The sequence below is a fragment of the Nocardia sp. NPDC003726 genome (assembly GCF_053586955.1).
This window is the reverse complement of sequence record NZ_JBSFNF010000002.1, coordinates 175,961-233,274: the sequence shown is the minus strand read 5'-3', so window position 1 is coordinate 233,274 and position 57,314 is coordinate 175,961. Positions and strand designations below refer to the sequence as shown.

Here is a 57,314-nt window from a genome sequence, read left to right as displayed (position 1 = left end):
GTCCTCACTCCCGAAATGGTAGAGAGCACAGGCCTTCTTAACCGGCCGGTAGTTCCCATCCGTGGGAACTAATCATCAGCAGGCCGGGCTGCTTTTCATTCTCCCCGCGAGCCAATGCCGCAATTGTTCGTCATAGCCGATCGGCGCGCTGCGCTGCCGTGGCTCGAGGACCTGACGATGGGTTTCCAGCAACGGAACGTCGTCGGCCACGCGCACCAGCTGCGCGATCGCCAGCTGTCTGCTGGAGTACCCGGGATAGGGATACAGCAGCAGCGAGGTCGGCGTGTAACCGCCGCCGTAGTTGAGCACCCGCAACGTCACACCGGCGCTGTCGCCCGACCGCAGCCGGTCGCCGAGTTCCACCAGCCGCGGACGGTCCTCGGGATGGAAGACGTCGACGGGCCGGAAGAGATAGTCCCACCGGACCCACGGCGCGGGATCGGTGAGCCAGTGCGAGATGCTGGTGTGCTCGAGCTGGACAACGGCCAGATGCGTGCCCGCGCGGCGATGCGCCTCGCGCAATCCGATTCGCTCCAAGGTCGGCCACGCTGCCGGGGCGTTCTCCGACGTCACGTCCTCGATCAGCCACCAAGCGCCACGGGTGCGCTCGTCGTCCCGGGCGCGAATGGTGATCCGCCACTGGGCCGGACGCCCGAATCCGTGCACCACGGTGGTGTCGAATTGCATGCGCTCACCGGGTTTGGGGTCGTACAGCAGATCGAGAACCTCCGCGTGCCGATCGAAACTCGACACCCGGTGGAACAGTTCCGCGATCGACATCCGCGGAACGTACTGTTCGGCGGTGCTGCCGGACAGCCGCGTGATGCCGCTCGGTTGCTGAATGGTTTGACTGCTCAGGTCCCAGATGGCGCCCACCGCCGGGCGCAACGCGGGCACGCGTTCGGACGCCGGGCCCAGCCACAGCCGCACCGCGTGCACGTCGCCGGCCGGGCCGAAGATGGGGCGGATGAGCAGTTGATGCCTTCCCGCGCGCGTCTGGATGGCCAGGTCGACGTCCCGCGCTTGATCGTGCGCGGTATGGATCGCCTCCGTCAGCGCCGCGGTGGTGAGTTTGTCGTACAACGCGGGCGTCTTGGACAGCGTTCGCTGCAGTACTCGCTGCCAGCTCGCGAACTCACGCGGTGCATCCCCCACCGAGGCGACGGACATACCGTCCGGCGCCAACGTCTCGATAGTCACCCATGGAATCACTGCGCCACTTCGCTTCGCACTTGCCCGACCAGCCGTTCCTCCGGATCCGCCTCAACCCGGATGAGACCTCTTGCGACTCAGGCAATGTACCGTTATTTAGCGGCTCAATCAACCCGTGACATGGCGGCCGGTTCTCCTGCAGTCTGCGTCATGTTCACCGGACACGCGCGCGGGTGTTCATTTTGTTCACGTGGAGTTACGACAGACCCGCTCCTCGACCGGCGCGCGGCCCAACGGCACATCCATCGCAAACCGGTGCGCGAGAACAACGGACGCCGCACCCGGGAGCCGATGGCACTCTCTTGGCTAATGCCACGCGCGGCGGCGCGCGGTCCCCCTCGCCATGAGCCTTCCCCGCGGTCGATCAGGCGGCGGCCGCGCCGGCGAGGGCGAGCACGCCCGCGCCCATGATCGTCGCGGCGTCGCCGAGCCGCGAAGGAACCACCCGCAATCCGGGCAGGAAGCTGAGCCTGGCGTGCGTGGCGACCGCTTCGCCGAGCGGCTTCCACAGCGCGGGCCCCGCCTCGGCGAGCGAGCCGCCGAGCACGACGAGATCGAGGTCGAGCAGCGCAGCCACCGAGGCGATCGCCCGGCCGAGCGCCGTGCCCGCCCGGCCGAGCGCCGCGGCCGGGATGTCCTCGCCGACGCGGGCGGCCTCGAGCAGCTCCGGGATCGATGTGCCCGCCCAGCCCTGCTCCTGCGCCCAGCGCACCACCGCCAGGCCACCGGCGACGGCTTCCAAGCAGCCGCGGCCGCCGCAGGCGCACCGGTCGTCGAAGCCCGGCACCAGGACATGGCCTACGTGCCCGGCGTTGCCGGTCCGTCCCACCAGGGCGAAGCCGCCCACCGTGACCCCGCCGGCGATGCGATCGGAGACATCGATCGCCAAGCTGTCCATCACGGCGCCCGTCGCGCCGAAAGTTCGCTCCGCCATCGCCAGGCAGACGCCGTCCAGCGCGAGCCGAACGGTCGCTTTCGGGAACAGTTTCCGCGCGGCTTCCACGATGCCGAAGCCGGTTCGCCACTGCGGAACGTCCGGCGGCGCGATCACACCGGCCGCCATGTCGATCGGGCCGGCCGAAGCGATGCCGAGGTCGGTGACCTCGCCACCGCCGGCGACCTCGAGCAGCAGTTGGCTGCATTCATCCCAGGCGTCGGCCTCCGGGATCGGAATCCTCCGGATGTCCTCGGTATCGACGTCGTCGGCGATACGGCTGGCCGCGAAGCCCGACGAACCGATTGCCAATGCCAGGACTGTCATGAGTTACGCACCACCGGAGGACTCGACGCGAAAGACCGCACGCAGCATAGTCACAGACCGTCGGTTCCGGTCGGCTTGAGGGGTTGCCCGAGCACGATGTGCCTGCGGGGAGCGGGAAGAGTGGATACGGTGCGCAGCGGACGCGGTCCGTTGCGGATGATGCGCATCGGGCGCTTGTGGTCGATCGGCGCGGCGCGGTGGCGGTCCAGGTTCTCGATGACGCTGCCGGAGTTGTCATAGGCGACGCCCGCCCAGATCATCGCGCGCGGACCGTCACCGCGGGTGGTCAGCGCCTGCGCCAATTGGCGGCACTGCGCGAGCAAGGGGCAACTCTGGCAGGTGCGCACTGCCGCTCGCCAGGCATCCGGATTCCCGGTGTCCATGTCCCAGTTGTCCGGGACGTCGGCGCACGGGGGCCGCTGGTTCGACTTTGCCGGAATCGACGAGATCTTTGCCGGTGCAATGGATCCCGTGTCCATCGGAAGGGTTCGCGTAATGCTCATAGCCATCTCCGGGGATGCCGAGCACACACCTCTGGCAGGTGCGTGGCCCATGGATCGGACGTCATCAGGGCTGCTCAACAGTCCCCGGAACCCAGCCGCGATAAGCTGGTCTACGCACGGTAGCCCACTGTTGCCCAGACCACAACCCTTTGTGCCGCTATGTAACGGCTCGTTGACCTTGAAGCAACACCCAGCTACCGTCTTTAACGGCACGTTATGAAACGGACCGTTTTCCACGGGGGCTCTACTATGGTTTCCTTTTAAACATGGCTGCGGACTCTGAATTCACGATCGACGAACTGGCGCGGGCAGCCGACACCACCGTGCGCAGCGTCCGCGTGTACCACGAGCGAGGTCTCCTGCCCTCGCCGGAGGTGCGCGGGCGGATCGGGTATTACGGGTCGGACCACCTCAACCGGCTGCAGACGATCAGCCGCTTGCTGGGGCGGGGCATGAAGCTGAACGGGATCAGGGAACTGCTCGAAGCCTGGGACCGCGGTGACGGACTCGCCGATGTGCTCGGCGTGAAGAACCAGAACGCGGCTGAACCGGAATCGGAAGCCACCACCGAGCCACAGGACAGCTACGCCGAGTTGCCCGACTACGCGAAGCAGGCGCTGGCCTCCAGCGAAGACCCGCTCGAGGCGTATCGGGTCACGAATCCGCGGTGCTGCGATCTGGCGACCAGGCTGCACGACACCGGGCTGCCGATGCAGGACACGTTCCAGCTGGTCGAACGCCTGCGCGCCGATTGCGATCGCATCGCCGACCGGTTCGCCACCGAGCTGTTCTTCCGCTTGGCCGGGCAGACCTACGAAGAGTCCGCACGCACCCCGCGCGACCGCACCAAACTGGAGACCGACCTGGCGATCGCCCGGTTGATCGTCACCCGCGCCACGTCGGAACTGATCGATCAGGCATTCGCCCGGCACTCGGAGCTGCCGCCGGTGGCGACCACCCCGCAAGCGCAAGCCGAACAGTGACAGCGCGCGCCGCGAACCGACCGTTCTCCAATTTCCTTCCGGCACCGTCCAATACTTAAGTAGACGAAATCCTTCGGGCCTTTCGAGTGCTGCGCCGGGGACGGCGGACGGAATGGCTCGTAGCCCGTCCAACGCGGGGCTCGGCGAATCGCCGAACTCGGCTACGCAGGACCGGTGCCGAAGGGTTGCCACAGGGTGCCCGGCGGCCGACCCGAAGACGGAAGCGGTGATCCGGGCGTTCGTAGCGGCTGCGCGTTGTCCACCCGTTCCCGCCCGCGTGAATTCCTCTGCGATACGTAGGTATACCGATCCGCGGAAGGCCGGCGCCGCGATGGCCATGCTCATCTCAAAGCGGACCGCGCCCGCGACCCCACCGCCGACTACCGATCAGCCCTGTGCGAACCTCGCCCCCGAACGATGGTCGGGGTGACAGGATTTGAACCTGCGACCCTCCGCTCCCAAAGCGGATGCGCTACCAAGCTGCGCTACACCCCGTGGCCCTCGCCTGCGACCGGAACCGCAGGCGAGGATGAATACTCCGTGGAGCGGGTGACGGGAATCGAACCCGCACCATCAGCTTGGAAGGCTGAGGTTCTACCATTGAACTACACCCGCAGGCATACGACACCGATGGGATCGCCACGATGTCGTGTGCGATCCGACTGTACCGAACCCGGCTTGCGAAACGCCAATCAGCCCCCCGCGCAGCGCGATGTCGCAGGTTGCCCGGCGGAGCGCTCGAGGGTTGCCGCACCAGTGTCGCACGCCAGGCCCGTCGGCACTCGATACCGCGCCGATCGGAAATTTTAAAGGTGATTTTTCATTGAAACTCTGGCGTGTCGGATTCCGGTGGGCGAAACTCGGATGACACACATGTCACGCCAGGAACTTCGCTCGAGGGAATTCCGATGAGGACCGCAGGACTCGCCGCCACAGCCGACGCGCTCGGCGTATGGGGCGGCCACGGCCGCCCCACCGGGCATAGCGGGCGGTGCGCGCCGAGAAGTGCGTCCGGCGAACACTCGGCCGATCGCACGGCAACCCGGCTCCCGGCAGGGCGGCGACGGGAAGGCGCCCTCATCCCGTTCCCGGAGGTCTCCGGCCTCGTGCCTCGCGACGGCGGACACACCCCGAGCCGCCCCGGCCGGACGACCACGTGCGGGCGACCCGCAACACGCCAGGAACAACCATCCGCAACTCGACAGGGAAGACGAGGACGTCGCGTGCGAGAACCGATTCTCGTGAGGCAGGCGGCGCGGGGCCGGTCCGGACCGTCACCGCGGCTCACGCCCCACTCTCCGCACACCTCGCACCGCGTGTCGCCAGCGCGTCGCGGCGCGATTTTGCGGCGAACCGGAATCGGGTGTAACACCAACGCGACGGGAACGATCACATACCCGATCGCCATTCGCCTGGCGTCGAGAACACGTTGCAAATCGCCGCTTTTCGATGCCGAGTGGCTTGCTAGGATCCTTTTTGCCGGACGGGGGTATCTGGAAAGGGGGCGGTGACCGTGCGCCGAACCAGGTGGACACAACCGCGTAGCAGTGGGAACGATCAGGGTGACGCCGGCGCCTGTGTGACTACAGGGCACCCGGGTACCGACGTCGCCCACACCGGGTGAGTCCGATGTCGACCGACATCGAGCCCCCGGTAGCCGCCATGGCCCGAGCATGGGCCCGTGCGGTCTGCGCCGAGCCCGGTTCGGGCGCGGCGCCCCAGCAGTTGGAACCGGTGCTGATCGAAATCGTCGAGCGCCTGCTCACGCTCGCCAGGTCCGAGCCGTTCCCGGTCCCGGAAGCACGGATGCTCGGCGCGCGACTGGCCGAGGCGCCGTTCGACCGCATCCGGATGCTGGCGCAGGCCACGCGCTGGCTGCTCGGTTTCCCCTCCGGCGCTCCCGGTTCCCTGGTGGCCACACGCTGGCCCTTCATCGCCAGCCAGGCCATCGATAGTTACGCACAGGCGCTCCAGGAGCGCGCTCTCGCGCAACAGGAGCAGAACCTGTCGGCCAAGGTGTCGTTGCGTGTGCAGGAGATCGCCGCGCTGCAGCACCGGTTGCGCCACGAGGCCACCCACGACGCGCTCACCGATCTGGCCAACCGGACGCTGCTGCAGGACAAGGTGCGCCTGATGGCCACCGACCCGACGCGCGGCGTCGGGCTGCTGCTGATCGACCTGGACCGGTTCAAGCAGATCAACGACGGCTACGGGCACGCGATCGGTGACGAGGTGCTGGTCGAACTGGCCGGCAGACTGCGCGAAGCCTGCCCGCCGGACACGGTGATCTGCCGGTACGGCGGCGACGAATTCGTGCTCGCGACCAACCCGCACCACAACAACCTCGGTGACCTCGCGCACCGGATCGTGGCCGCGCTGCGCGACCCGGTCTGGTCCTCGGCAGGCCCCGTTCCGGTGTCGGCGAGCGTCGGCACCGCCTACAACCCGCCGGGCAGCCCGCTCGATTTCACCGATCTGCTCCGCCGCGCCGATCGCGCGATGTACTCCGCGAAGACGGCGGGTGGCCGCCGCTTCGCGCTGGCGGACCAGCCGGACATCGATACCGCCGTCGCAGGCTGACCCGGGCTGCCACGCGGCCGGCCGGGGTCAGCCGGGTTGACAGGTGGGGCACCAGAAGAGATTCCGCGCCTGCATCACCTGATGGGCGATCGGCGTGCCGCACAGACGGCACGGGGCGCCCTGGCGGCGATAGACGTAGGTGCGCGGACGATCCGGGGCGTAGGAGGGCTCGCCGTGATCGTGTTCTGGCCGCACCACGACCATCTTTCCGACGCGCACCCCCACCCGCATGAGCGCGACCAGATCCGACCACATGTCGGCCCATTCGCCCGCGGACAGTTCCGTGCCGGGACGGTGGGGCGAGATCCGGTGGCGGAACAACAATTCCGCTCGATAGACGTTGCCGACCCCGGCGACCACCTGCTGATCCATCAGCAGCGCGCCGATCGGCCTACGGGAACGATGGATGCGCCGCCACGCCCGGTCCGGATCGGCGCCGCGCCGCAGCGGATCGGGCCCGAGCCGGTCGGTGAGCGCCGTCACCTCGGGCGGAAGCAGGATCTCGCAGGCGGTAGGTCCGCGCAGATCGGTGCCGAAGCCGGGCTGCCCGTCCCGCTGCCCGAACAGGCGCATCCTGACCTGCCCGACCGGCTGCCCCATCGGCAGCGCGGATTCGGTGAACGTGCCGTACAGGCCGAGATGCACGTGCACCACCAAGCCGGAGTCGTAGTGGTGCAGCAGGTGCTTGCCCCACGCCTCGGCTCTGGTCAGCACCTGCCCGTCCACCCGGGCAGCGCCCGCGGCGAATTTGCCCTGCGGGCTCGATACGCGCACCACACCGCCCGCGAGGCGACGCTGATGCAGCCGCGCGAGGCGGTGCAGCGTATGTCCTTCCGGCACAGCCGGTTACGATCCCGGTGCGCTCAGTACGCGGGTACCGCCGGGGCGACGCCGGTCTTCTCGTACTCGGCCAGGATATCGATGCGCCGCTGGTGGCGCTCCTCGCCCGACCACGGGGTGGCGACGAACGCGTCCACGATGGCCAGCGCCTCCTCGGTCGAGTGCATGCGGCCGCCGATGCCGATCAGCTGCGCGTTGTTGTGCTCGCGGGCCAGCTTCGCGGTCTCCACGCTCCAGGCCAGCGCGCAGCGGGCGCCGGGCACCTTGTTCGCGGCGATCTGCTCGCCGTTGCCGCTGCCGCCGAACACCAGGCCGAGGCTGCCCGGGTCGGCGACGGTCCGGCGGGCCGCCTCGATGCAGAAGGCGGGGTAGTCGTCCAGCGCGTCGTACTCGAGCGCGCCGCAGTCGACGACCTCGTGGCCCGCCTGCTCCAGATGGGCCTTGACGTGATTCTTCAGTTCGAAACCGGCATGGTCGGCACCCAGGTAAACGCGCATGCCAGGCATTGTGTCAGGTGACCGCGTCGCGGCGGCGAGAGGGTTTGCCCCGCCATTAACACCGCGGCGGGCCTGCGCGAATCGACTGATGCGCCAGTTGTGTTCACGGCCACAGCGCCCGCGTACACCGCCGACGCGCCGACCCACTTCCCGGCAACTGAATAGAGTTCATCCCATGCAGCCGTTCGAACCCCAGCCGTCCGACCAGGCGGGCCGACAGGCCGACCCGTACGCCCCGCAGGGTGGGTGGGTCCCGGCTCAGAGCACGCCTGCCGCGTCCTACGGCCAGCAGTACACCTCGGGCTCGTATCCGTCCGCGCCCCCGGCTGCGTACCCGGCGCCCTACGGGTCCTACCCCGGCGCCCCGGTGCCGCCCGTGGCGCCGCCGCAGCGGCAGCCGCGCGGCCTGTCACCGTTCGGCATGCCCGCCCGGCACAGTTGGGAGATCCCCATGCTCGTCGTCGTGGTGGTGCTCACCGTGCTCGCGTATCTGATCGCGCTGCTGCTGCTCGCCACCGGTAACTTCGACCAATACGTCCTCGCGTTCGCGGCCGCCCCGCTGCTGCTGTGGTTCGGTCGCGGTATCAACTACGCGGGCCAGCGGGTGAACGGCGTGAAGATGTCGCCCACGCAGTTCCCCGAGGGCTATCAGATGGTGGTGGACGCCGCCGCCCGCTTCGGCATGGCGAAGGTGCCGGACGCGTACGTGGTGCTCGGCAACGGCCAGATCAACGCGTTCGCCAGCGGACACGGGTTCCGGCGCTACGTGGTGGTCTACAGCGACCTGTTCGAGATCGGCGGCGCCGCACGGGAACCCGACGCGCTGGCGTTCATCATCGGCCACGAGGTGGGTCACATCGCGGCCGGGCACACGTCGTACTGGCGGCAGCTGGGCATGTTCCTCGTGCCGTTCCTGCCGATCATCGGCAACAGCTTGATCCGCGCGCAGGAGTACACCGCCGACAACCACGGCTTCTGCAATCGCCACACCGGCGCGTCCGCCGCCATGGGCACGCTCGCCGCGGGCAAGTACATGAACCGGCTGGTCGGCTTCGACGAGATGGCCGATCGGGCGGCCGTCGAGAAGGGGTTCTTCGTCTGGATGGTGAACGCTCTGTCCAGCCACCCGGTGCTCACCTGGCGGATGTGGGCGCTGCGCGATCGCAGCAGGCACGGGAAACTGTTCCTGCGCCCCGCGCCGCCCGCGGGCGCCGCTGTGCCCACGGGCGGCTACGCGAGTTCCTACGGCCAGGCGCCGGCAGGCCCGCCGAAGTCCGTGCTGTGACCGGGCCGGGTGCCGCGCGACGGCACCCGGGCACGGTGCTCAGTCGAACGACGGATCTTCGGTCCGCGTGCGCTTCAGCTCGAAGAAGTGCGGGTAGGACGCCAGCGCCACCGCAGCGTCCCAAAGCTTGCCCGCCTCCTCGCCGCGGGGGATCCGCGACAGAACCGGACCGAAGAACGCCGTGCCGTTGATGTGGATGGTCGGGGTGCCCACATCCGGCCCCACCTTGTCCATCCCCTCGTGATGGCTCTTGCGCAGCGCCTCGTCGTAGTCGGTGCTCTCGGCGGCCGCGGCCAGCTCGGCGGGCAGGCCGACCTCCGCCAGCGCGTCGGCGATCACCGCGGCGAGGGTCTCCTTGCGGCTCTCGCGTTCGTATTCCGCCCGCCGATTGTGGATGCGCGTGCCCATCGCCGTGTACAGCGGCGACAGCACCTTGTCGCCGTGCTCCTGCGCCGCGGCGATCGCGACGCGGACCGGGCCCCACCCCGTGTCCAGTAGTTCCTGGTACTGCGGCGGCACATCCTTGCCCTCGTTCAGCACCGACAGGCTCATCACGTGGAATCGGGCTTCGATGTCGCGCACCTGCTGGACCTCGAGGATCCAGCGCGACGTGATCCAACACCACGGGCACAGCGGGTCGAACCAGAAATCGGCGACGTCCTTGGTGGCTTCGTCGGTCACGGGCGGCTTCCTCTCGATCGCATGCGGACAGGCGGCCGCACACTGCGCCGCCCTACCGAGCAACCACGGCGGCTCGCGATTCGTTCCCACCCGCGGCGCCCGTTTTCCCGAGCCGCGCGCACGGCTGCCAGTAGGGTTGACCGGCAGGAGCTTGGTTCCCTTCGGAGAAGGAGTCCGCGATGAGTTCTGACCAGCGTTTCGTCATCGTCGGCGGCGGACTGGGCGCGGCCAAGGTCGCGGAAGCGTTGCGCGCCAACGACTTCGAGGGAACCGTGACGCTGATCGGCGCCGAGGAGCACCTGCCCTACGATCGACCGCCGCTGTCGAAGGAGCATCTGGCCGGGAAGAAGTCGCTGCCGGAGTTCACGATCGATCCGGCTCAGTGGTACCGCGATCACCACATCGAGGTCCGGCTGGGCACCACCGTCACCGGGCTGGACCCCGCGGCCAAGACGGTCACCCTGCCCGACGGTTCCACGCTCTCCTACGACAAGCTCGCGCTCGCCACCGGCTCCACGCCCCGGACCCTGCCCGTTCCCGGCGCCGACGCGCCCAACGTGTACACCTTGCGCACCATCGAGGACTCCGACACGTTGATCGAGCTGTTCAGCGGCGCGACGCGGCGGCTGGTCATCATCGGCGCGGGCTGGATCGGCCTGGAGGTCGCCGCCGCGGCCAGGGCGGCGGGCGTGGCGGTGACCATCGTCGAACGCGCCGACCTGCCGCTGCTGGCGGTGCTGGGGCCGGAGATGGGCGAGGTGTTCGCCGACCTGCACCGCGCCAACGGCGTCGACTTCCGGTTCGGCGCGCAGGTCGAGGCGATCACCACCGAGGACGCCATCGCCACCGCGGTCGCCAACGGCGTGCGCCTCGGCGACGGCAGCACGATCGAGGCCGACGCGGTGCTGGTCGCCGTCGGCGCGCGCCCGAACGTGGAACTGGCCGCCGACGCCGGACTCGCCGTGGACGACGGCGTGCTCGTCGACGAGCGCTTGGCCACCAGTGATCCGGACATCGTCGCGGTCGGCGACATCGCCGCCCAGCAGCACCCGGTGCTCGGCAGGCGGGTCCGGGTCGAGCACTGGGCGAACGCGCTCAATCAGCCCGCGGTCGCCGCCGCGACCATGCTCGGCAAGCAGGCTTCCTACGACCGGCTGCCCTACTTCTTCACCGATCAGTACGACCTGGGCATGGAGTACACCGGGTTCGCCGCGCCGGGCGAGCACGCCAGGGTCGTCGTGCGCGGCGACAAGGCGGCACGTGAATTCGTGGCGTTCTGGCTGGACGCCGACAACCGGGTGCTGGCCGGGATGAACGTGAACGTCTGGGACGTCACCGACCGGATCAAGGAATTGATTCTGGCGGGCGAACCGGTGGATCCGGATCGGCTGGCCGACACCTCGGCGCCGCTGTGACGTGGATCACCTCCGCGATGTGTCGAATGCGCGCGCCGCGCTCCGACCCCATCGCGAGCGCCACCCGCGCGCTGCATCCGACCGAACGCCGGAGAGGAAACCGATCATGAAGTACATGCTGCTGAAGACCTACGGGCCGACCGCGTACTGCGACACACCGATCAACGAATGGTCCCCGGAAGAGATCCGGGCCCACATAGACTTCCAGCGCGCGCTGGGTGCGCAACTGGCCGAGGCGGGCGAGTTGGTGGACGCGCAGGGATTGGCCGGTCCGGAGGAGGCGCGGATCGTCAGTTCGGACGGCCGGTCGGCGCCGGTGGTCACGGACGGGCCCTTCCCGGAGACCAAAGAGTTCTTGGCGGGGTACTGGATCGTCGACGTGGACAGCCCCGAGCGGGCCTACGAGATCGCCGCGCAGGCCTCCGCCGCACCCGGCCCAGGCGGTAAACCGATCGGCGAGTACATCGAAGTTCGCGCGGTGATGGGCGCCCCCGCCACCGAGCAATGAGCGACCGGAGTGCGGTGCCCGACGACACACCGCTCCCGGCGAGCACCGAGGACCTGCTGCGCACACTGGCGCCGCAGGTCCTCGGAACGCTCGTCCGCCGGTTCGGTGACTTCGACACCGCGGAAGACGCGCTGCAGGAAGCGCTGCTCGCGGCCGCGACCCAGTGGCCGAGGGAGGGCCTGCCGGACCATCCGCGGGCCTGGCTGATCCAGGTCGCGCAGCGCCGGATGGCCGACGCCGTGCGCGCGGAGGTGGCTCGGCGGCGCAGGGAGACCACGGCTTTCGACCGCGAGGTCACCGACGCCGTGCCCGTCGATCACGACGACACCCTCACCATGCTGTTCCTGTGCTGCCATCCGGCGCTGACGCCCGCCGCCGCCATCGCGCTGACGCTGCGCGCGGTGGGCGGTCTCGGCACCGACCAGATCGCCCGCGCCTTCCTGCTGCCGGAAGCGACGATGGCGCAGCGCATCACGCGGGCGAAGAAGAAACTGGCCACGGTCGAGCGTCCCTTCGCGCAGCCGGGCGATCAGCGGTGGCGCGAGCGGCTCGGCGCGGTGCTGCACGTGCTGTACCTGATCTTCAACGAGGGCCATACCAGCAGCTCGGGGCACACGTTGCAGCGGACGGACCTGTCCGACGAGGCGATCCGGCTCACCCGAGCGGTGCACCGGCTGTTGCCCGAAGACAGCGAGGTCACCGGTTTGCTCGCGCTGATGCTGCTCACCGACGCCCGCCGGGCCGCACGCACCGGCGCGCACGGCGAACTCATCCCGCTGGCCGAGCAGGATCGCGCGCGGTGGGATCGTGCGCTGATCACCGAAGGGACGACCCTGGTCACCGGCACGCTCGCAGGCGGCTTGCGCGGGCCGTACCAGATCCAGGCGGCCATAGCGGTCCTGCACGCGCAGGCTCCGCGCTCGGAGGACACCGAGTGGACCAAGATCCTCGCGCTGTACGACCGGCTCGAACGGCTCTCGGACAATCCGATGGTGACGCTCAACCGGGCGGTGGCGACGGCGATGGTGGCGGGACCACAAGCGGGTCTCGCGCTGGTCGAGACCCTCGACGACCACCTGTCCGGCACGCACCGGCTCGACGCCGTGCGCGGCCATCTGTACGAGATGGCCGGTGCGGTCGACGCGGCCATCGACTGCTACACCAAGGCGGCCGCGCGCACGACGAGCGTGCCCGAGCGCGACTATCTGACCATCCGTGCGGCACGGCTGCGACACGAAGCGCGGGTGAACCTCACCGACTGAGCGGATTCCTTGCTTCAGGTGGGCGGCGGCGCCATTCCCGGTTCGGCGTCACCGGAAGCCGGCGATACGTTCGTCGGAAGCGTCTGCTCCGGCGACGCGCCGGGCACCGCCACGCGAGGGCACTCGGCCGATCGCGACCGGGCAGACTATCCCGGGTGGCAGGCAAACACAGTGCGGGAGTCCTTCTTTTCCGCCGGAACTCCGATGGCGCCGCCGAGGTGTTGCTCGGACACATGGGCGGTCCGTTCTGGGCGCGAAAAGACCTCGGCGCGTGGTCGATTCCGAAAGGCGAGTACGAGCCGGAGACGGAGGACGCCGAGGCCGCGGCGCGCCGCGAGTTCGCCGAGGAGCTCGGGCTGCCGGTCCCGGCTGGCACGTGGCTGCCGTTGGGCGAGGTGCGCTACAGCGGCGGCAAGAAGATCCTCACCGTGTGGGCGGTCGAAGGCGATCTCGATCCCGCCGCCGTGGTACCGGGGACCTTCCAGTTGGAATGGCCGCCGCGTTCGGGTCGCCTCGCGGAGTTCCCCGAGGTCGACCGCGCGGAGTGGTTCGATACGGCCACCGCGCGAGACAAGCTCGTCGCGGGGCAGCGACCCTGTCTGGATCGGCTGGCCGAGTTGCTCGCGGACTGACCGTCAGCGCGGCAGGCCCGCCCAGCTGCGGCCGGTGACGAGTTCGTAGGCCTCCACATACTTCTGCCGGGTCGCCGCGACGATCTCGGCCGGGATCTCCGGGCCTGGCGCCTCCTTGTTCCAGCCCGTCGAGGTGGCCCAGTCGCGGACGAACTGCTTGTCGAACGAGCGTTGCGCGCGGCCGGGCTCCCACTCGTCGGCGGGCCAGAACCGCGACGAATCCGACGTCAGCACTTCGTCGCCGAGGGTGAGCACATCACCGTCCCAGCCGAATTCGACCTTCGTATCGGCGACGATCACACCGCGTTCGGCGGCGTGCTCGGCGCCTCGGGCGTAGATGTGCAAGGTCAGCTCGCGCAGCCGCTCGGCGACCTCACGCCCCTCCTGGTTCACCACGTCCGCGAAGGTGATCGACTCGTCGTGCCCCTCGGACGCCTTGGTGGTCGGCGTGAAGATCGGCTCGGGCAGCTTGTCGCCCTCACGCAGGCCGGGCGGCAGCGCGATCCCGCACACCGAGCCCGTCTGCCGGTACTCCACCAGCCCCGACCCGGTCAGGTAGCCGCGCGCGATGCATTCCACCTGCACCATCTTCAGCGGCTTGACCCGGATGCCGCGACCGGCGAACTCGGCGGGCACGTCGGTGGCCGAGACGACGTGGTTGGGCACGTCGGTGAAGTACTCGAACCACCAGTTCGACAGCTGCGTGAGCAGAGCGCCTTTGTCCGGGATCGGCGTCGGCAGCACCACGTCGTACACCGACACCCGGTCGGAGGCGACCAGCAGCAGCGTGTCGCCGTCCTCGTACAGGTCACGCACCTTCCCGGCGTGCACATGCTTCAACGTCGAGCCTCCGAATCCGTGGGGTGAACCTGCGCTGTACCAGGCACAATACCGCCGTCCCCGAGCGCGCCCGCCGCGCCGTCGCGGTCGCCCCGCCGAACCGGCGCGCGAGTGCCCGTGAACACTAGGGTTGATCGGGAAACTCCCGCGCGAACTGCCATGACGAATGGCATCGTGGGTGTCGCCCGTGCCAGTTCTTCGACCACGAAGGAGCCTTATGTCCGCACCCAATCTCACTCGCGACCAGGCGATCGAACGCGCCGCGACGGTGTCGGTCGAGAACTACCGCGTCGAGCTGGATCTCACCGACGGCGCGGGCAAGCCGGGCGAGCAGACCTTCTTCTCCCGCAGCACCGTGACCTTCACCGCGAAACCGGGTGCGAGCACGTTCATCGACATCGTGGCGCGCGGCGTGCGCTCGGCGGTGCTCAACGGGACCGCGCTGGACGTCTCCGATTACGACGAGTCGACCGGCATCACGCTGAACGACCTGGCCGAGCGCAACGAGCTGGTGGTGGAAGCCGATTGCGAGTACTCGCACACCGGCGAGGGCCTGCACCGGTTCGTCGACCCCGCCGACGACGCCGTCTACCTGTACTCGCAGTTCGAAACCGCCGACGCCAAGCGGATGTTCGCCTGCTTCGACCAGCCCGACCTCAAAGCCACCTTCGACATCGCCGTCACCGCGCCGGAGGACTGGCAGGTCATCTCCAACGCGGCCGTCGTGCAGACGCTCGTCGCTGAGCCGGGCAAGCACGTCTTCCGCACCACCCCGAAGATGAGCACCTACCTCGTCGCGCTCATCGCGGGCCCGTACGCGCAATGGACCGACGTCTACACCGACGAGCACGGCGACATCCCCCTCGGCATCTACTGCCGCGCGTCGCTGGCCGAGCACATGGATGCCGAGCGGCTGTTCACCGAGACCAAGCAGGGTTTCGGCTTCTACCACCGCAACTTCGGCGTCCCGTACGCGTTCGGCAAGTACGACCAGCTGTTCGTCCCCGAGTTCAACGCCGGCGCGATGGAGAACGCGGGCGCGGTGACCTTCCTGGAGGACTACGTCTTCCGGTCCAAGGTCACCAGGGCGTCCTACGAGCGCCGCGCCGAGACCGTGCTGCACGAGATGGCGCACATGTGGTTCGGCGACCTGGTCACCATGAAGTGGTGGGACGACCTGTGGCTGAACGAGTCCTTCGCCACCTTCGCTTCGGTGCTGTGCCAGTCCGAGGCCACCGAGTACACCAACGCATGGACCACCTTCGCGAACGTGGAGAAGTCCTGGGCCTACCGGCAGGACCAGCTGCCGTCCACGCACCCGATCGCCGCGGACATCCCCGACCTCGCCGCGGTCGAGGTCAACTTCGACGGCATCACCTACGCCAAGGGCGCCAGCGTCCTCAAGCAACTCGTCGCCTACGTCGGCCTGGAGCCGTTCCTGGCCGGCCTGCGCGCGTACTTCGCCGACCACGCCTATGACAACGCCACCTTCGACGACCTGCTGTCGGCGCTGGAGAAGTCGTCCGGCCGCGACCTGTCCACCTGGGGCGCGCAGTGGCTCAAGACCACCGGCCTCAACATCCTGCGCCCCGAGTTCGAGGTGGACGCCGAAGGCAGGTTCAGCTCGTTCGCGGTCGTGCAGGAGGGCGCGCAGCCGGGCGCGGGCGAGCGGCGCGTGCACCGTCTGGCGATCGGCGTCTACGACGATCAGGACGGAAAACTGGTGCGCACCGAGCGCGTCGAACTCGACCTCGACGCCGCCGAGCGCACCGAGGTACCCGAGCTGGTCGGCGTGCCGCGCGGCCAATTCGTGCTGGTCAACGACGACGACCTCACCTACTGCTCGATCCGGCTCGACGCCGATTCGCTCGACGTGCTGGTCAACCGCATCGCCGACATCGCGGAGCCGCTGCCGCGCACGCTGGCCTGGTCGGCGGCCTGGGAGATGACACGCCAGGCGGAGTTCCGTGCCCGCGATTTCGTCGCGCTGGTCCAGCGCGGTGTCGGCGCCGAGAGCGAGATCGGTGTGGTGCAACGGTTGCTGATGCAGGCCAACACCGCGCTCGGCAGCTACGCCGAGCCGGAATGGGCCGCGACCACCGGCTGGCCGGAATACGCGAACCGGCTGCTGGAGCTGGCGCGCGAAGCCGAACCGGGCTCCGACCACCAGCTCGCCTTCGTCAACGCGCTGACCGGCGCGAAGCTATCGGCCTGGCACACCGAGGTGCTCAGCGAGCTGCGCGACGGCGACCCGGCGAAGGTCGGCCTGCCCGGCCTGGTGGTCGACACCGACCTGCGCTGGCGGATCGTGACGGCGCTCGCGGCGGCGGGTGAGATCGACGCCGAGGGGCTGCACACGCCGGTCATCGACGAGGAGCTGGCCAACGATCCCACGGCGGCGGGCAAGCGGCAGGCGGCCGCCGCGGCGACGGCGCGCCCGATCGCCGAGGTGAAGGAGCAGGCGTGGACGACGGTGATGGGCGACGACTCGGTGCCCAATGTCACCGCGCGCTCGATCGTCAGCGGTTTCGCGCCCGCCGGGCAGGGTGAGCTGCTCGCCGACTACGTGGAGCGGTATTTCGCCGAGGTGCCCGGCGTCTGGGAGCGGCGCTCCAGCGAGGTCGCCCAGACCGTGGTGGTCGGCCTCTACCCGCACTGGGCGATCAGCGAGGACGCGGTAGCCGTCGCCGACAAGTTCCTCGCCGGCGATCACCCGCCCGCGCTGCGCCGGCTGGTCAGCGAGGGCAAGGCGGGCATCGAACGCTCGCTGCGCGCCCGCGCCTTCGACGCGCAGCCGTAGAACGAAACCGGCGCGTCCACCTGGACGGGTGGACGCGCCGGTACGGGGTTTCGCTGTCCCTACCTGCCGATGGCGGCGGCCATCACGCGGACGGCGGAGACCACGCCATCGATCAGCTGGCCCTGCCGGAACGAGCTCAGCGCGGCGGTGACGCCGAGCTGGCAGACCCGATCGTTCGCACGGTCGGCGACGGCCCGGCCCGAGCGCACCTCGATCGCCTTCTCGTTCGGCGAGACGGCGATGAGCACCGAGTGCGCCGCCTCGGGCGTGCCGGGGAAGATCGCGTCCGCCGCGGCGGCCGGGTCCTCGCCCAGATCGCCGATGTAGACGTTGAAACGCACCTTCGTCGCGCGGGTCGCCTCGGTGAGCACGTTGTCCATGGTGAGCCGCTCGACGTCGTCGAACGGCGCTTCCTTGAACACGTCGCCCGCCTCGTGCACGCCGGAGACGCGGCCGCTACTGGTGATCGCGTATCCGTGCGGCAGATCGGCTTCGACCACCGCGGGCCACTTAGAACCTGCCACTTGCCCGTCCTCCGATCAGCTCCACCGCGGTGGACTCGATGGCCGCATGGGGTTCATGCGGTGTATCCGCGAAGTGGTGACCCGAACCGATCACCTCTTCGGTGGCACTCCACAGCACCGGCGACGCGGTCCACTTCTGACCGAGGGTGAAGTGGACCGGCTTCTCGCCAGGCAGCGGCTTACCGAGGAACGACAATCCGGCGATGATGCCGTAGATCACCAGCGGTATGCCGGCGAAGATCAGCACTGTCTCGAGAATGCTCACGGATCAAAGGTAGACGATCCTCTGTAGTAGTTCTCCGTCCGGTCGAGCCGGAGTGCCGCCCGTGTCCGGTGCACCCACCGTGAGCTGGGTCTTTCCGGTTTTCCTCAAACCAACCATGCGGCCGCGTTCGGCGGCAGCTGGCCGCCGTCGGTCGGCGCGCTGGACAGCAGAACGTCTCCCGGCGGGAGCTGGATCGGCAGGTCCGAGGCGTTGAGCACGCACACCAGTCCACCCGGCCTGCGGAACGCGAGACAACCCGGCGGGCTGCCGTACCACTCGATCCGGTCCCCGGCGAACTCCGGCCGCTGGGCACGCAACTCGATCGCAAGGCGATACAGCGACAAGGTCGATCCCAGCTCCTCGAGCTGGGCTTCCACGGTCAACGGCGCCCAGCCGAGCGGCATCGGCAGCCACGGCGTCCCGGTGGTGAACCCGTACGGCGGCGCTGCGCCTTCCCACGGCAGCGGCACCCGGCAGCCGTCGCGGCCGCGCTGGGTGTGGCCGGAGCGCTCCCACACCGGATCCTGCAAGACCTCGTCCGGCAGGTCGTCGACGTTGGGCAGGCCCAGTTCGGCGCCGTTGTAGATGAACACCGCGCCGGGCAGCGCGAGTTCCAGCAGGATCATCGCCCGTGCCCGCGCGACGCCGAGCGCGCCGCCGCCGTACCGGGTGACCTCCCGCTCGATGTCGTGGTTGGACAGCGTCCAGGTGGGCACGGCGAAGACCGGCGCGACGGCGGCCAGCGAGTTGTCCACGGCGTCGCGCACCGCGTCGGCGTCGAACGCCGATTCCGCGAGGCGGAAGTTGAACGCGAGGTGCAGTTCGTCGGCGCGTACGTACTCGCCGAAACGGGCGTTGTCCTCGACCCACACTTCGCCGATGAGCACCGCGTCCGGGTACTCGTCGACCACCTTGCGGATCCGGCGGTGGATGTCGTGCACGGCGGGATTGTTGAAGCGCGGGTCGCTGTCGTCGTGCGCGAGCAGGGCCGAGACGGACAGCTCCGGCATGTCGGGCAGACCGTCGGGTTTGGCCATGCCGTGCGCGACGTCGATCCGGAATCCGTCCACCCCGCGGTCGAGCCAGAACCGCAGCGTCTGCTCGAAATCGGCGGCGACCTCGGGATTCGACCAGTTCAGGTCGGGCTGTTCACGAGCGAACAGGTGCAGGTACCACTGGCCGGGCGTGCCGTCGGGTTCGGTGATCCTGGTCCAGGCCGGGCCGCCGAAGATGCTGGGCCAATTGTTCGGCGGCTCGGCGCCACCGGGGCCACGGCCGTCGCGGAAGATGTAGCGGTCGCGCTCCGGGCTGCCGGGAGCCGCCGCCAGCGCCGCGCGGAACCACGGATGCTGGTCGCTGGTGTGATTGGGCACCAAGTCCATGGTGACCTTGATCCGGCGGGCGTGCGCCTCGGCGATCAGCGCGTCCATCGCGGCGAGCCCGCCGAAGAGCTGATCGATGTCGCGGGGGTCGGCAACGTCGTAGCCACCGTCGGCCATCGGCGAACGCATCACGGGGCAGATCCACAGGGCATCGACGCCGAGCAGTTCGAGATAGCCCAGTTTGTCCCGGACTCCCCCGAGATCGCCGATCCCGTCTCCGCTCGAGTCCGCGAAGGATCTCGGATAAACCTGGTAGAACACGGCCGACCGCCACCACGACTGCGTGGCACGATCCACCGGCGCCGTTAAGGCTGGTGCATCACTCACATCCGCAATAGTGCCAAAGTTCCGACGCGAAAGCCTTCAGGCGTCACCCCGCTTCGAATCGTGGGCAAATATTCAGCACCGTCACCGGGATGAGCGAAAAACGGTGCTCAGCTCCGTCTCTCGCGGGCAAGCACCGCGTCACCCGTTGTTCATCAGCGAATTTTTCACCACCACAACGCGGTAGAAAACACACCATCGCCGCCGTGCTGGGCGCGTGGTCAGAACGGCGCGTTCACCAATGAGTTGGCCGCCATCTCCAGGTAGTCGAGCAGCGCCTTGCGGTGCTCGTCGTCCAAGGTTTCCGGCTCGATCTCCGCGACCGCGATATGCATGCACCGCAGCCACGCGTCGCGCTCGATCGGCCCGATGGTGAACGGCATGTGCCGCATGCGCAGCCGGGGGTGGCCGCGCTCGTCGGAGTAGGTGCGCGGACCGCCCCAGTACTGCTCCAGGAACATCCGCAAACGACGCTCCGCCGGACCGAGATCCTCTTCCGGATACAGCGGACGCAGCACTTCGTCGGCGGCCACCTCGCGATAGAACGTCGCGACGAGCCGCCGGAACGTCTCCGCCCCACCGACCGCCTCGTAGAACGACGTCGCCGTTTGCTCGCCCGAAGTCATAGACCCTCTCGCTTCACCGGATGCGCCGCTGTCCATTGTGCCCGCGCCCCGGCACCGCCGCCGCACCGCCCTCGCACCGCCGATCGGCAACCGGAACATCGCGCCGGAATGGCACTTCAGCCACAGTTAACCGGACATTGTCGAAAATCACCGTGCAATGCCCGACATTCCATGGTCAACTGGGTGACAGTCTCTGCTTTGCAGATACCACATGATCCTGCCAATCATGAAATCGAGGTCGAGATGAAGCAGCGGCACGGCGCCCGATCAGAGGCGCGAGCGCACCGACAACTCCAGCCCGCCGACGTCCACAATCGTGGGTCGGGGGCTACTCCGCTGCACATCTTGTCCGAACGATATCCGGGTGGACATCGTGGTCATCACGACCACGGACCCCGCCCCACCGCCCCGCCGTCCGAGGGCACGAACTGGCTCAAGACCAGGGTGCTGCTGTTGAACGCCACCTACGAGCCGCTCACCGCATTGTCCGCGCGCCGCGCGATCGTGCTGCTCATCTGCGACAAGGCCGACGCCGTCCACCACAACGACGAGGGACCGGTAGTGCACTCCGCCGACACGTCGGTGACCATTCCCTCGGTGATCCGCCTGCGCACCTACGTGCACGTTCCGTACCGCGCCAGGGTGCCGATGACCCGCGCCGCCCTCATGCACCGCGATCGCTACCGCTGCGGTTACTGCGGCGGCAAGGCCGAGACGATCGACCACGTCATCCCGCGCAGCCGCGGCGGGGAACATTCTTGGGAGAACTGCGTCGCCAGCTGCGCGCCGTGCAACCATCGCAAAGCCGACAAACTGCTCAGTGAGCTGGGCTGGACGCTGCGCGCCCCGCTGGTCTCCCCCAAGGGCCCGCACTGGCGCCTGCTGTCCACCACTGCCGATCTCGACCCGGTGTGGTTGCAGTATCTCGGCGAAGGCGCCGCCTGATCGATCAGGTGTACTCCACCACCAGCGTCGCCCAGGTCGGCGACGCCAGTGCCTCGAAGACATGCGGCTGATCACCCGGGTACGCGATGTAATCGCCCGGGTGTAATTCGACAGGCGCGTCGACGGGGCCGACCAGTGCACGTCCTTCCGCCAGCAGCACATGCTCGACCACACCGGCGATATGCGGATCCGATCGGCGGGCATGCCCCGGTTCGGCGGTGATGCGGAACAGGTCGCGGCGAGAATTGGCCGGTCCGGCCGCCAGCAGCGTCGCACGGTACTCCGATCGCTCCGCCGCCACGACCGGGCCCTCACCGGCGCGAATGACGTGCACGTTCGGGCGCGGCGGGTCGAGCAAGCGGGAGAACGGCATGTCCAGCGTGACGCACAACGCCCACAAGGTCTCCAGGCTCGGGTTCCCGGTTCCCGACTCCAGTTGCGACAGGGTGGATTTCGCGATGCCCGCCCGGCTGGCGACCTCGCTCAACGACAGTCCGGCCCGAGTGCGCTCGCGGCGGAGGGCGGCGGCGATCACCGCCTTCGGGGTCGTCGTCGCGTCTTGCTGCGTCATCTCCCGCTCCGTTGGTTCTTCCAGCGCCTGCGGCGCTGGTGTTCGCTGTGCTTGTTCGGCCGCGACTTCGTCGCGGCGTGTTCGACAATGCCAGGTCTCGCTCCGCTCGGAACCTGCGGTCGGGCTGTGGGGTCTCGTCCTGCGGTTCCACCCGGCGCTGACGCTTCGGCGGGAACGCCTGCCGTGCGATACCACCCGCTGTCGCGCCACCGGCCTGCTGTTGCGAACGACCTGCTGCAGCGCGAGGCACTTGCTGCGCGAGGGACTGTTGGCGCTGTGGGCGTCTCTTGCTGCGCCGGCGGCCTGGTGTTGCGCTGGGCGGCCTGGCTCGGTTGCGGCGCGAGCCTTGGTTGCCTGCGGCCCAGAACCGCGTGACCGAGGCAGCGGGACGGGCGAGGCCGCCACGGTGCCGATCAGGCTCACCCCGGAACAGAAGCGCCGGGCATCTCGCAACCATCCTTCTCGCGCACCGCCGGTGATCCGGCTCCCTGGCACCATGCTCCGCGACACGCCTGCCGCAGAATGGCCCGGCCCCGCCGGTGCTTGCCCGGACGAAGCTTTCGCCGGGGAAACCATGTTGACGAAGCGCGGCGCTGTGTCCACTATAAACAACATGCGTTCGATATGGCGAACACTGGATCGGGATGCGCTGCTCGGGATCGGGGCGGTCTGCCTCGCCGTCGGGGTGATCGGGATTTCCTACGGGGCGACCGCGGTCGCGGCGGGCTTTCCGGTCTGGCTGCCGGTGCTGCTCGGGTGCGTGGTGCTCGCCGGGAGTTCGGAGTTCCTGTTTCTCGGGATCGTGGCGGCCGGGGGCAATCCCATCGCGGCGGTGCTGGCCGGGCTGCTGGTCAACGCCCGGCACGTGCCTTACGGGCTGTCGGTACCCGATGCGGTCGGCATGGGTTGGCGGCGCTCGCTAGGGGTCCATCTCATGAACGACGAGTCCGTCGCGATGACCATCGCGCAACCGGACGCGCGACGCAGGCGCGCGGCCTACTGGATCACCGGCGCGGGGGTGCTGCTCGCCTGGCCGGGCGGCGCCGCCGTCGGAGCGCTGATCGGATCGGTGGTCACCGACACCTCGGCGCTGGGACTCGATGCCGTGTTCCCCGCGGTTCTGCTCGCCTTGGTGCTGCCCGCGCTGCGGGAGCGCACCACCCTCGCCGCGGTGGCGGTCGGCACCGCGGTCGCTCTGGTCAGTGCGCCGTTCCTGCCTACGGGGCTGCCGGTGCTGCTCGCCCTGTCCGGGGTGCTGGTCGCGGCGCGGGAGAAGCCGCGGCAGGCGACCGTGTCGGGAGCGGCGTGATGCTGGCCGCCGGAGTCGTCGCACTCGCCGCGGGCACCTACGCCTTCCGCTGGGCCGGACCCGCACTCCGCGACCGAGTACGCCTGCCCGCGCGTGTGGTGCGCCTGCTGGAGATCGGCGCCGTCGTATTGCTCACCGCGCTCGTGGCCGTCACCACCCTGCCGCTGGGCACCGCGGACCTCGGATTCGCCGTGCCCGCAGGCGTTCTCGCCGGTGGGCTGGTGGCCTGGTTCCGGCAACCGATCCTGCTGGTGATTCTCGCCGCCGCCGCGACAACGGCATTCATCCGCCTGCTCGGCGTCGCCTAGCCGGGATGCGCGACAGCCGGTTTCGCACAGAGGCAGGCGGCGCCGTCCCCTCCTGCCGACGGCGCCGCCTACCCATCGATCGCTTCCGAGCAATTGTTTGCTACGCGAGAAATCACGGTGGAACCCTTCACCGCGAAAGGGGTGCGCGGAAACGTAACAGCTGATCTGATCCGCCTTCCGGGCCACCCGAATCCAACCCTCGACCGGCTGGAGGACTCTCGGGACCAACGCTGCCGGAACCGGCCTCGACCTCGCGATCTGCTACGTTCGGGCCTTCGCCTGGCACGCGGAACGGCACGAGAAGTGCATAGCCTGCGTCGCCGCTGGCTATGGCTCGTGGGGTGAGTCGGCCGGGCCGAGGAAGCTATCCACATAGCCACTTGCACGGCGAAGCGCTTGTGTCCCCGCGCGAATCACCTGCCCCGCATACCCCTGAGCACCCTGGCGAAACTCACTGCGGCAGTAAGGGAATCCCACCGCCGAGCCGACGAGCCACCGAACCGTAGCGGGCGTCGAGCCGCAGCCACGTTCTGGTCGCGCGGACACGGACGATCTCGGCGGGTGGAATACGCCGGGGGTCGGCCTTCTCCCCCGAGTGCGGGATGAAGTCCATCGCCGTGAGCGCGAAGACCACGCGCATCGGCACCTGCACCCGAGTGCCTCCGCCGGACACGGTCAGCACCGCCTGATCCAGCAGCGAGGCGGGCGGACCGTGACCGCTGCCGTGTTCCCGCGCCAGCTGCGCACCCTGCTCGGCGAGTTCGACCAGCGTGCGCGCGGGCACATCGTCGACGTGCACGAAACCGTCGGTGGGTGGCAGCGCGCCGCGCCACGCGGAGTCCATCGAAAATCCGAGGTCGATCGGACCGCCGACAGCCGAACCGGCGAGCACCAGGTCGGCGCCGACCGTCACGTCGTCGACGCCCAGTTCGGCGACCACGGTGCGCATCGCCAGCGCCTCGAAGCCCGTCGCCACCCAGGCCGAAACGTACTTCTCCCCGCGGCGGCGCAAGCGCACCACCGCCGCTGGGTCCAGCCGCACGGCCCTGGTCAGGAACGTCGCGAGATTCTCCCGCTCCGCCGGATCGGGCACGCGCAGCACTCGTTGTTCCGTCATCACGGCTGCTCCGCCGTCAGCACTCGGCCACCATCGGCGCGCGGTCGTTCACTCCATCCATTCCGACAGGTAATCACGCTCGGCGTCGGTGAGCCTGCGCAATCGCTGTGCTCGCATGTCGAACGCCGCGATCTGCGTGGAGGCCACCACGGCGGCGGGCGAATCGGGCTGCGCGCCCGCCGCACGCACCTCGTAGCCGATGGTGAAATCGACCGCGCGCAACTGCTCGATCCACATGGCGATGTCCAGCGGCGTGTCCTCGTGCCGCAATTGACCGCGGTAGCGCACCCGCAGGTCGGCGAGGACACAACCCTCACGCAGCGGCGCGGTCGGGCGGCCGTCCTCGAACAGCCACGGAATCCGCGCCTCTTCCAGCAGCGTCACCATCCGGGCATGGTTGACGTGCTGGAACACGTCCATGTCCGACCACCTGACGTCCACCTTGGCGTGGAACCGCCGCGGCAGCACCAGGCTGCCCGCGGCCTTCCCGCTTCCGCTCACCGAACTCGTCAACGTGGTACCTCCGATTGAGCGCCCACCCCGCTCACCATGCTCCGCACTTGCCGCGCTGCAACCGACAACGTGGCGAGATCGTGGGTTCCGGACTCGAACAATTCCGACAGCGCCGCCCTGGCTCGCCCGAGGCGGGACTGATTCTTCGACTCCCAGTATGCAATCTTCTCGTCCGCCGTCTCCTCGGGGTCGCCGCCGGAGAGCACATCGAGCGTGAGGGAGCGCAGCGACCCGTACATGTCGTCGCGCAGGGCCAGCCGCGCCAGCGCGTGCCAGCGGTCGCCGCGTTCGAGGTGGCTGACCGCCTGCAGCAGCCAGTCGATCTTGAGGTGATCGTTGAGCGCGTAGTACAGCGAACCGACCTCGTCACCGTCCCGGTCGGTGATGTCGGCGATGTCCACGATGTCCAGCAGCGGGAACAGGTGCAGCAGGCCGAAGACCTCGGTGGCCAGGTCGGTCGGCGCGCCGCGAGCGATCAGCTCGGCGGACCGGTCGGTCAGGGTGAACACGTGGTGCCCGCGCAGCCATCCCGGCACCTTCGGTGCGAGTTCCCGCACGTCGGCGCGGTACCGGCTGATCTCGGAGCCCACCGCGATCGGCTGCGGGCGGTTGCTCAGCAGCCACCGGGACGCCCGGTCCAGGGTCCGCTTCGTCTCCAGTTCCATCAGGTCGCGCACCGGGGTGGGCGCGTCGCAAGCGCGGATTCGCGCCCATCGCTCGTGCAGGTCGAAGATCCCGCTCGCCGCGGCGAAAGCGCGCACCGCGTCGGTGGTGGTGGCGCCGACCTCCTCGTTCAACCGGTGGGCGTAGGTGATGCCGCCGTAGTCCACCATCTCGTTGACGATCATGGTGGTGACGATCTCCCGGCGCAGCCGGTGCCGCTTGATCGCCGCCGCGAAACGATCCCGCAGCGGTGTGGGGAAGTACTCCGGCAGCCGGGCCGCGAAGTACTGGCTGTCGGGCAGATCGGACCCGAGCAGATCGGACTTCAGCGACAGCTTCACATGCGCCATCAGATTGGCCAGCTCCGGTGAGGCCAGTCCGGAGCCTTCCTCCAGCCTGCGCTTCATCTCCTGATCCGACGGCAGCGCCTCGAGTTCGCGGTCCAGGCCGCGCCGCTCCTCGAGTTCCTCGATCAGCCGCGTCTGCACGCTCAGCATCTGCGGCGCCTCGGTGCGCGAGAGGCCCATGAGGAAGTTCTGCGCCACATTGTCCTGCAGGACCATCCGGGCGACCTCGTCGGTCATCGAGGCCAGCAGCGGATTGCGCTCATCCTGCGGCAACTGACCGCCGGAGACCACGGCGTCGAGCAGGATCTTGATGTTCACCTCGTGATCGGAGCAGTCCACGCCGGCCGAGTTGTCCAGCGCGTCGGTATTGATCTTGCCGCCGTTGCGGTTGAACTCGATGCGGCCCAGCGCCGTGGCGCCGAGGTTGCCGCCCTCGCCGATCACCTTGGCCCGCAGTTGGTTTCCGTTGACCCGGACCGCGTCGTTGGACTTGTCGCCCACCTCCGCGTTGGTCTCCGTGCTGGCCTTGATGTAGGTGCCGATGCCGCCGTTCCACAGCAGATCGACCGGAGCCAGCAGGATCGCGCGCACCAGATCCGGCGGCGACAGCGACACGACATCATCGCCCAGTCCGAGGGCCGCCCTGGCCTGCGGGCTGATCGGCACGGCCTTCACGGTGCGATCCCACACCCCGCCGCCGGGACTGATCAGCGAGGTGTCGTAATCCGCCCACGACGACCTCGGCAACGCGAACATCCGCTGCCGCTCCCGGTACGAGCGAGCCGCGTCCGGGTCGGGATCGAGGAAGATGTGGCGGTGGTCGAAAGCGGCCACCAGACGAATGTGCTCGGACAACAACATCCCGTTGCCGAACACGTCACCACTCATGTCACCGATGCCGACCACGGTGAAGTCCTGGGTTTGCGTGTCGATCTCCATCTCACGGAAATGACGCTTGACGCTCTCCCACGCACCCTTGGCGGTGATGCCCATCGCCTTGTGGTCGTACCCCGCCGAACCGCCGGAGGCGAACGCGTCACCCAACCAGAAGCCATAACTCTGCGCCACCTCGTTGGCGATGTCGGAGAACGTCGCGGTCCCCTTGTCCGCCGCCACGACCAGGTAGGTGTCGTCCCCATCGCGCCGCACCACCCGGGCCGGGGGCAAGACCTCCCCGCTCGCGCGATCCACGTTGTCGGTGACATCCAGCAGGCCGGAGATGAACGTGCGGTAGCAGGCGACGCCTTCCGCACCCAACGCCTGCCGGTCGGCGACCGGATCGCCGGTGGACGCGGGCGGCTGCTTCACCACGAAACCGCCCTTGGCGCCGACCGGCACGATCACCGCGTTCTTCACCGCCTGCGCCTTCACCAGACCCAAGATCTCCGTGCGGAAATCCTCCAGCCGGTCCGACCACCGCAGACCACCGCGCGCCACCGGACCGAAGCGCAGGTGCACGCCTTCCACCCGCGGCGAGTAGACGAAGATCTCGAACTGCGGCTTCGGCTTCGGCAGTTCGGCGATCTCCCGTGGTTCCACCTTCACCGAGACGAAGTCGCGCGGCCTGCCTTCCGCGTCGGTCACGTAGTAATTGGTCCGCAAGGTCGCCTTGATCAGGCCGAGGATCGCGCGCAGGATGCGGTCGGCATCCAGACTGACCACCTCGTCGATCCGCCCCCGCACCTGGGTTTCCAGCTCCGTGGCATGCTCGGCGGACACCGTGTCGGGGTCGAAGCGCGCCGCGAACAGGTCGACGAAAAGGCGCGCGATATCCGGATAGGTGAGCAGCACGCGGCAGATATTGGCCTGGCTGTACGGAAAACCGGCCTGCTGCAGGTACTTCGCGTAGGTGCGCAGGATCGACACGGCCCGCCACGGCAGCCGGGCGCGCAGCACCAGCTCGTTCATGCCGTCCGCCTCCGCGCGGCCGTACCACATGGCCCCGAAGGCTTCCACGAACCGTTCCCGCAGCCCACGCACCTCCGCCTCCAGCACGTCGGCGCGTTTGGAGGACTCGAGCAGTTCGGCGTCCAGATCGCGATCGAGCGAACTGCGCAGCAACTCCGGGCGAGCGAGCAGGCCGAAGTCGTAGATCCACCGCTCACCGCCGGCGCTGTCGGCCGCGGCCTCCAGCTCGATCTGGTACGGCCGCTCGTCGACCACCTCCACGCCGAGACTCTGCAACAGCGGGAGCACCTGGCTCAACGAGATGCCGCTGCCTCCGACGTAGAGCGTGAAACGCCACGAACCCGGCGCCGAATCGGGCTTCCGGTACAGGAATTGGTCGATGTCGCCGTCGCGCAGACGGTCGAGGCGCACGATGTCCTTCAGCGCGCGGTCCGCGGCGAAATCCTGTTTGTAGCCCTCGGGGAAGGCTTCCGCGTACCGCTGCACCACCGCGGGATCGAGCACCGTCGACGTGCTCACCTCGTCGTTCAGCCGGTCGTCCCAGGTGCGGCTGGCTTCGGCGAGCAGGCTCTGCAAACGCAGCCGGTTGGGCTCGGAGGTGTCGACGGCGGGCGGCGTACGACGCGGAACACCGAGTTCGGCCTCCGGCATGCGCACGGTGAAATACACTCGCGCCAATTCGCTTTCGCCCACCCGCGCGGAGTAGTCGATGGACACGCCGCCCAGTTCGCGGACCAGGATCTCCTGCATCTCGAGTCGCGCGCTGGTGGTGTACCGATCACGCGGCAGATAGACCAGGCAGGCGACATAGCGGCCGTAGGTGTCCGCGCGCAGGAACAGGCGCACCTGGCGCCGCAGGCCGACGCTCAGCACGGCGGTGGCGGTGCGGCGCAGCGTGTCACCGTCGGCGGAGAACAGTTCGGTGCGCGGGAAGGACTGGATCACCTCGAGCATGGCCTGACCGGAGAACGAATCCAGGTCGAATCCGCTCGCCTCGATCGCCGAGCGGACCCGGCGTTCGATCACCGGGATGTCCAGGACGTTCTCGTGCACGGCGGTGACGGTGAAGACGCCGATGAACAGGTGTTCGCCGACGATCGTTCCCTCGGCGTCGAAATCCGCTACGCCGACGAAGTACGGGTACACCGCACGGTGCACGGTGGCGGGGACCAGACCCTGGGTCAGCGTGAGCAGCGGACGGTCACCGCCGTTGACCGGCACGTGAAAGTCGGTGCCGACGTCCGGGCGCAGCACGCCGAGGCAGGTGTCGGGCACGACGGTGGACAACTCCCGGCCCTGGTCGGAGCTCAGCCGGTAGCGCGCGTATCCGAGCAGGGTGAAGTTGCCCCCGGCCAGCCAGCGCAGCAAGGCGGCGGTGTCGGTCAGTTCGGTGGCCGGGAAAGGCGCCGACCCGGATCGCGCGGCCTGTTCCAGATCGTCGGCGAGCTTGCTCTGCACGGCTTCGATGGCCTCGGTGTCACCGATCACCTGACGCACGTCGTCCACCACGTCCGGCACCGCGGACTCGACCTTGGCCAGCAGCGCTGCGCTGGTCGACGGGTGCAATTGCACATGCATCCAGGACTCGCGCAGCCCCGCGCCACCGGTGCCGTCCACCTCGTGCGCGGCGGCGTGCGTCAGCCGTCCCTCTTCGTCTCGCTCGACCTCGAAGATCGGGTGGATGATCTCGCTGACACTGACACCGAGGCGGCTCAGCGACGAGCTGATCGACTCGACCAGCAGCGGCATGTCGTCGGTGACGATCTGCACCGCCGCACCGATTCCGGAGCGATCGTCCGGGTGATACACCCGCACGAGCGCGCGACCGGGGCGGCGGGTGACGGCCAACTCCAGATGCCTTCGGAAGATCTGGGTGATGCCGGTGATCGCACAGTCCACATCGCCCGCGTCGACGTGGCGGAAGTACGCCTCCTCGAGCGTCGCGAGTTCGCCGCGCAGCGACTGCGGCAAACCCGCGGCCCACGCCGCGCTGGACAATTCGGACGAGACGGTCATTTTTCGCCAACTCCCTCGGATATCGGTTCCGTAACAAAGTGACGCCGGTCCGAGGGTAACTGTGCGCCGATGACGCGTGGGTGAATTCCCTTTTCACATCCGGTGGTTCACCACGACGGCGGAGTTCGCCGCTCGTATGCCGAGATCGCACGCGACAACCTCGGGCACAGCACAGAAGTCGGACCCGCGAATGTCAGGTGAGCGCTACAGGTCGTATCCGCGGCGGCAGCGGCGCCGCACCGGTACCTCGGGTCAGCTCGGCCACCGCGTCGGCGGTCGATGCCACCGATTGCTCGAACTGCGCCTGCGCATTCACAACTCCCACCCTAGCGAGCTACGCGCGGGTAGGTGTCACTCCTGTTCCGCGTTCCCCGGAAAGACTTTTCGCTCCACCCCACCGCAGCTCTCATCCCCTGCTTCCGACCCGAATTTCGGGGCCTACCCGCACCGCACGCCACACCAGCAAACGCCAGGCAGCGCCCGCTCGTCGAAGCAGGCAGCGGTACCCCTGCGAGCGCACCTCGGCGATATTGTCCGGAGTCGCCGCAGGCAGCCGTGTCGAACGCCCTGCACGTAACCCGCGCGGCGATCTCCGCGGAGATGCCGGGCAGCGCCATCGGTCGCACAACCACCGGCGATGAACAGAGCCGAACCACTGTCCCTGCTCGCCACGGGCCGGACAGGATCACGCTGTCGCAGCGCGGTGGTGAAGCCCCGTGCCCCGGCCTGGCTCATACGCGTCCCCCGCCCTCGTCCTGCCCCCTATCAACCCCCAAACGCACCGCACTCGTATGCGAGCATTCAGCCCGAGAGCTCCACGGGCGAGATCCTTCGCCGAACGACGACCTCGAACCGCTGCGGCGGCCGGCACCCCGGGCCGCCCAGAAGATCCAAGGCCGTGCGTCGCATAGGGCGGGTGCGGCCACACCGCGCACCCGCCCTGTGCGGGCGAACTCAGCCGCGGGTGAGCTTGCGGTGCGTAACCCGGTGCGGGCGAGCCGCTTCCGGGCCGAGCCGCTCGACCTTGTTGGCCTCGTACGCTTCGAAGTTACCTTCGAACCAGAACCACTTGGCCTCGTTGTCGGAATCGCCCTCCCACGCCAGGATGTGGGTGCAGGTGCGGTCGAGGAACCAGCGGTCGTGGGAGATGACCACGGCGCAGCCGGGGAACTTCTCCAGCGCGTTCTCCAGCGAGCCGAGGGTCTCGACGTCGAGGTCGTTGGTCGGCTCGTCCAGCAGGATCAGATTGCCGCCCTGCTTGAGCGTCATCGCCAGGTTCAGCCGGTTGCGTTCACCGCCGGACAGGACGCCCGCGGGCTTCTGCTGGTCGGGGCCCTTGAAGCCGAACGCGCTCACGTAGGCGCGCGACGGCATTTCCTGCTGGCCGACCTCGATGTAGTCGAGGCCGTCGGAGACCACCTGCCACACCGTCTTCTTGGGGTCGATGCCCGCGCGGTTCTGGTCGACGTAGCTGAGCTTGACCGTCTCGCCGACCTTCACCTCGCCGCTGTCCGGCGACTCGAGCCCGACGATGGTCTTGAACAGCGTCGTCTTACCGACGCCGTTGGGCCCGATCACGCCGACGATGCCGTTGCGCGGCAGGGTGAACGACAGGTCCTTGATCAGCTGACGGTCGCCGAAGCCCTTGTCCAGGTGCTCGACCTCCACCACCACGTTGCCCAGGCGCGGGCCCGCGGGAATCTGGATCTCCTCGAAGTCCAGCTTCCGCATCTTCTCCGCCTCGGCAGCCATCTCCTCGTACCGGCCGAGGCGGGCCTTGTTCTTGGCCTGCCTGGCCTTGGCGCCGGAACGGACCCAGGCGAGTTCTTCCTTGAGCCGCTTCTGCAGCTTCTGGTCCTTCTTGCCCTGCACCTCGAGCCGCTCGGCCTTCTTCTCCAGGTAGGTGGAGTAGTTGCCCTCGTACGGGTAGGCGCGGCCGCGGTCGAGCTCCAGAATCCACTGGGCGACGTTGTCCAGGAAGTACCGGTCGTGGGTGACCGCGAGCACGGCGCCCTGGTACTGCGCCAGGTGCTGCTCGAGCCAGTTCACGCTCTCGGCGTCGAGGTGGTTGGTCGGCTCGTCGAGCAGCAGCAGGTCGGGCTTGCTCAGCAGCAGCTTGCACAGCGCCACGCGGCGGCGCTCACCACCGGAGAGGTTGGTGACCGGCTCGTCCGGCGGCGGGCAGCGCAGCGCGTCCATCGCCTGCTCGAGCTGGGAGTCCAGGTCCCACGCGTCGGCGTGGTCCAGTTCCTCCTGCAGCTTGCCCATCTCCTCCATGAGTTCGTCGGAGTAGTCGGTGGCCATCAGCTCGGCGATCTCGTTGAAGCGATCCAGCTTCACCTTGATCTCGCCGAGGCCCTCCTCGACGTTGCCGCGGACGGTCTTCTCCTCGTTGAGCGGCGGCTCCTGCTGAAGGATGCCGACGGTGGCGCCCGCGGCGAGGAACGCGTCACCGTTGTTGGGCTGGTCCAGTCCGGCCATGATCTTCAGCACGCTGGATTTACCCGCGCCGTTCGGGCCGACGACGCCGATCTTGGCGCCGGGAAGGAAGTTCAAGGTGACATCGTCGAGCACGACTTTGTCGCCGTGCGCCTTGCGAACCTTCTTCATTTGGTAGATGAACTCAGCCATAAGTGTGAAGCCTATCGGTGCGAGAGATGGGAGGACGAAGCAGAGCTACCCTGCCGCCGGGACGAAAACCGGTCGCGGGATCAGGCGTCGACCGGCTCGGGTGCACTGCCGTGAGGCGGCGCCGAACCGACGGCAGCGTTATTCTCCCCCGGCGCGTCGGCGACCGGCACCCGACCTTCAGCGCTCACCACCCCGGAAGTATTCCGCGGCGGCAGGTCGGACAACCGCGTCGGTTGCGCGACACAGCGGGCCAGGTCGGGTCCGACCGCGGTGGCGCGCATCTCCAGGTCCCGCCGTTCCACGCCGTCCTTGCTGCGGTATTCATGGGAGCGCAGCTGGCCGTAGGCGATGACCGGATCCCCGCGCCGCAGGGACGCGTCGACACCCGCCACCAGCCTGCGCCAGCAGCTGACGGTGAGGTACAGGGTGCCGTTGTCCACCCATTGCCCCGACGTGTGGTCCAGTCGGCGGGAATTGCTCGCCAGCCGGAAGGTGACCACCTGCTCGCCATTGGTCAGGTCGCGCTTGACCGGATGAGTGGCGATCGTTCCGATCACCGTCGCGTTCGCCTCGTACATATCCACGCCCCTTCACATTCGGATCCGGAATCACCCGGGATTTCCTCCCCTCCAGGAGGGCTCTTCCAGCGTGCGCCGATTCCGTGGACCCGAGCGATTCGATTCAGGAATGTGGACAACTTCCCCAGATGTGAAGACCGAGCGTTCCGCGCGCGGTCAGAACACCGCCACGTCGGTATTGGCGCCGCAGAGGACGATCACCGGCCGCTCGTCCGGAGCGGGCACATAGGCGCCGCTGTGCACGGCGGCCAGCGCCGTGGCTCCGGACACTTCGACCAGGATGCGGAACTCGCGCCACAGATACTCCCGCGCCGCGCTGATCGCGTCGTCGCTGACCAGCAGCGACCGCACGCCGTGGCGGCGGGCGAGGTCTAGTGCGATGTCACCGATCCGCGTCGGGCCGAGCGAGTCGACGGTGATTCCGGACCCGACGATGTCCACCGGACGCTCCGCGCCCAACGCGGCGCGCAGGATCGCGGCGCCGTCGGGCTCCACACCGATCACCCGCTGACGGCGCCCGACCGCGGCCGCGATCCCGGCGACCAGCCCGCCGCCACCCACCGCGGCCAGCACCGGCGGCCTGCCGCGGACCTGCTCTTCGAGTTCGAGCCCGACCACGCCGATGCCTGCGACCACCGCGGGCAGGTCGTAGCCGTGTAGCAGCAGCGCGCCGCGTTCGGCGGCCAGCTCCGTCGCGTGCCGCAAGGCCTCGGCGTAGGAGGTGCCGTGCCAGAGCACCTCGGCGCCGTGCGACCACATCGCGGCGACCTTGGTGTGCGGCGCCGTCTCCGGGACGACGACCGTGCAGGACTTGCCGAGCCGCGCGGCGGCCAGCGCCGCCGCGATACCGGCGTTACCGCCGGAGGCGATCACCACCTCATCGACGCCCGCGCCCGACTCGAGCAGCGCGTTGAGGCTGCCGCGCACTTTGAACGTCCCGCCGTGCTGCAGGTGCTCGAGCTTCATCGTCACCGGCACGGGGCCGGACGGGCTCGCGATGGAGGTGTGGAAGACCGGTGTCTTGCGGATCTGTCCGGCCAGCCGCCTGCGTGCGGATCGCACGTCCGACCGTTCCACCCGCCCGACCGGTCTGTGTGGCTGGACCGTGGTGGCGCGTTCACTCACTTACGCACTTCTCCATCCCGCTTGGCCAGTTCGGCGAACATCGCGTTGTGTGCGGCGAGTGCGGCGTCGTTGTCGCGTTCGGCGGCTCGATCGGTGCGCTGCGCGAGCCGCTGGTCGCTGCGCGACCATTGGATCAGCAACGCCAGCATCACCACCACCAGGGGGACCTCGCCGCTGGCCCACGCGAGGCTACCGCCGGTGCGCTGATCGCCGAGCAGATCGCCGTGCCAGCCCAGGCCGAGGCCGCGGTAGAACCAGCCGCCGAGCACCGTGGTCGTGCTCATCAGCGCGATGCCGAAGAACGCGTGGAACGGCAGCGAGCCGAACACCATGGCGAGCTTGGTCAGCGGCTCCACCTGCCTCGGCTTGGGATCGATGCCGATCACCACCCAGTAGAACAGGTAACCGCTGAGCAGGAAGTGCACGTTCATCAGCAGGTGTGCCGCGTGCGAGTCGGCGTAGGCGTCGAAGATGCCGCCCAGGTATAGCGCGTAGAAGCCGCCGACGAAGATCGCCGAGGCCACAATGGGGTGGGTCAGGAACCGCGACACCGGGTTGTGCACCGCGGCAAGCAGCCACTCCCGCGGACCGGGCACGCCACCGCGGCCCGCCGGGGGCAGCGCCCGCAGCGCCAGCGTCACCGCGCCACCGAGAGCCAACAGGATCGGCGCGAGCATGGACAGCGCCATATGCGCTCCCATATGCACGCTGAACATGGCGGGCGAGTACCGGCCGACGCCGGAGGAGGTGGTGACGAGCAGCACCGCGCAACCGGACAGCCAGGCGACCGTCCGCCCGGCCGGCCACGCGTCGCCCCGCGCTCGCAGCCGCCGCACGCCGAGCAGGTACAGCACCGCGAGCACGACGGACAGCGTTCCGAAGATCAGATCGAACCGCCAGTCCAACACCAGGCGGGCGAAACTGGGCGGTCCGGCCAGGTCGTAGCCCAACTCCACCTCGACGGGGGTCGGCACGGAGTCCGGCGGGGGCGGCGGCGTGCGGCCGAGCCCGACCGCGAGGCCGATGGTCGCGGCGAAGATCAGCACCTCGACGCCCGCGTACCGCACCAGGGCCGACCGGTCGCCGGGATCGGCGGCCAAGGCGGGCAGCGCCGCGCGGCGCTGCAGATAGCCGAACACCCCCAACACCATCAGCGCGGCGGCCTTGGCCAGCACCAGCCTGCCGTAGGTGCTGGAGAACAGCTCGTCCAGCGGCACGCGGACCCAGGAGTTGATCACGCCGCTGACCGCGATCACGGCGAACGCGACGGTGGCGGTCAGCGAGAAGCGGCGCGCCGCCACATCGGTGTGCGCCCCGCCGCGCAGGGCGTGCGCCAGCACCGCGAACAGACCGCCCACCCAGACGGCCGACGCGATCAGGTGCAGGATCAGGCTGTTGGTCGCCACGTCGTGCGACCCGCCCGAGGACGAATGGCCGGTCAACGCCAGCGGCATCATGGTGGCGATCGCGCCCCCCAGCAGGACCGGAGTCCAGCCCCAGCGCAACGCGAGCCGGCAGCCCACCGCGACGATCAGGGCGAAGACGACGGTCGTCCGCCAGGCTCCGGCCAGTTCGATCCGGGCGATGGCATGCCACAGCTCCTGCGGCCGCAGGACGTCGGTCACCGGCCGTCCGGTGGTATCCGACACCGTCAGCGGCACCAGCAGCGCCGCGCAGCACGCCCAGACCACCGCGAAATTCGACGCCCTGCGCACCGCGCGATACCCATCGACGTCCAGCAGCCCGTTCGGCTGCGGCGGTACCAGGAAGGCCGCGAACAACAGCGAGCCGACCGTCAGCGCGGCCGACAGATCGGCGAGCGCCCGGACCGCGGGCAGGCCGTAGGTGGTCGGGACACCGGGGTCGGGGATGCCGAGCAGGCTCAGTGCCTGCGCCGCCGACAACCCCACCACCAGCGCCGCGACCACGGCCGCGATGGCGCCGGCCAGCGCGGTGATCGTCGCGAACGTCGCCCCGGAGCGAGCGGCCTCGGCTCGGGGAGCGGCGGACGAGGTGGGGGCGGACGACATACGACTGAGCGTAGTCGGCGAGTATTCCGTGGCCCGGCCGGGTTTGTACCGATATCCTTGGCCCGTCACCACGGGCGCGTCACCTACTGTCTCGGAATGGCTGAAACGTTGCTAACGCTGAGATTCCGGTCACCTGGACGGTCGCTATAATCGACTCGCTGGACAGCACGGCCAATGTCGGCCATCGTAGAACCCGCTGCCTCCGTAGCTCAGTTGGATAGAGCAAGGGCCTTCTAATCCCTAGGTCGCAGGTTCGATTCCTGCCGGGGGCGCTGGTCAGGGACCGTTTCCGTTACGGTCCCTGACACTCCATCCATCGGATATCCATCGCTTATGAGGACAGGGCGTCGAGTACCTCGACCACTTCCTTATGTATCCGCCCGCGGCCGAAGTAAACATCCTGGGTCATCGAGACGTGCCGGTGCCCCAGTTGATCAGCGCCGACACGGGCCGACAGCGCCGCGTCGTCGAGCAGCGTGGCCAGCGCCTTGCGGAAGCTGTGGCTCGACACGTCCGGCACGCCGAGCCGTTCCCGAACCTTGGCCCATTGCTGATTGAAGTTGTCCGGGTCGCGCAGGGTCCCGGCCGAGCTGGGGAAGATCACCCCGTCTTTGCTCGGGTGCGGCTCCTTGCGGCGGCGCTTCAACATCTCCATGACGAACCCAGGCAGGACGATCGCGCGGTTACCGGCGTCAGTCTTCGCGAACGGTTCGCGGATGAGCCCGCCGCCGCGCTTGCGCACGACCTTGCCGCAGATGGTCGCGACCGATGTTGCTTCGTCGATATCGCACCAGCGCAGCCCGAGCAGTTCGCCGCGGCGCATCCCCGTGCCGATGAGCATTGTGATCGGGTCGGCGAGATCCGCCGTCCGGCAGTAGTCGGCTACCGTGCGCTTGCCTCGCCACAGCACGGCGCTGGCCCGCAGATCCGCGAGCAAGTGCGCGAGCCGCTCGGCGGTGATCGAGGGCGCGCCCTTCGGCGGCGCCTTGCGCTCCAGTCGTGACGTGCTGTCGATCGGGTTGACCGGTAGCACGTCGGCCACGACCGCAAGTTGCAGCGCACCACGAAGCACCGTCCGGGCCTGCTTCGCCGTGGCGTAACCCTGCTGGTCGCAGATCGCCTGAATCGCCTTGTCCATTCGGCCGGCAGTCGCCTCGCGGGTGCGCACGGACCCCACGCGCGGTTCGATCACCTTCACCGCGTCGCGGTAGGTGTCGATTGTGCGGGTTGCTCTCCCCTTGTTCACGAGGTTCTCAATGTGCCTGGCGCACAACGCCGATATGGGCGTCTCCCCTGTGATCTCGTCCTCTCCGGCGCCCGCTCGGCGCTCGTCCAGGGCAAGCAAGAGCGCATCCTCGGCGAGCTGGCCACGCTGGTCGTACTTCCCTTCGGGGGACTGGCGCTCCACGATTCTGGTCACGCCGTCGTCATCGCGGAAGCGGCAGCGCGCAACCCACACCCCTCCCCCGAGGCTCGTCCGCTTGATCTTGCCGTGAGCGCCGATGCGCAGCGGCGGCCTACCCTTCGGCATCGTCGTATCGCTTCGGCGATTTGCCCTCAAGTCGGTGGCCGAGGTCGCGCCTGGCTTTGCCCGTGTCCGCCGCCTTGATCGCCTCGAATTCCTCCGCGGGAACATTGGCGAAGTAGAGCCGTGGATCACGGCCAGGCGGAACCCATTCTCCCCTGACCCACTGGCGGGCCTTACGAATCGGCAGCAGTGCATCAGGGGTGGCGGAGTAGAAGTCGACCTGGTCGGAGTCGTCGCCGATCGGGATCAGTAGATGGACAGGGGCAACGTCCAAAGCAAAAGCGAGACAACACAACTCATCTACGGATATGTACTTCCGGCGCCCCGATTCGATGTTCGCTATCACTGACCGATTCAGCGACGGCATACCCAATCGGCTGCATTCGGTCGCGAGTTCGTCGGCCGTCCAACCCTGCCGTTTGCGCAGAGTCGCGACAGCCTGCTTGACCGCGTCGTGGGGAGAGATCCTTCGCAACGGTTCCGACTGTGTCATAGAAACACTCTCTCATGACGTATTGACACCGGGCAATACGGTAGCTAGCTTGTGTCTTACCGGCAAATTTCTATGTCGGAGCGACACTCAGGAGAGAGTATGCACACCTCAGAGGACTACTGGCTGAGCCGGGAGGAAGTAGCCGGGAGGCTCAAGTTGCCGCCCAAGACGCTCGCTGAATGGGCGAGCAAGGGGAAGGGGCCCCGGTTCGCCAAGATCGGCCGCTTCACGCGTTACCGCCTCGCCGATCTCGAGGCGTGGGAGAACGAGCAGTTCACCGGCGCCGCCTGATGTCCGATTCACCGCCTCAAAACGGGAGCGACCCGGGGGCTGTGCCACCAGCCCGCCGGGTCATCGACTCCCACCCAACCCATGAGAGAGAGATTTCTGTGAACACCGTACCGAACATCGTCCAGTGGGTCGACCTGGCCTGCTCCGTCTGCAAGACGGTCATCGCCACCGTGCCCGCGCCGCTGCCGGACGTCCCGGTCAAGTGCGTGCAGTGCAACCGGGCCGTCACCTGCGCGTCCTGGTGCACGGACGGCACCGGCCACACCGACGAGTACTTCGACGACGACAAGGTTTGCTGGGGGCGTGACATCGTGATCCCGCTGTCGCTGGAGCGCGCGACCCATCCCCAGCAGATGCCCGCCTGCGAGGTCACTCCCCACCGCCGTTGGGGCGGTCCGGACTCCGTGTACCTGGCGACCCCGGGGGGCGAGATGGACATGACGGTGTCCGAGGCCCGGCAGATCGCGGCCGTCTTGCTTCAGGTCGCCGACATCGTGGACGCGGGCAAGGGAGGAGAGCAGCATGCCTGAAGTACCGGAGCGCCTGTTGCTGCTCGGCGAGGACGGGATGCCGCGCGGCGTCGTCGACGTCGCCGAGTTGCAGAGCAAGGCAACCATCTTGATGTACGCGCTCGCCGCGGCGGCTGGCGACCACGAAGCCGTCGAGCGGGTCTGCGAGCAGTACTTGGAAACGGTGGACCCCGACATCTGCGGGTTCGTCGCCGCGGCCGCGCTGTCGCTGTCGACGCACAACGTCGTCGCGCCGCTGCTCGACGTCATCGAGACCGCGATGCCGGAGCTGAACATCCGAGACAAGCTGCGCGAGTCGCACGAGCACGCGGTGCAGACCCTTGGCGGTGGTGCCGCTTGATCAACAACCACGAAACCCGAGGCGCGGCCGATACGGCCGCGCCTGCGGGCGTGCACACGGAGATGTACGAGGACCGGCTGGACGCGGCAGTCCTCGCCGCAGCGCGTGAGCGTGGCTTCCGGCTGGCGGTCCGCTGCACCCGCTGCAATCAGTGGGTGGTGGCAGCGAAAAGCGTTGCGCTGCATCTGGGGCCGACATGCCGCCGCAAGATCGCTGTCGAGAAGGGGGCTGCCGCGTGATGAGTGCCTATGAACGTCTCGTGCAAGCGCTTCTCGATCACGGCTGCACTGTGGACGACAAGGGCGATCACGGTTCGGCGTCGACGCCGGGCCACAGTGCCAGCGACCGGGGGACGACGTTCCAGCGCACCGCCAAAGGTGTGGTGGTGTACGTCCACAACGGCGACAAGGGCCAGGTGCTGGCCGATCTTGGCCTGACCCTGGCCGATCTGTTCGACGCCAAGGAGACGGCGTACGTCTACCCGGACAACCGGAAGGTCATCCGTAGCTACAAGAACGGACGGAAGTCGTTCCGCCAGAAGGACAACGACGGGTGCCGTGCCCTGTACGGGTCGGATCGGTTGCCAGACAACCTCGGTGCCCTGGTGCTGGTGACGGAAGGCGAAAAGGACGTCGACACCGCCCACGCGGTGGGTGCATTCGCGGTCAGTCAGGCCCAGGGCGCGAGCACACCGCCGGACAAAGCGGATTGGTCCCCCCTGCGCGGCCGTCCCGTTCTGGTGATCGCGGACAAGGACGACGCTGGCCGTAGTCGGGCGCGGAAGGTGGCCGCCCACCTTTCCGGTATCGCCGCGCGGGTCACCATCGCCGAAGCGAAGGCGGGCAACGATCTGTCCGACCACATTGCCGCAGGTCATGACGTGGGCGACCTGGTGGTTCGCGAAGTACCGCCACCGGCGCATGCCTCGCCGCCGGACGGGCCGCAGATCCTCGACGACGTGCGTTCGGCGTTGCGTCGGTACTGCGTGCTCCCGAGTGCTCATGCGGAGGTCGCGGTCACGCTGTGGGTGGTCACCACGCATCTGACGAGCTGTTTCGAGTACGCGCCGCGGTTGGTGGTTCGCTCGCCGGAGAAGCGGTCGGGTAAGTCTCGGCTACTCGAGATCGCCGACGCTCTGGTGCATGAGCCGTTGCGGGCGGTGAACGCGACGGTTGCCTATATCTTCCGCAGCCTGGATGCTGACCCGCCTCCGACGTTGCTGTTCGACGAGGCCGACACCATCTTCGGCAGCAAGAAGGTCGCGGAGCAGAACGAAGACCTGCGCGGGTTGCTGAATGCCGGGTTCCAGCGTGGCCTGCCGTTCGGCCGCACGGTCGGACCGAACCACTTGCCCATGACGTTCGAGACATTCGCTATGGCCGCGCTCGCCGGTATCGGTCGAATGCCTGACACCATCGAAGACCGGGCGGTTGTGGTGGTGATGCGTCGACGAAAGCCATCGGAGTCGGTGGCGCCGTACCGGACTCGGCGCGATCGCCCGCCACTGGACAAGTTGCGGGTGCGCATCGCCGAGTGGGCCTCCGCGGTGACCGGAAACCTTGAAGGGCACGAACCGGACGCACTCGGTGTCGAAGACCGTGCCGCCGACGTGTGGGAGCCGCTCGTATCGGTGGCCGACATGGCCGGAGGTGACTGGCCGCAGATGGCGCGCCGGGCCGCGAAGGTGATGGTGGACGAAGCCGGAGCCGATGACGAAGCATCCTCGACCAACGTGCAGCTGCTCGCCGACATCAAGGACGTGTTCGCCTCGATGCACGTCTCGTTCCTGAAATCCGCTGTGCTGTGCGATCAGCTGCACCAGATCGAGGAATCTCCGTGGAAGCAGTTCGAGCTGACCCCCTCCAAGCTCGGACACCGGTTACGTGAGTACGGGATCAAGACCGGTCACAACACGGCCAAGACCGAGCGCGGATACCGGATCGAAGACTTCCACGATGCCTTCGAACGCTACTTGTCCGCGCATAGAGCGTCCGAAGGCGTCCAATCCCGTCCAAATCCCGTTGACCAGCAAGAACAGTCGGACACCTTGAAATTCCCGGACACCTTGAAGGCGTCCGGGAATCCGAAGGCGTCCAACGAAAACCCCAGCTCAGACACCAAAAGGACGGGTCTGGACACCTTCGGACAGCATCCCACCGGAAACACGGCAAAACCGGGTGACGCGTGCGCGGTGTGCGGCAACAGCATCGGCTATGGCGGACTCGCCACCGGACTATGCCGACGCTGCCAGGAATCGACCACGGTCACGCTCGACGAGGGCGCGGCATGAGTCCGACTCCGCTCGAGAACGTCCACCGGACCCTCTACCGGCTCGCCGAAGAAGGGAGTGCCAGCGCATGACCACCACCTTCTCTGCCTACGTGCTTGAACGCCAGACCCGCGAAGGGGACACACGCGTCCGGGTGCTGTGCCCCATCTGCCCCGACCAACGCCACTGGTACCCAGCGGGAGCCGAGATCGTCACCTGTCCGCGCGCAGGCGGCGCGTTCCGCATCCGCTACGGAGTACGCGAACGAGTGGGGTGGACGAGGTGAAGCTGTCCGACCTCGAGGTCGAATGGGCGTACTACTGCCTGGCCGAGATGATGCGCCACCGTCGCCGGATCGGCGCTCCCATCCCCGACCACATCCGCCGCCTGTTCGACCGGCTCGGCAACGCACGCGACGCCGAAGAACCTGATCCCCGCATCGAAAGCGACGAGATCAGCGCCGAGACAGCCGCCGCGATCCTCGGCTGCTCACCGCAATGGGTGCGCAAGATCGCCGCCGACCTCGACGGAGTACACGTCGGCCGGATCTGGGTGTTCAACCGCGCCACGGTGGAGGAGTACGCGCGGGCACGCTCCGCGGCCTGACCGCCGCATTTCGCGCACGCAACCACCCAAGGGGGTTAGGGCCGCATCCTCGAGCCATGACCCACCCACTGCCCTCCGCCTCACCGCTGGACCGGCTGAGGGACGCCGTAGTCGAATACGTCGGCGCCCTCAGCCCCCGCGAATTCGCCGCGCTCGTCGCCGAAGCCCGCCCGCCGCAAGACACCCGCCGTCCGCAGGCGGTGAGCCACCGATGAGCCTCGCCCCCCGCACCCACAGCCTCGCGGTATTCCGGCACCTGCGCCAGCTCCGACCCATCGACGCCGCCTTCGCAGCCACCATCGGCGAAGAGTACGACCGCGCCTTCGCCGTCGCCGAAGAAGCCGAACGCCGCATGCTGGAACTCAAGCCGCCCGCCAGCTACGACACCGCCGCCGCGGAAGTCATCGCAAGCGGCCAGATGCCCGAAGACTTCCTTGCCTGGGTGATGCGGCACACCAGCCCCAAGGCGCAATACGACGCCGAGCGCACAGCCCTGGAAGGACTGCGCGCTCGGGCCGCGAACGTCTGCGCAAACGCCGTCAGCTCCCGCCTTCCGCAACTGCTCGGTCACCTACACCAGCAGCTCACCGACCTCATCGACCGCGCACGCCCAGCCGCCGAAACCCTCGCCGAGGTCACCGAAGCCGAAGACGTCATCCGCGCCGGCGCCGCTGCCGTCGAAGCGTTCGGCGTACTCGATCAATGCTGGACCGAATACACCGAGATCCGCACCGCACAGTTCCGTCTCACCACTCAGCACTTCGACCCCCTCGTGCTGACCAGCTGCCGCTCCGATCGGTGCAGCGACGAAGCAGCCAGCGACACCTACTACTCCAACCTCGACGACCTCTACCCCGAGTGGCGCGAACGCCCCGGCCAGCCGTCGTCACGAGCCGTCTTCGGCGCCGACCCCGGAGTCCCGTGGCCCGACCGCGGACCCCTGCAACTGAAGTGGTTCATCGACCACGGCGCGAAGTTCTGGGTGCCCACCGAGAAGCAGATCGGCCAACTACACAGCAGCCGCGCCCAGCGCAACAGCGCACTGTCGTACGAACTCACCCTCACGCCCGAACAGCGCGAGCGAATGCGCGCCGAGCAGGAGTCGATCGAGCAGGGCAAGCGCCCACGGCCCGGACCCGAACAACGCCGCCGCGACAACGCCCAGCGCCACCTGGCGACGCCCGGACTCGGCGGGTGAGCTGATGCCCAGGACCAACCGCGACCAGGTCACCAAGGTTGCCGACGCCAGCAACCCGAAGTACCCATCCCCAGGGACCCCCTCCCCCGGCTCCGCCAGGCATCGGGGCGCTCTGCACATTCCGATCCGCCCGCATCAGGGGGTTTCGCGGACCGGCCGTACGGAGGGGGTCTGGTATGCCTCCATTGCCTAAGCATCCAAGCCTTCGCCGAGGTCATCGCAGTCATGCCGCGCGGGCGATCCTGTATCCAGTCGAGAGTCCGGTGGTTCCTGAGCTGCCGGACTACTGCGATTGGCATCCGGCCGTGCTGGATTGGTGGACCGACGCCTGGTCGTCGCCGATGGTCCCGGAGTGGACCGAGTCCGATCGGCACACGCTCGTGATGGCGGCCCGGCTCATGCAGTTGGTGTGGGGCGATGATGTCGCCTCGACGCCGCGCACCACGGCCGCGACGGAAGTCCGCCTGCTGCTGCGTGAATGCGGTCTCACGCCGATGTCACGGAGAACGTTGCAGTGGGAGGTATCCCGCGCCGAGGCGGCCGTCGAGCGCACCGAACGCCGGCGCGCGGCGCAGTGGGACCCGAGGCTGAGGGGTGGTCCAGTTGGTTGAGTACTCGGCGGGTACGGCAAGCATCAAGGTCCGCCCCTCCTTCCGTGGGTTCGTGGAAGAGACGCGTACCGAGCTGTCGCGCTACGACTTCAACCTCGATATCCACATCGGCGCCGACACTCGTGTTGCCGCGGCCGAGATCGAGAACCTTCAGCGCATCGCCCGCGAGAACCAAACCTTCCGGGTGAGTGCCGACACCCGGGTCGCCGCGGCGGAACTGGCAGGGCTGCGCGCTGCCGCGCGGGATCCGCTCGTCATTCGCACGGAGATCGACCGGGACAGCACCAGCCGCGTCCGCTCCCAGGCCACCAGGACAGCGCGCGAGATCCGGCAGGACCTCGGCAAGGCGCTGGATGGCCTGCGTGATGCCGCGACGATCAACCTGAGGGTGCTCGGTGTCGTCGGCGCGGCGGGCGCCATCGCCGAACTGCTCGCCATCGCGCAGGCTGCGTCCAAGGTCGCGAACACCGTTGCCCTGATCCCCGCTATCGGATTCGCCGGGCTGGCCGGCGCCGGGTCGGTGGCTACCGGTCTGAGCGGGATCTCCGCGGCATTCAAGGCGCAGGCGGCCGCGTCCAAGGAGGCAGGCGACTCCGCGCGGGAGCATCGCGACCGCCTCGATGCTGTCGCCGACGCCGAATATCGCGCGCAGCAGGCCGATCGGTCGCACCTCGACAGCCTGCGTGACCTCAACACCGCCTACCGGGATGCGTCGCGGTCGATCCGCGACATGAACTTCGAGCTCGACGACCAGAAGCTGGCAGCCGAGGATGCGGCGATCGGCGTCGATGAGGCTGCCAAGCGGCTTGCGCAAGTCCAGTTCGACCCCTTCGCGGACTCGATTACCCGCCGCCGCGCCCAGCTCGGGTATGAGCAGGCGGTGCAGCGGCTTCGGGAGCAGCAGGTCCGCACCCAGGACCTGGCTCAGGACACCGCTGAGGCCAACGCCCGCGGTGTCGAGGGCTCGAGGCAGGTTGTCGACGCCAAGCAGAAGGCGTCCGACGCCACCCACGCCCAGACAGTGGCCGAACGGGAGTTGGCGAAGGTCCGGGAGGATGCGGGCAAAGGTTCGGCCGCACAGTCCAAAGCGGATGAGGCCATGGCGAAGCTGTCGCCGAACGCCCGGCAGCTCGTGCAGGACGTGCGCGCGCTGGGCCCAGCGTGGAGCGAGGCCCGCAAGGAATCGCAGGACGCCCTGACCAACGGCATGGGCGCCGCGGTGACCCACCTCGCCGACCAGCAGTTGCCGAACCTGCGCGCGGGCATGACGGGGATCAACGCCGCGATCAATACCGGAATCCGTTCCTCCCTCGCCGCCTTGTCCTCCGAGACGAACAAAGTCGATTTCAAGACCTCGCTGGACAACACGACGCGGGCATTCCAGAACGCGGCCCGCGGCTCGGACGCCTGGACCAACGCCCTCACCAAGTTGGTGACCGTCGGTTCGGAGTTCCTGCCGAAGATGGGCGACGCCGTCGCCAACGCTGGTGAGCGATTCAACAACCTCATCCAGCGCACCGCCGGGGATGGGTCGCTGAAGAAGTGGATCCAGGACGGCATCGACGCGGGCAAGGAACTGGCATCCATCACCGCGCACATCGGTTCTTCGATCGCGTCGGTATTCCGTGCTGCGGGCGATGACGGGGCCACGCTGCGCAAGCTCGACGACCTCACCGAACGCATGTCGAAGTTCCTCAAATCCACCGAGGGACAGAAGGAGTTGCGCGACTTCTTCACCATGGCGCGCGAGAGCTTCGAGCGGATGCTGCCGGTCCTGGGGGATCTGCCGCCGATCCTGCGTGGTGTCTTCGAGGGCTTCCAAACCTGGTCGGGTATCGCGATGCCGTTCCTCCGTGCGGCAGCGGACCTCCTGGCCGCACATCCGGGCCTGGTGCGTGACGTCGTCGTGGCCTACCTCGCATTCAAGACGATCGGCCCGATATTCGACCTGGTGCGCGCGGGCATCAACAACGCTGGCGATGCTGTCCGCAACTTCCGGTCCGGTCTGTCGGGCGCCACGGGTCCCAACGGCGCGGGTGGCGCGATCGCCGGTCTCGGTGGCCTGCTCGGCGTAGCCGGACCGCTCGGCGTCGCGGCGCTGGCGATCGGCGCCGGCGCTGGTCTGACCTACCTCATCAACAAGCACCAGGAGGCGGCCCGCGCGGCGGATGAGCAGCGCGAGCACGAACTGGCGTTGCAGAACACTCTCGACAAGACCACGGGCAAGGTCACCCGTCAGACCCTCGAGCAGGCCGCGTCGGAGTTGCAGCAGCAAGGCTTCCTCACCCGGGCGGAGTCCTTCGGCATCAACCCGCAACGGTTCCTGCGAGCCTCGACCGGCCAAGCCGACGCCGACAAAAACGCCATCAACCAGCAATTGACGCAGACCATTGTGGAGTCCCTTGGCCGGGACAAGGCGTACACGGGCATCACCCGTGGCTGGTTCCAGAGCGCAGGGCTCAACGATCGCGACATCGCGGCCGCGCTGCAAGGCGTCCCCGAGGCCGTGCAGAAGTACGCCGACGCGGTGAAGAAGTACAACGATGCGCTCGGTAGCAGCAACCGGGACAAGGCGCTGCCCGACCTCGCGAATCTGAAGAACGAACTCGATGATGTGGGCGAGTCCGCCGCCACGCTCGGCGGGAAGATGAACGGCTACTCGACCGAAGTCGGGACGGCGGGCGAGCGGCAGCAGCAGATGACGCGTGCCCTCGAGGGCACGTTCCAGCTGACCGGGGAGGCGAGCAAGCGCTTCCAGGAGATGGGTCTGTCGGTTCAGCAGGTTCCGGACGGCAAGACCGTTGTCATCAAGGACACCACGCCGGAGAACATCCAGCGGCTGAAGGATCTGAAGTACGAGGTCCACAACAACCTTGATGGCACGCTGACGATCACGGCCGACACCGAGCGGGCGAAGGCCGATATCTCCCAGGTCACCAACGCGCCGTACACGGCGAACGTGCAAGTGAAATGGGACTTCGAGCACCTGGACCTGAAAAGCGAAGCGGTCCGCGCGCTCAATCAGGATGTCGACAACATCGACAAGCGGTGGACTCGCGCCGACGGCGGCCCAATCGAAGGCGGCATTCCGGGCAAGGACTCCGTTCCGATCCTGGGCATGCCGGGCGAACATGTGCTCACCACGGCCGACGTCGAGCGCCTCGGCGGCCAAGCCGGTGTGTACCGGTTCCGGGCTGCGCTGGCTCGCGGCCAGGTGCCCGGTTACGCCGACGGCGGGGAGATCGGCGCCTCGGGTAAGCCTCCCGCGCAGCTGCTCGACGAGTACGCTCGCAGCCGTTCGGGTGCGCCGTACGGCGGGGCGGATGACTGCTCCGGCTTCATCTCCCAGCTCGCCAACATCGCGACCGGCCTGCCTTCGAATGCGGGCCGCATGTCCACCGCCAATGAAGGCGAATGGCTTGCCGCGCATGGCTTCCAGAACGGCATCGGTGGAGCGGGTTCGTTCCGGGTCGGTTGGGTCAACGATCCGAGCATGCCGGCGGGCGGCCACACCGCGGGCACGCTGCCTTCCGGGGTGAACGTCGAATCCGGCGGTGCCACGGGAACCGTGATGTACGGCGGTGCCGCGATCGGCGCGAACAACTCCCTGTTCAACCAGCACGCGAACCTGCCCATGGGAGCTGGCCCCAGCACAAGCGGCGTCGGCGGTATCGGCACCGGAGACAGCTCGGGCGTTACTTCGTCGTCGGTGACGTATCCGCAGGCTCCCTTGCCCGGCCGGATGAGTGATCAGCAGATTCAGCAGTTGCAGGCCGAGGCCGCGATCGACGCGGCCAACAGCGAGCGCAACGCGGTCTACGCGAATCCGAACTCCACCGACCGGGACAAGCAGGCCGCGGACCTGAAGTACCAGCAGGCGCAGAACGCACGCGAGTCGACCTTGCAGTCACGCGCAGGCGACACCGCGAGCCTCAGCCTGCCGGGCATCGCGTCGAAAGCCGCAGGCATCCTCGCCCAAGGGTTCCTGAGCTTCTTCGGCTTGGAGAACAGCATCTTCAGCGACTCCAACCCCTACAACCGTGCGCTCAACACCACGGTGAACTTCTACAGCCAGAGGGGCGGAGCCCTCGGAGGGGGCTACTCCTACCAGCCGAAGAACCTGCCGTCGATGGCTACGACCGTCACCCCGCAATCGTCGGCGACGGTGAATGACCCCAGCCTGCAGACACTGGTTCCCGGCTCGGATCAGAGCGGCTACCAGGTCAACCCCGACCTCGGCACGACCACGCTGACACTGCGGGCGCCCACGCCCCGCTATCAGCCCGGGTCGGGCGCTGAGCAGTGGCGTGGTCTGGCCACGCAGATGCTCATTCGAGAGGGGTTCAACCCGGCTCAGGTCGACATCATGCTGGCCCAAATCCAGTCCGAGAGCGGAGGAAACCCCTCGATCGTGCAGCAAGTCCAGGATGTCAACTCGGGCGGCAACGAAGCCGTGGGGCTGCTGCAGGTTATCCCCAGCACCTTCGCCCAATACCGGGACCCGAGCTTGCCTAACGACCGCACCAACCCGGCGGCGAACATGGCTGCGGCACTGCGCTACTACCGCGCCCGCTACGGCAACAACCTGTCCACCATGTGGGGGCAGGGCCACGGCTACGCGGATGGCGGTTGGGTCGATGGTCCGGGCGGGTCCAGGGGCGATGGGATTCGGGCGCGCGTGTCTCCCGGCGAGTTCATCGTCAACGCCTACGACGCCGCCCGGAACGCACCGCTACTGGAAGCCATCAACTCCTCCGCCTGGTCGCCCGTGCGAGTCGGCTCCGACAGCTTCACCAGGCCCACGGCGGCCGCTACCGCTGGACACAACTTCTCGACCACCATCGTCGAGCCGCGCGTCGCCGACGTCGGCGACCTGGTCGACCTCGCCGAGCGCAGCGCACAGAAGAAATCCATCGGCCTGGCGGCGGCGCTGATATGAACTCAGGGACATCGAGTCCCCCGGATAGCTTGGCAGGGAGTGCAACTCCCTCTCACGACGAAACCGGGGGTACTCGGATGTGAGTACCCCCGGGGATGGGAACCATGGATTCCATCACGTGACGTAACAGGTAGGGCTAGTCGCCCCCGATCGTCGCGTCCTTGCCTCCGTTGCCCTCGCTGCGCTCCCGGAGATACCGCTGCGCGGACACCTTCCGCGGGCACGGCGGTGTGCAACTCGCGTGGATCTTCAGCAGGCCGCGCGCGTGCTTCTCGTCCGCGGGCATGTTCCCGTCCTCGCAATAGTCCTGCACCCAGGAACGTCGAGTCGTCACCGCTTGTCCTCGCTCTCGATGCGATCCATGACCTCACGGAACGGCACCCGCTCGTCGGGATCGCCGCCAAGCTCGAGTAGCCACGGCAGGACCCAGAACAGCAGGATCAGCAGTCCGCCCACGGCGGCCATGACGATGAGGACGGTTGCAAGCTCTGTGGTCATACGGTGACCCTTCGGCGCAGTGTGGCGTGGGTTGGGTACACCCGGCACCGAGGACTACCGCTTCGGGGGGCGGCGTCGACCCGGTGCCGGGTGCTGATCTCAGTTTCAGCCGGTTCACCCAGTTGTGACCCCGTTGCCGTGTTGACACCTGTTTTCCATCGCTACCGTGGGGAGATGGACCAGGGGGCGCTACTGCGCACGGCGCGCAAATCGGCAGGGGTGTCGCTGCGCTCGATGGCACAGATGACGAACTACTCCCCGGCCTACTTGAGCCTCATCGAGTCCGGGAAACGGCCTGCTTCGCATGAGGTTGTCTGCGCCTACGAGCGGACGCTGGGTACGGATCTCGAGCGGCTGTCGGCAGTCTCGGACTCTCCCGCGAAGGTCGATTCGAGCAGCCTGGATGACGTCGCGGTCATGCTGTCGGCAACGCGACGCCTCGAGGACGCAGCTGGACCGGCTGCGGTTGTCGCAGTCGTACAAGGTATGTCGGCAATGGCCGAGCAGTTCGCGGACCAGGCTCGCGCGCGTCACGCCTCCCGGGCCGCGGCGCTGGCGAGCGAGGTCACCCAATATCGCGGCTGGCTCGAGCACGCGACGGGCGCCGGTAAAGCCTCCCTGCGCAGCCTGGACCGGTCCATCGCTCTCGCCGAACATGCCGGCGGTAGCGACCAGCTCGCGCATGGGCTCAGCTTCAGCGCGTACGTACGCCTCGAGCGTGGTCAACTCGACGAAGCGGCACAGCTGGTCGACGCCGTGCTGTCCGTGCCTCGTTTGCACCCCCTGATTCGCGTGTACGAGCGCTATCAGCACGCTCGCGTGCTCGCGGTGGCGGGCGATCGGCACGGCGCCGAGCACGCCCTTCTGCTCGCCGATTCGGAGGCGGACGCGGCCGCAGGTGAGACACCGCCGGACGCCGGGTATTGGTACACGCCGGGATTCTTCGGCCTGCAACGCGCCCGGGTGCTTCGCACTCTCGGTGAGGCCGAACGCAGCCGTGAAGTCGTGGCGCAGTCGCTCCAGTCGATGCCGGAGGATCACGCCAAGGCTGAATGGGCGGCGAAGTGGCGACGAGCAGCGACCGGAGACGACGATGTGCCGCATTGATTCGGCCCATCGTTTACTCACCGAAAATGTGAGAGAGCCGATCAGAACCGTCAGGAATTCCTAGGCATTATGCAACCGCCGAACTTGTTGCGTAGCAGCATATTCGCGAATCGTCAGGAACCGATCGGGTGTGCCATCTTCTAATCCCTAGGTCGCAGGTTCGATTCCTGCCGGGGGCGCAGCACACTGGAGACCCGCAGCTATAGCTGTGGGTCTCCAGTCCTATTACCCAGGACGCGCGAGGCTCAAACACGCGAAACTTTCGCCCGTATGTGCTCCGGACGGCGCGTGCCGCACGGATCCCGCCGAAGTCGTCGCGAAACTTGCGAGCCGGTTGCGGGCGTGGCCACCCCGCGTCTGCCGGTCTCGGCGCGATCGAGGCCAGCGCTCGGCGCCCGGCGGGACGGCCGTCAAATCTTCGCGGGCGACGAGGTGATGTCGTCGGCCAGCGGTGCGATCGCGCCCAGGATCTCGGCAACCAGATCGGCGGGCACCCCGGCGGCGGTGAGCGACGCCTCCAGATGACCCGCCACCAGGCCGAAGTGGTGCATGGTGATGCCACGGCCCTGGTGGACCTGCTTCATCGGAGCGCCGGTGTACGGGATGGGCCCGCCCAGAGCGGCGGCGAAGAACTCGACCTGTTTTCCCTTCAACCGCGACATGTTCGTGCCGGTGAAGAAGCCCGCCAGCTCGTCGTCGGCGAGCACGCGGGTATAGAAATCCTCCACGACGATCTCGAGCGCCTCGTGACCGCCGATCTTGTCGTAGATGCTGCTGGTTGTCTTGCTCTTCCCGAGCCAGGAGGGCATTCGCATGGCTACCAGGACACCAGCGGACTGTTGCGTCCGGATTAGTACGATGTCGCGACTCGTTTGCCTTCGTCGCGGCGCGATTACTCGCCCCTCACCGACACTTCGGCCGGGCTGAGATACTTCCGCAACACGCCCGAAAATCTCTACCGGCAAACCGCTTCCATCGCTGCCGTCAGTAGCTCGATGCCGTGGTCGATCTCGTCGTCGGCGATCGTCAGGGGCGGCATCAACTTGATCACCTCGTCCATCGAACCGGACGTCTCCACCAGCAAGCCCCGATCGAAAGCGGCCCGGCCGACCTTCTCCGCCAGCGAGGTGTCCTCGAACACGACGCCGTGCACCAGGCCCCGTCCCCGTGTCGAGACGCCGGGGAAGGCCGAGACGACCGCACGCAGCGCCTGCGCGATCCGCTCCCCCTTGGCCACGGTCGCGAGTTCCAGTGCGGAATCCGACCAATAGTGCTCCAGCGCGACACGCCCGGTGACGAACGCCGCGTTGTTGCCTCGGAATGTGCCGTTGTGCTCTCCCGGCGCCCACTGATCGAGTTCCGGCCGCAGCAGCACCAACGCCATAGGCAGACCGTAGCCGCCGATCGACTTCGACAACGTCACGATATCGGGCGTGATCCCCGCGGCCTCGAAGGAGAAGAACGGCCCCGTACGCCCGCAGCCCATCTGCACGTCGTCGACGATCAACAGGATGCCGCGGGCCGCACACAGCTCGGCCAGCCCACGCAACCACTCCGCCCTGGCCACATTGATGCCGCCTTCACCCTGCACCGTCTCCACGATCACCGCCGCGGGCTTGTCCAATCCCGACGACGGGTCGTCCAGCGCCTTACGCATCCACAGCAGATCGTCGGCGCCACCGAGATACCCGTCATAGGGCATCGGCAGCGCATGCCCGAGCGGCACCCCGGCGCCCGACCGCTTGGCGGCGTTCCCGGTGACCGCCAGCGCGCCCAGCGACATCCCGTGGAAAGCGTTGGTGAAGCTCAGCACCGTCTGCCGCCCGGTCACCTTGCGCGCCAGCTTCAACGCTGCCTCGACCGCGTTGGCTCCGGTCGGCCCGGGGAACTGGACTTTCCAGTCCAGTCCGCGCGGGGTGAAGACGGTGTCGCGCAACGCTTCCAGCAACCGCCGCTTGGCGATGGTCGACATGTCCAGCCCGTGCGTGATGCCGTCCCCGGCGATGTAGTCCAGCAATGCCCGCTTGAGCACGGGATTGTTGTGACCGTAGTTGAGCGAACCCGCCCCGGCGAAGAAATCCAGGTACTCCTTGCCGGTCTCGTCGCGCAACCACGCGCCGCTGGCGGTGTCGAAGACGGCGGGCCAGCAGCGACAGTACCCGCGCACGTTCGATTCGAGTGCCTCGAAAACGGTCATCTCGGCGACGGTCATCGGCGTTCCTTACTCGTCGTGCGCGAGCGCTCCACAATCTGAAGTGAGAGTGTTTCTAACATCGGTGGCATCCCGATGTGGCCTTTTCTCCGAAACCGCGTCGAAGCCTTTCCCGGGCCGAGCGGGGCCGGTAGAGTCGACTCCTTGTGCGCGGCAGACCGGAGGGGGGCGGACAGCGTGCCGTCGAGGAACGATTTCGCAGCGCCGTCGCCCTTTACGCATCGCTCGTGGGCGCCGGATTCCGCAGACAGTGGCAATACAAGATGGCCATGTTCGCGGGGCTGTTCACCAACTGTGTGTTCGGGTTCGTCCGCGCGGCCGTCCTCGCCGCGGCGGTGGACGCCGCGGGCGACTTCGGCGGGTACGACCGGGGCAGCATCGGCGCCTACGTGTGGCTCTCCCAGGGTCTGCTCGGCGCGCTGCAGTTCATGGGGCCGCTGGGGCCACTGGACGATCGGGTGAAGAACGGCGACATCGCGATCGATTTCCTGCGCCCGGTCGATATCCAATGCGGTTATCTCGCCGACGATGTCGGGCGCGCGGCCTGCACCTTCCTCCCACGCGGAGTGCCGAGCGTGCTGGTGGGCACGCTCACCTTCGGGCTGGCGATGCCGGTCACGCCGGGTCCCTACCTGCTCGGAGCGGTGAGCATCCTGCTCGCCGTGGTGGTTTCGTTCCTGTGCCGGTTCCTCGTGGTGCTGATCGGCTTCTGGGTCGTGGAGACCCGTGGCATCCGGGTGCTGTACTACACCGGCGGCACGTTCCTTGCCGGCCTGTTCGTGCCGGTGCACATGTTCCCGTCGTGGCTGGGCGCCATCGCGGCGGCCAGTCCCTTTCCGTCGATGCTGCAATCCCCGATCGACGTGCTCTCGGGGCGGCTCACCGGCGCGGAGGCGCTGACGGTCGTCGGCGTCCAGGTGTTCTGGGTGCTGGTGACCGCGATCGCGGGGCGCGTGCTGCTGATCGCGGGTCGCCGCAGGCTGGAGGTGCAGGGTGGTTGACGCCACCGCGCGCTCCGGATCGTGGTCGACGCCGTATGTCGCAGTTCTGCGCTCCAGGATCCGGGCGCAGCGCAGTTACCGATTGTCCTTCGCCAGTGAGCTTTTGAGCGCGTTCCTGGTCGGCTTGGTCGAATTGGCCGAAGTGTGGCTGATCTTCCGCACCGCGCGTGTCCTCGGCGGGCTCGACCTGGACGCCGCGCTGCTGTTGTTCGGTCTGAGCAACACGAGTTTCGCGCTGTCCCAAGTGCTGTTCGGCCATCTCGACACGCTGCCGGTGCTGATCAGGATGGGCCAGCTCGACGCATACCACCTGCGACCGCAACCGCTGCTGCTGCAACTGATCACCAGCGACATCTCCCTGCGCCGGTTCGCGCGCGCCTCGGTCTCGATCGTCGCGCTCGCGGCCGGTGCGGCGCGCAACGACATCGCCTGGACCCCGGAAACCACCGCGCTGCTGACACTTACGCTCGTCGGAGGTATCGCGCTGTTCGGTGGGGTATTCGTCTGCGCGGCGGGATTGCAGTTCTATCTGATCGACGGTTCCGAGCTCACCAACAGTTTCACCTACGGCGGCTCGTTCGCCGCGACGCAACCCGCCTCGGTGTTCCCCACACCCATGCGACTGCTGTTCGGGTTCGCGATCCCGGTCTCGTTCACCGCCTACCTGCCCACCCTCGCGCTGCTCGACCTGCCAGGGCCGCCGCTGCTGCCCACCTGGCTGGCCTGGCTCACGCCGGTGGCGGCGCTGTGGGTCTGGCTGCTGGCGCTGGGTTTGTGGCGATCGGGCACTCGGCACTACCAGGGAGGCGGCGGATGAGCACCGACCGGTTCGGCAGCCAGGAGCCGATCATCGAGATGGAGGGCCTCACGAGGCAATTCACTCTGTATCGCAAGGACGGCCGCCGCTGGCGCAGGCGCCGCGAGACGCTCACCGCGGTCGACGGGATGACCGTCCGGATCGAGCGGGGCGCCGCCGTCGGCTACATCGGCGCCAACGGTGCGGGCAAGTCCACCACGATCAAAATGCTCACCGGCATCCTGGTCCCCACCTCCGGCGCCGTGCGCACCTGCGGGCTGGACCCGGTGCGGCAGCGACGCGAACTGGCCGGGCGGATCGGCGTCGTGTTCGGCCAGCGCTCTCAGCTGTGGTGGGATCTGCCGCTGCGCGAATCGTTCTCGATACTCGCCGCGATCCACCGGCTGGAGCCCGCCGCCGCGCGCGAGCGCGCGCACGAACTGATCGAGCAGCTGGAAATGGCCGACACACTCGACACACCCGTGCGCCAACTCTCGCTGGGCCAGCGCATGCGCGCGGAAGTCGCCGCCGCACTGCTGCATTCACCCGAGCTGGTGATCCTGGACGAGCCGACGATCGGCCTGGACGTGCTGTCCAAACAGCGGTTGCGCGAATTCCTGCGCGCCGAGCGGGCCGAGCGTGGCACCACGCTCCTGCTCACCACACACGACATGGGCGACATCGAGAGACTCTGCGAGCGTGTGCTCGTCGTCGACCACGGCCGTTTGGTGTACGACGGGTCGCTGGCCGGCTTGGCGGCCACCGTCGGAGCGCGCCGCGTGCTGGTGGTCGATCTGGCCGAACCTGCGCCCGACCTCGACGATCTGCCCTCGGCCCAGCTGCTCGGCAGCGAAGGCGACGGCATGCGGCAGCGGCTGGCCTTCGATCCGGAGCGGATCACGGCCGCGCAATTGCTGGCCGCGGTGTCCGACCGCGCCGAAGTGCGGGACCTGTCGATCGAAGAACCCGAGATCGAGGACGTGGTCAGGCGGATATACGAATCCGCCCGCTGACCTCGGCGGGCGGATTCGGTGGCGATCAGGTTCGGTCGGACTCGCGAGCGCCTTGGTCGAGCCGGAAGGGCGGGTACTCGTCCCGCATCAGGCTGGCGTAGGCCTGCACCCGAATGATCCAGCGGTTGACGCCCATCACGAAGTCGTAGAGCCCCTGGGGGTAGCGCGCCGAGAACAGCAGCGCGATCACCGCGACGATCAGCAGGATGCTCAGCAACGAGATCGAAGCGCCGCCCCAGTCGTCACCATCGCTCCCCGCGACCGCGATGCCGCCGCTGACCACCGCGCCGACGATCAGATAGTGCGGAATGGCGAGCAACCACCACTTCACCAGCACCAAGCCGCGGTGCAACGTCTCCGGATAGTCGATCTCCAAGTCGGCCGGGTACTCCGCGTTCGGTTGCAGGCTGAACGGCGGGTACTTGTCGGTGCCGAGTACCGAGAGCGCGTAGAAGGTCACCCGCCATCCCCAGCGCATGACGCCGACGTTGAAGTCGAACAGCCGCCGCGGATACCTGCCGGTGACCAGGATGGCGACGAAGGCGACGACCGTGAGCACCGCGTACGCGATGTGCAGGAAGAACAGCACAACGTAGTGCGGAATCGCCAGTAGCCATTTGACCAGCCACAGCCACCGGGACAACGCGGGGTCCAGATCGCCTCGAACACGAATCGGGCTGGACGGCGCGGCGGGCTTCTCGAGTTCCATGAGCAACGCTCCTTATGGTTGCTGTGATCCATGCCACAACCAGTAGGTGTCCTGATTGTCGCGTATCCGGCTGCCCGCGAACGGCACCATCTGATACCGACACGCCAACGAATCGGGGTGCACGACGGTCTTCGGCGAACGACCCGCGTTGCGCCGCAGCGGATATCACTCGCATCGTCGTTCCCACCCGCCGATCCCGGTGCGGACGGACTTGTACCATCGGAAGGCGTGACGTTCGGCGCGCTGCGACTACCGGTGATCCGGGTGATCGTGGTACTCGCGTACACAGTCTGGGTGGTCGCCATGGCGGTGCCCCAGTGCCATGTCTTCGGCCACGTCGTCGCCTCGCACGCCCACATCGAAGCCGCCGGGCCGGTCATGGTCTCCACCGTCTCCCCGGCGATCCTCGCCGACCGGCATCAGCACGTCGCCGAGCCGGACCCGCACGTGCCGGCCGATGGGGTACTCGCCGCCCTGCCGCGCGCTGTCTCGCTGCTGCTGTTGTTGCTGCTCGCGTCCGTGTCGGTGTTGCTCATGAGGCCCGTGTCCGCGCTCGCGGGCGGTGTGCGCGCGCCCCCGGTCGCGACCCTCCCGGTGTATCCGGGCAGAGACAGACTCACTCGATTCGGCATCGATCGGAACTGATCGGTCAGCGTCAGGCCGGAGCCTGCCGGGGCCCGGCCGGTGTTCGT

The 57,314-nt window shown here is 68.1% G+C and carries 54 protein-coding genes and 3 tRNA genes (1 of these 57 cut by a window edge); 27 read left to right on the top strand and 30 right to left on the bottom strand.

Annotated features, from left to right (window positions below):
- The 4 genes from ACWDMM_RS03605 to ACWDMM_RS03590 form a co-directional block, all read right to left on the bottom strand.
- Positions 1–8, bottom strand: the 5' end (the start) of a protein-coding gene (locus ACWDMM_RS03605; protein WP_323123926.1) for a conjugal transfer protein. Its footprint begins 994 nt before the window's first position; 8 of the gene's 1,002 nt are visible here — the first part of the coding sequence; it begins with the start codon at positions 6–8; its stop codon lies off the left edge, out of view.
- Between the two features lie 67 nt (positions 9–75).
- The gene (locus ACWDMM_RS03600; protein ID WP_449935781.1) at positions 76–1,200 is read right to left on the bottom strand and encodes a GAF domain-containing protein; all 1,125 of its coding nucleotides are present in this window, start codon (positions 1,198–1,200) and stop codon (positions 76–78) included.
- Positions 1,201–1,576: 376 nt separating this feature from the next.
- Positions 1,577–2,458 (bottom strand): ROK family protein, encoded by an 882-nt coding sequence (locus ACWDMM_RS03595; RefSeq protein WP_323123927.1) that lies wholly within the window; start codon positions 2,456–2,458, stop codon positions 1,577–1,579.
- 65 nt (positions 2,459–2,523) lie between these two features.
- The gene (locus ACWDMM_RS03590; RefSeq protein WP_067802535.1) at positions 2,524–2,856 is read right to left on the bottom strand and encodes a hypothetical protein; all 333 of its coding nucleotides are present in this window, start codon (positions 2,854–2,856) and stop codon (positions 2,524–2,526) included.
- Between the two features lie 386 nt (positions 2,857–3,242).
- On the opposite strand from ACWDMM_RS03590, the gene ACWDMM_RS03585 reads away from it, so the two are divergent.
- Positions 3,243–3,959, top strand: coding sequence for a MerR family transcriptional regulator (locus tag ACWDMM_RS03585; RefSeq protein WP_195077485.1), 717 nt, complete (start codon positions 3,243–3,245; stop codon positions 3,957–3,959).
- A gap of 418 nt (positions 3,960–4,377) precedes the next feature.
- Here the strand turns inward: ACWDMM_RS03585 and ACWDMM_RS03580 are convergent.
- Positions 4,378–4,454 (bottom strand) — tRNA-Pro (locus ACWDMM_RS03580).
- Between the two features lie 46 nt (positions 4,455–4,500).
- Positions 4,501–4,574: transfer RNA gene (locus tag ACWDMM_RS03575), tRNA-Gly, on the bottom strand.
- Between the two features lie 1,014 nt (positions 4,575–5,588).
- Here ACWDMM_RS03575 and ACWDMM_RS03570 point away from each other — a divergent pair.
- A complete protein-coding gene (locus ACWDMM_RS03570; protein ID WP_195077484.1) occupies positions 5,589–6,539 on the top strand; it encodes a diguanylate cyclase domain-containing protein in 951 nt (316 codons plus the stop codon).
- Between the two features lie 27 nt (positions 6,540–6,566).
- Here the strand turns inward: ACWDMM_RS03570 and ACWDMM_RS03565 are convergent, their stop codons facing one another.
- Both ACWDMM_RS03565 and ACWDMM_RS03560 read right to left on the bottom strand, forming a co-directional pair.
- Positions 6,567–7,379, bottom strand: a complete 813-nt coding sequence (locus ACWDMM_RS03565) for an Fpg/Nei family DNA glycosylase (protein ID WP_195077483.1) — start codon at positions 7,377–7,379, stop codon at positions 6,567–6,569.
- A gap of 23 nt (positions 7,380–7,402) precedes the next feature.
- Entirely contained in the window at positions 7,403–7,876 is a 474-nt protein-coding gene (locus ACWDMM_RS03560) for a ribose-5-phosphate isomerase (RefSeq protein WP_195077482.1), read from the bottom strand.
- 175 nt (positions 7,877–8,051) lie between these two features.
- Here ACWDMM_RS03560 and ACWDMM_RS03555 point away from each other — a divergent pair, with 175 nt between their 5' ends.
- Entirely contained in the window at positions 8,052–9,161 is a 1,110-nt protein-coding gene (locus tag ACWDMM_RS03555) for a M48 family metallopeptidase (RefSeq protein WP_323123928.1), read from the top strand.
- A gap of 39 nt (positions 9,162–9,200) precedes the next feature.
- Here ACWDMM_RS03555 and ACWDMM_RS03550 read toward each other — a convergent pair whose 3' ends face one another.
- Entirely contained in the window at positions 9,201–9,842 is a 642-nt protein-coding gene (locus tag ACWDMM_RS03550) for a mycothiol-dependent nitroreductase Rv2466c family protein (RefSeq protein ID WP_195077481.1), read from the bottom strand.
- Between the two features lie 179 nt (positions 9,843–10,021).
- On the opposite strand from ACWDMM_RS03550, the gene ACWDMM_RS03545 reads away from it, so the two are divergent.
- The 4 genes from ACWDMM_RS03545 (at position 10,022) to ACWDMM_RS03530 (ending at position 13,659) form a co-directional block, all read left to right on the top strand.
- The gene (locus tag ACWDMM_RS03545) at positions 10,022–11,257 is read left to right on the top strand and encodes an NAD(P)/FAD-dependent oxidoreductase (RefSeq protein WP_195077480.1); all 1,236 of its coding nucleotides are present in this window, start codon (positions 10,022–10,024) and stop codon (positions 11,255–11,257) included.
- 106 nt (positions 11,258–11,363) lie between these two features.
- Positions 11,364–11,765 carry a YciI family protein gene (locus tag ACWDMM_RS03540; protein ID WP_195077479.1) on the top strand — a complete coding sequence of 134 codons (402 nt, stop codon included), beginning with the start codon at positions 11,364–11,366 and terminating at the stop codon, positions 11,763–11,765.
- Positions 11,762–13,027 (top strand): RNA polymerase sigma factor, encoded by a 1,266-nt coding sequence (locus ACWDMM_RS03535; protein ID WP_195077478.1) that lies wholly within the window; start codon positions 11,762–11,764, stop codon positions 13,025–13,027. The genes ACWDMM_RS03540 and ACWDMM_RS03535 overlap by 4 nt, the downstream gene beginning before the upstream one ends.
- Positions 13,028–13,182: 155 nt before the next feature.
- Positions 13,183–13,659: an NUDIX domain-containing protein gene (locus ACWDMM_RS03530; protein ID WP_195077477.1), complete on the top strand. Its 477-nt coding sequence runs from the start codon at positions 13,183–13,185 to the stop codon at positions 13,657–13,659.
- A 3-nt stretch (positions 13,660–13,662) separates the two neighbouring features.
- Here ACWDMM_RS03530 and ACWDMM_RS03525 read toward each other — a convergent pair whose 3' ends face one another.
- On the bottom strand, positions 13,663–14,499 hold the full coding sequence (locus ACWDMM_RS03525; RefSeq protein WP_195077476.1) for a phosphoribosylaminoimidazolesuccinocarboxamide synthase: 837 nt from the start codon (positions 14,497–14,499) through the stop codon (positions 13,663–13,665).
- A gap of 217 nt (positions 14,500–14,716) precedes the next feature.
- Between ACWDMM_RS03525 and pepN the strand changes: the two genes are divergently transcribed.
- A complete protein-coding gene (gene pepN, locus ACWDMM_RS03520; protein WP_195077475.1) occupies positions 14,717–17,299 on the top strand; it encodes an aminopeptidase N in 2,583 nt (860 codons plus the stop codon).
- A gap of 59 nt (positions 17,300–17,358) precedes the next feature.
- Here pepN and ACWDMM_RS03515 read toward each other — a convergent pair whose 3' ends face one another.
- The 4 genes from ACWDMM_RS03515 to ACWDMM_RS03500 all read right to left on the bottom strand — a co-directional run bounded on the left by ACWDMM_RS03515 (position 17,359) and on the right by ACWDMM_RS03500 (position 20,420).
- Positions 17,359–17,823, bottom strand: coding sequence for a DUF5130 domain-containing protein (locus ACWDMM_RS03515; RefSeq protein WP_323123929.1), 465 nt, complete (start codon positions 17,821–17,823; stop codon positions 17,359–17,361).
- On the bottom strand, positions 17,810–18,088 hold the full coding sequence (gene ctaJ, locus ACWDMM_RS03510) for an aa3-type cytochrome oxidase subunit CtaJ (protein WP_067802579.1): 279 nt from the start codon (positions 18,086–18,088) through the stop codon (positions 17,810–17,812). Before ctaJ ends, ACWDMM_RS03515 begins: the two co-directional genes overlap by 14 nt.
- 104 nt (positions 18,089–18,192) lie before the next feature.
- Positions 18,193–19,797 (bottom strand): glycoside hydrolase family 13 protein, encoded by a 1,605-nt coding sequence (locus ACWDMM_RS03505; RefSeq protein ID WP_397069867.1) that lies wholly within the window; start codon positions 19,795–19,797, stop codon positions 18,193–18,195.
- 218 nt (positions 19,798–20,015) lie between these two features.
- Positions 20,016–20,420, bottom strand: a complete 405-nt coding sequence (locus ACWDMM_RS03500; protein WP_195077473.1) for a globin — start codon at positions 20,418–20,420, stop codon at positions 20,016–20,018.
- 243 nt (positions 20,421–20,663) lie between these two features.
- Between ACWDMM_RS03500 and ACWDMM_RS03495 the strand changes: the two genes are divergently transcribed.
- Complete coding sequence (locus ACWDMM_RS03495; protein WP_195077472.1) at positions 20,664–21,365, top strand: HNH endonuclease; 702 nt, start codon at positions 20,664–20,666, stop codon at positions 21,363–21,365.
- Positions 21,366–21,369: 4 nt separating this feature from the next.
- On the opposite strand, the gene ACWDMM_RS03490 is transcribed toward ACWDMM_RS03495, so the two are convergent.
- Positions 21,370–21,936, bottom strand: a complete 567-nt coding sequence (locus ACWDMM_RS03490) for a helix-turn-helix domain-containing protein (protein ID WP_357104406.1) — start codon at positions 21,934–21,936, stop codon at positions 21,370–21,372.
- Positions 21,937–22,549: 613 nt separating this feature from the next.
- Here ACWDMM_RS03490 and ACWDMM_RS03485 point away from each other — a divergent pair.
- Positions 22,550–23,245, top strand: coding sequence for an AzlC family ABC transporter permease (locus ACWDMM_RS03485; RefSeq protein WP_357104403.1), 696 nt, complete (start codon positions 22,550–22,552; stop codon positions 23,243–23,245).
- Positions 23,245–23,553, top strand: coding sequence for an AzlD domain-containing protein (locus ACWDMM_RS03480; protein WP_195077469.1), 309 nt, complete (start codon positions 23,245–23,247; stop codon positions 23,551–23,553). Before ACWDMM_RS03485 ends, ACWDMM_RS03480 begins: the two co-directional genes overlap by 1 nt.
- Positions 23,554–24,004: 451 nt before the next feature.
- Here ACWDMM_RS03480 and ACWDMM_RS03475 read toward each other — a convergent pair whose 3' ends face one another.
- From ACWDMM_RS03475 to ACWDMM_RS03440, 8 genes are all read right to left on the bottom strand, one after another.
- A complete protein-coding gene (locus ACWDMM_RS03475; protein WP_195077468.1) occupies positions 24,005–24,670 on the bottom strand; it encodes a hypothetical protein in 666 nt (221 codons plus the stop codon).
- 48 nt (positions 24,671–24,718) lie between these two features.
- The gene (locus tag ACWDMM_RS03470; RefSeq protein ID WP_063053764.1) at positions 24,719–25,171 is read right to left on the bottom strand and encodes an acyl-CoA thioesterase; all 453 of its coding nucleotides are present in this window, start codon (positions 25,169–25,171) and stop codon (positions 24,719–24,721) included.
- Positions 25,172–25,179: 8 nt separating this feature from the next.
- Complete coding sequence (locus ACWDMM_RS03465; RefSeq protein ID WP_357205038.1) at positions 25,180–30,117, bottom strand: NAD-glutamate dehydrogenase; 4,938 nt, start codon at positions 30,115–30,117, stop codon at positions 25,180–25,182.
- Between the two features lie 193 nt (positions 30,118–30,310).
- On the bottom strand, positions 30,311–30,433 hold the full coding sequence (locus ACWDMM_RS03460; RefSeq protein WP_267465347.1) for a hypothetical protein: 123 nt from the start codon (positions 30,431–30,433) through the stop codon (positions 30,311–30,313).
- A 638-nt stretch (positions 30,434–31,071) separates the two neighbouring features.
- Positions 31,072–32,748, bottom strand: a complete 1,677-nt coding sequence (ettA, locus tag ACWDMM_RS03455) for an energy-dependent translational throttle protein EttA (protein WP_195077466.1) — start codon at positions 32,746–32,748, stop codon at positions 31,072–31,074.
- A gap of 80 nt (positions 32,749–32,828) precedes the next feature.
- Positions 32,829–33,326, bottom strand: coding sequence for a single-stranded DNA-binding protein (locus ACWDMM_RS03450; RefSeq protein WP_357205417.1), 498 nt, complete (start codon positions 33,324–33,326; stop codon positions 32,829–32,831).
- A gap of 156 nt (positions 33,327–33,482) precedes the next feature.
- A complete protein-coding gene (locus ACWDMM_RS03445; RefSeq protein ID WP_357205035.1) occupies positions 33,483–34,451 on the bottom strand; it encodes a serine/threonine dehydratase in 969 nt (322 codons plus the stop codon).
- Positions 34,448–36,481, bottom strand: a complete 2,034-nt coding sequence (locus ACWDMM_RS03440; protein ID WP_357104392.1) for a cytochrome c oxidase assembly protein — start codon at positions 36,479–36,481, stop codon at positions 34,448–34,450. Before ACWDMM_RS03440 ends, ACWDMM_RS03445 begins: the two co-directional genes overlap by 4 nt.
- 198 nt (positions 36,482–36,679) lie before the next feature.
- On the opposite strand from ACWDMM_RS03440, the gene ACWDMM_RS03435 reads away from it, so the two are divergent.
- Positions 36,680–36,753: transfer RNA gene (locus tag ACWDMM_RS03435), tRNA-Arg, on the top strand.
- Positions 36,754–36,812: 59 nt separating this feature from the next.
- Here ACWDMM_RS03435 and ACWDMM_RS03430 read toward each other — a convergent pair.
- Positions 36,813–38,012, bottom strand: a complete 1,200-nt coding sequence (locus ACWDMM_RS03430) for a site-specific integrase (RefSeq protein WP_449935769.1) — start codon at positions 38,010–38,012, stop codon at positions 36,813–36,815.
- Complete coding sequence (locus tag ACWDMM_RS03425; protein WP_449935766.1) at positions 37,999–38,502, bottom strand: helix-turn-helix domain-containing protein; 504 nt, start codon at positions 38,500–38,502, stop codon at positions 37,999–38,001. The genes ACWDMM_RS03430 and ACWDMM_RS03425 overlap by 14 nt, the downstream gene beginning before the upstream one ends.
- Positions 38,503–38,601: 99 nt before the next feature.
- Between ACWDMM_RS03425 and ACWDMM_RS03420 the strand changes: the two genes are divergently transcribed.
- The 10 genes from ACWDMM_RS03420 to ACWDMM_RS03375 all read left to right on the top strand — a co-directional run bounded on the left by ACWDMM_RS03420 (position 38,602) and on the right by ACWDMM_RS03375 (position 49,286).
- Positions 38,602–38,793: a helix-turn-helix transcriptional regulator gene (locus tag ACWDMM_RS03420; protein WP_449935764.1), complete on the top strand. Its 192-nt coding sequence runs from the start codon at positions 38,602–38,604 to the stop codon at positions 38,791–38,793.
- Positions 38,794–38,891: 98 nt separating this feature from the next.
- Positions 38,892–39,323: a hypothetical protein gene (locus ACWDMM_RS03415; protein WP_449935762.1), complete on the top strand. Its 432-nt coding sequence runs from the start codon at positions 38,892–38,894 to the stop codon at positions 39,321–39,323.
- On the top strand, positions 39,316–39,663 hold the full coding sequence (locus ACWDMM_RS03410) for a hypothetical protein (protein WP_449935761.1): 348 nt from the start codon (positions 39,316–39,318) through the stop codon (positions 39,661–39,663). The genes ACWDMM_RS03415 and ACWDMM_RS03410 overlap by 8 nt, the downstream gene beginning before the upstream one ends.
- Entirely contained in the window at positions 39,660–39,902 is a 243-nt protein-coding gene (locus ACWDMM_RS03405; RefSeq protein WP_449935759.1) for a DUF6011 domain-containing protein, read from the top strand. Before ACWDMM_RS03410 ends, ACWDMM_RS03405 begins: the two co-directional genes overlap by 4 nt.
- On the top strand, positions 39,815–41,953 hold the full coding sequence (locus ACWDMM_RS03400; RefSeq protein ID WP_449935757.1) for a DUF3631 domain-containing protein: 2,139 nt from the start codon (positions 39,815–39,817) through the stop codon (positions 41,951–41,953). The genes ACWDMM_RS03405 and ACWDMM_RS03400 overlap by 88 nt, the downstream gene beginning before the upstream one ends.
- 252 nt (positions 41,954–42,205) lie before the next feature.
- Positions 42,206–42,538: a helix-turn-helix domain-containing protein gene (locus ACWDMM_RS03395; RefSeq protein ID WP_449935755.1), complete on the top strand. Its 333-nt coding sequence runs from the start codon at positions 42,206–42,208 to the stop codon at positions 42,536–42,538.
- 56 nt (positions 42,539–42,594) lie between these two features.
- Positions 42,595–42,753, top strand: coding sequence for a hypothetical protein (locus tag ACWDMM_RS03390; RefSeq protein WP_449935752.1), 159 nt, complete (start codon positions 42,595–42,597; stop codon positions 42,751–42,753).
- A complete protein-coding gene (locus ACWDMM_RS03385; protein ID WP_449935749.1) occupies positions 42,750–43,736 on the top strand; it encodes a hypothetical protein in 987 nt (328 codons plus the stop codon). Before ACWDMM_RS03390 ends, ACWDMM_RS03385 begins: the two co-directional genes overlap by 4 nt.
- Positions 43,737–43,912: 176 nt before the next feature.
- Entirely contained in the window at positions 43,913–44,347 is a 435-nt protein-coding gene (locus ACWDMM_RS03380) for a phage terminase small subunit (protein ID WP_449935748.1), read from the top strand.
- Positions 44,331–49,286, top strand: a complete 4,956-nt coding sequence (locus ACWDMM_RS03375) for a transglycosylase SLT domain-containing protein (protein WP_449935746.1) — start codon at positions 44,331–44,333, stop codon at positions 49,284–49,286. The genes ACWDMM_RS03380 and ACWDMM_RS03375 overlap by 17 nt, the downstream gene beginning before the upstream one ends.
- A 136-nt stretch (positions 49,287–49,422) precedes the next feature.
- Here ACWDMM_RS03375 and ACWDMM_RS03370 read toward each other — a convergent pair whose 3' ends face one another.
- Together ACWDMM_RS03370 and ACWDMM_RS03365 are read right to left on the bottom strand one after the other, a co-directional pair.
- Positions 49,423–49,620 carry a hypothetical protein gene (locus ACWDMM_RS03370; protein ID WP_449935744.1) on the bottom strand — a complete coding sequence of 66 codons (198 nt, stop codon included), beginning with the start codon at positions 49,618–49,620 and terminating at the stop codon, positions 49,423–49,425.
- The gene (locus tag ACWDMM_RS03365) at positions 49,617–49,784 is read right to left on the bottom strand and encodes a hypothetical protein (protein WP_449935741.1); all 168 of its coding nucleotides are present in this window, start codon (positions 49,782–49,784) and stop codon (positions 49,617–49,619) included. Before ACWDMM_RS03365 ends, ACWDMM_RS03370 begins: the two co-directional genes overlap by 4 nt.
- 174 nt (positions 49,785–49,958) lie before the next feature.
- Between ACWDMM_RS03365 and ACWDMM_RS03360 the strand changes: the two genes are divergently transcribed.
- Positions 49,959–50,891 carry a helix-turn-helix domain-containing protein gene (locus ACWDMM_RS03360; protein WP_449935739.1) on the top strand — a complete coding sequence of 311 codons (933 nt, stop codon included), beginning with the start codon at positions 49,959–49,961 and terminating at the stop codon, positions 50,889–50,891.
- Between the two features lie 410 nt (positions 50,892–51,301).
- On the opposite strand, the gene ACWDMM_RS03355 is transcribed toward ACWDMM_RS03360, so the two are convergent.
- Positions 51,302–51,700 (bottom strand): group I truncated hemoglobin, encoded by a 399-nt coding sequence (locus ACWDMM_RS03355; protein WP_195077901.1) that lies wholly within the window; start codon positions 51,698–51,700, stop codon positions 51,302–51,304.
- A 146-nt stretch (positions 51,701–51,846) separates the two neighbouring features.
- Positions 51,847–53,103, bottom strand: coding sequence for a diaminobutyrate--2-oxoglutarate transaminase (ectB, locus tag ACWDMM_RS03350; RefSeq protein WP_357104390.1), 1,257 nt, complete (start codon positions 53,101–53,103; stop codon positions 51,847–51,849).
- Between the two features lie 227 nt (positions 53,104–53,330).
- On the opposite strand from ectB, the gene ACWDMM_RS03345 reads away from it, so the two are divergent.
- From ACWDMM_RS03345 to ACWDMM_RS03335, 3 genes are read left to right on the top strand one after another with little or no spacing between them, the layout of a single operon-like run.
- Complete coding sequence (locus ACWDMM_RS03345) at positions 53,331–54,104, top strand: ABC transporter permease (RefSeq protein WP_357205032.1); 774 nt, start codon at positions 53,331–53,333, stop codon at positions 54,102–54,104.
- Entirely contained in the window at positions 54,097–54,921 is an 825-nt protein-coding gene (locus tag ACWDMM_RS03340) for an ABC transporter permease (protein ID WP_195077462.1), read from the top strand. The genes ACWDMM_RS03345 and ACWDMM_RS03340 overlap by 8 nt, the downstream gene beginning before the upstream one ends.
- Positions 54,918–55,913 (top strand): ABC transporter ATP-binding protein, encoded by a 996-nt coding sequence (locus tag ACWDMM_RS03335; protein WP_195077461.1) that lies wholly within the window; start codon positions 54,918–54,920, stop codon positions 55,911–55,913. The genes ACWDMM_RS03340 and ACWDMM_RS03335 overlap by 4 nt, the downstream gene beginning before the upstream one ends.
- Positions 55,914–55,938: 25 nt before the next feature.
- Here ACWDMM_RS03335 and ACWDMM_RS03330 read toward each other — a convergent pair whose 3' ends face one another.
- A complete protein-coding gene (locus ACWDMM_RS03330) occupies positions 55,939–56,622 on the bottom strand; it encodes a DUF4389 domain-containing protein (protein WP_195077460.1) in 684 nt (227 codons plus the stop codon).
- Between the two features lie 228 nt (positions 56,623–56,850).
- Between ACWDMM_RS03330 and lpqS the strand changes: the two genes are divergently transcribed.
- Entirely contained in the window at positions 56,851–57,267 is a 417-nt protein-coding gene (lpqS, locus tag ACWDMM_RS03325) for a putative copper homeostasis (lipo)protein LpqS (protein ID WP_195077459.1), read from the top strand.
- The last annotated feature ends 47 nt before the right edge of the window (positions 57,268–57,314 follow it).

Coding starts and splice junctions, on each gene's coding strand:
- ACWDMM_RS03355 (WP_195077901.1), bottom strand. CDS start 51,700: ATGCCCTCCTGGCTCGGGAAGAGCAAGACAACCAGCAGCATCTACGAC.
- ACWDMM_RS03360 (WP_449935739.1), top strand. CDS start 49,959: ATGGACCAGGGGGCGCTACTGCGCACGGCGCGCAAATCGGCAGGGGTG.
- ACWDMM_RS03330 (WP_195077460.1), bottom strand. CDS start 56,622: ATGGAACTCGAGAAGCCCGCCGCGCCGTCCAGCCCGATTCGTGTTCGA.
- ACWDMM_RS03495 (WP_195077472.1), top strand. CDS start 20,664: ATGAAGCAGCGGCACGGCGCCCGATCAGAGGCGCGAGCGCACCGACAA.
- ACWDMM_RS03500 (WP_195077473.1), bottom strand. CDS start 20,420: ATGACTTCGGGCGAGCAAACGGCGACGTCGTTCTACGAGGCGGTCGGT.
- ACWDMM_RS03490 (WP_357104406.1), bottom strand. CDS start 21,936: ATGACGCAGCAAGACGCGACGACGACCCCGAAGGCGGTGATCGCCGCC.
- ettA (WP_195077466.1), bottom strand. CDS start 32,748: ATGGCTGAGTTCATCTACCAAATGAAGAAGGTTCGCAAGGCGCACGGC.
- ACWDMM_RS03475 (WP_195077468.1), bottom strand. CDS start 24,670: ATGACGGAACAACGAGTGCTGCGCGTGCCCGATCCGGCGGAGCGGGAG.
- ACWDMM_RS03390 (WP_449935752.1), top strand. CDS start 42,595: ATGACCCACCCACTGCCCTCCGCCTCACCGCTGGACCGGCTGAGGGAC.
- ACWDMM_RS03480 (WP_195077469.1), top strand. CDS start 23,245: ATGCTGGCCGCCGGAGTCGTCGCACTCGCCGCGGGCACCTACGCCTTC.
- ACWDMM_RS03555 (WP_323123928.1), top strand. CDS start 8,052: ATGCAGCCGTTCGAACCCCAGCCGTCCGACCAGGCGGGCCGACAGGCC.
- ACWDMM_RS03560 (WP_195077482.1), bottom strand. CDS start 7,876: ATGCGCGTTTACCTGGGTGCCGACCATGCCGGTTTCGAACTGAAGAAT.
- ACWDMM_RS03380 (WP_449935748.1), top strand. CDS start 43,913: ATGCCTCCATTGCCTAAGCATCCAAGCCTTCGCCGAGGTCATCGCAGT.
- ACWDMM_RS03450 (WP_357205417.1), bottom strand. CDS start 33,326: ATGTACGAGGCGAACGCGACGGTGATCGGAACGATCGCCACTCATCCG.
- ACWDMM_RS03410 (WP_449935761.1), top strand. CDS start 39,316: ATGCCTGAAGTACCGGAGCGCCTGTTGCTGCTCGGCGAGGACGGGATG.
- ACWDMM_RS03430 (WP_449935769.1), bottom strand. CDS start 38,012: ATGCCGAAGGGTAGGCCGCCGCTGCGCATCGGCGCTCACGGCAAGATC.
- pepN (WP_195077475.1), top strand. CDS start 14,717: ATGTCCGCACCCAATCTCACTCGCGACCAGGCGATCGAACGCGCCGCG.
- ACWDMM_RS03585 (WP_195077485.1), top strand. CDS start 3,243: ATGGCTGCGGACTCTGAATTCACGATCGACGAACTGGCGCGGGCAGCC.
- ACWDMM_RS03365 (WP_449935741.1), bottom strand. CDS start 49,784: ATGACCACAGAGCTTGCAACCGTCCTCATCGTCATGGCCGCCGTGGGC.
- ACWDMM_RS03335 (WP_195077461.1), top strand. CDS start 54,918: ATGAGCACCGACCGGTTCGGCAGCCAGGAGCCGATCATCGAGATGGAG.
- ACWDMM_RS03540 (WP_195077479.1), top strand. CDS start 11,364: ATGAAGTACATGCTGCTGAAGACCTACGGGCCGACCGCGTACTGCGAC.
- ACWDMM_RS03535 (WP_195077478.1), top strand. CDS start 11,762: ATGAGCGACCGGAGTGCGGTGCCCGACGACACACCGCTCCCGGCGAGC.
- ACWDMM_RS03485 (WP_357104403.1), top strand. CDS start 22,550: ATGCGTTCGATATGGCGAACACTGGATCGGGATGCGCTGCTCGGGATC.
- ectB (WP_357104390.1), bottom strand. CDS start 53,103: ATGACCGTCGCCGAGATGACCGTTTTCGAGGCACTCGAATCGAACGTG.
- ACWDMM_RS03425 (WP_449935766.1), bottom strand. CDS start 38,502: ATGACACAGTCGGAACCGTTGCGAAGGATCTCTCCCCACGACGCGGTC.
- ACWDMM_RS03590 (WP_067802535.1), bottom strand. CDS start 2,856: ATGGACACCGGGAATCCGGATGCCTGGCGAGCGGCAGTGCGCACCTGC.
- ACWDMM_RS03385 (WP_449935749.1), top strand. CDS start 42,750: ATGAGCCTCGCCCCCCGCACCCACAGCCTCGCGGTATTCCGGCACCTG.
- ACWDMM_RS03545 (WP_195077480.1), top strand. CDS start 10,022: ATGAGTTCTGACCAGCGTTTCGTCATCGTCGGCGGCGGACTGGGCGCG.
- ACWDMM_RS03465 (WP_357205038.1), bottom strand. CDS start 30,117: ATGACCGTCTCGTCCGAATTGTCCAGCGCGGCGTGGGCCGCGGGTTTG.
- ACWDMM_RS03570 (WP_195077484.1), top strand. CDS start 5,589: ATGTCGACCGACATCGAGCCCCCGGTAGCCGCCATGGCCCGAGCATGG.
- ACWDMM_RS03440 (WP_357104392.1), bottom strand. CDS start 36,481: ATGTCGTCCGCCCCCACCTCGTCCGCCGCTCCCCGAGCCGAGGCCGCT.
- ACWDMM_RS03420 (WP_449935764.1), top strand. CDS start 38,602: ATGCACACCTCAGAGGACTACTGGCTGAGCCGGGAGGAAGTAGCCGGG.